This is a genomic window from Streptomyces sp. NPDC001393, assembly GCF_053597455.1.
Genome location: NZ_JBSFIH010000001.1, coordinates 1 through 57,671 on the forward strand (window position 1 = coordinate 1; position 57,671 = coordinate 57,671).

Consider the following 57,671-nt stretch of genomic DNA (forward strand, 5'->3'; position numbering starts at 1 on the left):
CTGCCGTGGGGCGATCCGGTGGAGCAGAAGCATCACTGGTGGGAGTTCGGGCACTGGGCGAAGTCGTTCCTGTGGGACGGCATCTGCGTGGACGGCATCTGGGGCACGATCAAGGGCCTGGGCACGCTGGTGGGTTTCCAGGGCTGGGACGCGATGAGGCAGGCCTGGAAGGGCCTGGCCCAGCTGGCCACCGGCCTGGCGTTCATGTCCTCTCCCCTGCTGGGGGCGTTGTTCTGGGCGACGCCGGACAAGTACATGCCCTCCTGGCTGCGTGAGTCACGCAACACGATGAAGCAGACCGGCAAGGCACTGCTGGCGTGGGACGAGTGGGGCAAGAACCCCGCCCGGGCGGCGGGTGGGGTCACGTTCAACGTGCTGACGACGGTCTTCACCGGTGGTGAGGGTGCCGCCCTGGCTGGTGCGGGCAAGGCCGGCGCGGTCGCCAAGGCCATCTCGGTCGCGGGCAAGGTCGGCAGGATCATCGACCCGATGACGTATGTCATGAAGGGTGCCGGTGCGGGCCTGTCCAAGATCGGCGACATCGCGAAGGGCCTCAAGGGCATCGGGAAGGTCGACATCCCCACCCTCCCCGACGGCTCCGTACACCTGCCCGACGGCCGTCTCCTCGAGCCGAACGGAAACCTCCTCGGCCACGACGGCCTCCCCGACACGACACCGATCCCGAAGGAGGCGGCCCCCGGCCTCCCGTCCCACTGGACCGTCCCGACCTCCACGGAACCGGTGTCCGTGGGCGTCCCGCACGGAGCGGAAAACGGCGTACACGGGGCGGTTCCGCACGTCGCCGACAGTGGTGTCCCGGCCGGGCTCGGGCATTCCCCGGGCAGCGGTCTCCCTGCCGGGGCTGCGCACGCGCCGGGCGGCGGCATCCACGGGGGCATGCCGCACGTTCCGGACAACGGCGTCCATGGCGGGATGCCGCACGTTCCGGACAACGGCATCCATGGCGGGATGCCGCATTCACCGGGCAGTGGCATCCACGGCGGGATGCCCGCGAGCAACGGAATCCACGGAGGCATGCCGCACTCCCCGGGCAGCGGCATCCACGGCGGCGTCCCGCACGGCCCGGGCGACGGGATCTCGGCTGGCGGACACGCGGGTACGACGCCCAAGCCGTGGTACCAGAGCACACCGACGACCCCGGCGCACGACGTGCCGCACACCACCCCGCACGACGCTCCGCATACCGGCGGCCCCACGGACCATGGCCCCGGCCATGGCGGTCACGGCGGCGCCGGTCATGACGGCTCCGGTCACGACGCCGGGCACGGCGGCCTCGACCACACCGGGCTCGGCCACGACGCGGCGGACGTCGGCGGCCACGACGGCGCCGACGCGGCGACGCCGGGGCACTCGGGCACGGACGCGCCGGGGCATGGGGCCGGGGAGCCGTTCGAGTACAAGCCGCACATGTCGGACGCGGATTTCGACAACCTGACCACCGACGCTGAGCGGCACGCGGCGGCCACGGCGGAGTTGGAGCGGGGGACGAACCCCTGGCCGAGCAGCAGTAACGCAGCAGGAAAGGCGTACGGCGACGCACACTGGAACGACTTCCTGGACAACCTCGACCCCAAGTCCAAGGATGCGTTGGAAAGGTATAGTAGTTTTTACTACAAGCACATCAATGGTCAGCTGAGGAAATTCGACAAGTACGGTCCCAGCGCGGCTCTGGAACCCAAGGTCCAGGAACTGGTCGACAACATGGACCGGGTCATGGGCGACCGCCCCGTTCCCGAGGACATCATGGTCGTCCGAGGTACCGATATCACACACCTTGAGCTGGACTCGCCACTTGAGATGGAGGGCAACAGCTACCGTGAGCCCGGGTTCCTCTCCACCTCGCTCGGTAAGGACGCTGCTTTCGACTACAAGCCGGTGATCCTGCACTTGCGTGTGCCGAAGGGTGCGCCGGCTCTGTGGATCGACCACATCTCCGTGAACAAGGGGGAGCGGGAATTGCTCCTCGCCCGCCGTACCAGTTACCGGGTGACGCGAGTGTTCCAGGACTCGACGGGTCAGTACCACGCTTACGGAGAGGTACAGCTGAAGCGGTGACCTCGCTGAGGTCAGGCACAGACAGAGGAATGTGACTTCATGAGCAGTGAACCCCCGATCGAATCCCGTTTCGCCGAAGACGTGAGCTTCGTGGAGCTGCCCGGCGGTCCGGCGCGGTACCGGGACAGGACTGACAAGCCGGTGCAGTACTTCACGGTTGTCGACAAGCAGAACGGCGCGGTTCTCGGATATGTATGGGGCAGCGACGAGGGCGAGGCCGCTGCGTATGTGCCGAGGCAGGCCGCGGGACCTGTGGGGACGAACGCGGGCATGCCCTGGATCAGGCGGCTGCGTGAGGCCAAGGCACGGGGTATCCGTCCGTCCCAGGCCCTCGCCGAGTTCCTGGCCGGACTGGAGCCCAGCGGCAGAGGGCGTCCCCTGCCCGGCTCCCTCACCGACGCCCCGGACTCCGCCGCGGTCAAAGCCCTTGCCGCACAGACCTGACAGCGAAGGCGTCGGGTATGCCTGGGGTCGATCCCAGGGATGACTTCATGAGCAACGAACGACCGATCAACCCGCGCTTCGACGAGGACGTGCATTTCAACCTCGTGTCTCCAGGGCCGCCGCGATACCAGAATCACACCGACAAGCCGGTGCGGTACTTCACGGTGGTCGACAAGCAGGATGGCGCAGTCCTGGGTTATGTGTGGGCCAACGATGAGGACGACGCCGCCGCGTGGGAACCGCATGAGGCCGTCGGCCCCCGGGCGTTCTCCGAGGGCGGCATCTGGTTCGCCAGGCTGGAGGGCGCCAAGGGGCGGGGCATCCTGCCGTCTCAGGCCCTCGCGGAGCTGCTCGCCAACCCGGAAGGCGTCAGAGGCCGGGCCCTACCGGACTCCCTGACCGACGCCCCGAACGCCGCCGCGGTCGAGGCCCTCGCCAAGGGCGACTAGCAGGCAGACGACACCACCATGAGCAGTGAACGACCGGTCAACCCGCGTTTCGACGAGGACGTGCACTTCAACCTCGTGAAGCCGGGTCCGCCGAGGTACCGGACCTGGACCGAGAAGCCGGTGCGCTACATCACGGTGGCCGACAAGAAGGGCGGGCCCGACCTCGGCTACGTGTGGGCGAGTGACGAGGACGACGCCGCCGCGTGGGAGCCTCGTGACGCCGCGGGCGGCCGGGCCCTCGCCGAGGGTGGTCACTGGCACGCCCGGTTGGAGGAGGCCAAGGGGCGGGGGATTCCGCCGTCCCAGGCTCTCGCGGAGCTGCTGTCCAACCCGGAGGGCAACCGCGGCCGGGTCGTGCCGGGCTCCCTGGCCGACGCCCCGAACTCCGCCGCTGTCAAGTCCCTCGCCCAGGAGACCTGACCGGCGTGCAAGATCCTGTCCAGTACATCGCGGTCCAAGCCCCCGACGGCCAAGTCCTCGGATACGCCTGGGCCGACTACACGGTGGGCACCCTCAACTGGGCCCAGCGGGCCGTGAACGGGGTCGAAGGGACCCGCCTCGGCAAGGAGTGGTCGGACAAGGTGGAGGAGGTCCGGAAGCAGGGCCTTCCCCTGGCCGGAGCGCTGACCGAACTCGCTCGCAGCGCCGGTACCGGACCCCCGGTCGGTGCTTCCGGCCCGGAGGCCGTCGAGGCACTCGTCTTCACCGTCACCGAGGCCGACCACCGGCGCCTGCTCGCCCAGCTCGACCACGCCGACGCCGAGGCCTGGCGGGAGCTGGCCGAGGCCTACGCCGCGCTCACCGACGACGACCGCAACGTCCGCTGGGGCGGCGGTGAGAAAAGCGCGAGCGGCGTGATCCAGGTGCCGTACCCGATCTACAGCGAGCCGCTGTGGCGGGTCGTCGCGGCGCTGTGGGGCATCGGTGCCGTCACCCCGGAGTACCGCTGGAGCGCCTGGCCGCCTCCCACGCTGCCGCCGAGCGGACGGCTGCACCCCGCGGACGCCGTGCGCGCCGCCACCTTCCTGGGCAACGCCGAGCGCGTCAGCGAGGGAACCGTGGACGAGGCCGTACGCTCCGGCCTGTTCGACGCCATGGTCGTAGCGCTTCTCGAGCAGCACGCCGCGCAGTGCGCCCCGGCCGCCGCTGCCCGGCAGGCGGACGCCGTCCCGCAGGGCGCCCCCCTGGTGTGCAGGTTCTGCGGAGGTTTCCCCGCCGCTCACGTCACCTTCCACGCGCACCGCGGGCTGCTGATCGCCATGCGCTTCCGCAGGCAGGAAGGCCCGATGTGCGCGACGTGCGGGCTCGGCGTGTACCGGGAACTGACCACCCAGACGCTGTGGCAGGGCTGGTGGAGCCCGTTCTCGCTGTTCCTCTTCGCCCCTTTCACCCTGATCCGCAACCTTGTCGCGGTGGGTACAGTGAAGAAGCTCCGGGTTCCGGCGCCTGGTCGGCACGGTCGGCAGGTCGATCCGGGTGTGCCGATCCACCGGCGGCCTCTCGCCTATGTCGCGCTCGTACCGGTGCTCTGGGTGCTCTTCATGAGCGTGACGGGGCTCGTGTCGGGGGGATGACGACGACCCGGGATGTGCCGCCCGCGCATCCATGTTCTATGTTGCACGGGCAAAGTGAGGGGGACTCCGAATGTCGTATGACGGGCCACCCGCGCCGGTCATGACGCTGGCCGAGGTCGAGGCCGTCGCCCGTGGCGCGCACGCCGCGCAGCGGGACAAGGCCGGACGGCCCTACGTGGAACACCTGCAGGCCGTCGCCGAGGGCGTACGAGCCCGCGGTGGCGACGACGAACTCGTCGCCGCTGCCTGGCTGCACGACGCGGTCGAGGACGGCGTGCTGAGCGAGGAGTGGCTGGCGTCGGCCGCGCTCCCGCAGCGCACCAAGGACGTCGTACGGGCCGTGACCAAGCGGCCGGACGAGGAGCCGCGGGCGTACGCGGAGCGGATCCTGGCCACCCCGGGCGCCCGGCTCGTCAAGGCGGCTGACCTCGCCCACAACGCCGACCCGCGCCGACTGGCCGCACTCGACGAGCCCACCGCACAGCGCCTGACGCAGAAGTACGCCACCATGCGGCAGTACCTCGGTCTCAGCTGACCACATCAGCTGATCCAGCCGACCAAAGCCCCTGACCACGACCGCACAGAGAGCACAGGCACAGGACCAACTCATGGCACGGGACTACGACAGCCAGCTGCTGGAGTCGGTGGCGGTGCGCCGGCGACGGTTGCGCGACGCGCTGCTGTTCGGCGCGCAGCGCGCCCGGCGCTCGGCGGACGAACGGCTCGGCAAGGTGTTCGCGGGCATCGCCATCGCGGCCGTACTGTGCGCCGGTTGCGTCGGGTGGTCCTTCCTGCAGCACACCCTGGCCAAGCAGAAGCAGCAGCAACAGCAGCAGCAACAGCAGTACAGCATTCCCTCCGCCCAGCCGTCCTCGGCACCCTCGGCCACAACTTCGCGATGATAGGTTCCGGTAAGTGGTGAGCACAGCAACGACGTCCCGGACACAACTGAGCCGGGTCACGCTGGTCGGTGAGCGCCGGCGTGCCGACATCGTCCTGCCGTCGGACACCCCGATCGGCCAACTGCTGCCCGACATACTGCAGTTGCTCGACGACCGGGCCGCCTCGCGGCCCATGACCCGGCAGCTGATCACCTCCGACGGCTCGGTGCTGCCGCACGAGGCCACGCTGTCGTCGGCCGAAGTGCCCGACGGCGCCGTGCTCCAGCTGGTGCGGGCCCATGCGGCGCCGCCCGCGCCCGTCGTGCACGACGTCACCGACCAGGTGGCCGACGACCTCGATCTGCGCGCCTGGCGCTGGCGGCCCGCCGCCCGCCGGGTCAGCGCCGGAGTGGCCACCGTCGTGTTCGCCGTGGCCGCGGCCCTGCTGGCCCGGCGCGAGTTCCCGCTGGAGTCCGTCACCACCGCGCTCGCGGCCGTCACCGTCGTGTTCCTGGCCGTCGGCGCGCTCGTCGCGAAGATGGGCGACGGCAACCGCGGGCTCGCCACCGCGCTGCTGCTCGCCTCCGGGGCGCTCGGGCTGCTCGTCGCCTGGACCGCCGCCGACGCCTACGGCTGGTCCGGCCCGGCCCGGCTGGCCGGCGTCGTCGGGGCGCTGGTGCTCACCCTGGTGCTGCTCGCCTACTTCTCCCCGCTCGGCCGCGGCGCGCTCCTCGGGGCCGGCGGAAGCGCCTGCATCGCGCTGGTGTGGGAGGCCGTCGCCGCCGTGCAGGACCGCCCGGAGCGGCTCGGCGCGGTGATGGCGGTGTTCTCCGTCGTACTCCTCGGCGTGCTGCCCCGGTTCGCGCTCATGGCCTCCGGGCTGACGGGACTGGACGACCGGCTCTCCTCGGGCGCGTCGGTCAGCCGCCACCAGGTCGCCAACGCGCTCGCCGCCACCCACCGCGGGCTGGCGCTGGCCACCATCGCCACCGCCGTCTCGGCCGCCGCCGGCGGCTGGCTGCTGACCGACGCCACGCGGCCCACCGTGTGGACGATCGCCCTCACCTCGCTCACCGCCGTCGTGCTGCTGTCCCGGGCCCGGGCCTTCCCGCTGGTCGCCGAGGTGGTGGCGCTGTACGGCGGGGCCGCGCTGCTCGTCGTACGGCTCGCGGTGGTGTGGGTGGACCACACGGGCGGCGCCGGGGCGCTCGTCCTGCTGTGCGTCGCCGGAGCGCTGCCGCTGCTGGCCCTCGCGGTCCAGCCGCCCGAGCACGTGCAGGTGCGGCTGCGGCGGATCGGCGACCTGATCGAGTCCGTCGGCGTGATCGGGCTGTTCCCGCTCGCCGTCGGGGTGTTCGGCATCTACGGGCAGCTGCTCAACAAGTTCTGAGGCCAGGGCAGGAGAGAAGGGCATCATGCCGAGCGGGGACAACTGGCAGGGCGACGTGCTGCGCGATCTGAGGGGCGGCACGCCCCAGCGGCCTGCGCAGGAGCAGCAGCAACAGGGAACCGGCGCGCCGGGCGGGCAGGGCACCCCCGAGCAGGGGTCCGCGCCGGCGTACGGCTACCCGCACCAGCAGGGGTACGCCGACCCGTCGGCGCCTCACGCGGGGCAGACACCACAGCAGGGCGCCCCCGCGTACGGCTACCCCCCGCAGCAGGGGTACGCCGACCCGTCCGCCCAGTACCAGCAGCAGGCCTACGCCGCTCAGGCTCAGCAGCAGTACAGCGAGCAGGTTCAGCAGCAGTACGCCCCCCAGCAGCACTACGTCGACCATGCTCAGCAGCAGTACGCCGAGCAGCATGCCGCCCGGCAGCAGGCGCGGCCCCAGCCGCAGCCCCAGGCCCGCCCGCAGCAGGCCGGTGCCGCCCAGCGCGGCACCCCCGACTCCCGGCCGGTGCTCGACAAGCGGCTCGCCGCCGCCGCGCTCAAGCCGCGCCGCGGCGAACCCTTCAGCACCCGTGCCCTGCGCGCCGTACGCCGTACCGTTTCCTCCTCCGCCTCCCGCGAGGTCGCCGACACCGCGGCGACCGCCGAGGTGCTGCAGCAGGCGGTCACCACCGGCCGGCAGATCGCGGTGACCTCCATCCGCGGCGGCTCCGGCAAGACGACCGTCGCCGCCCTGCTGGCCGCCACCTACGCCCACTACCGCCAGGACCCGGTGCTCGCCGTCGAGGCCGACCCGGCGCTCGGCTCGCTGCCCCTGCGGCTCGGCGCGGAGTCGCTGCGCTGGACCACTGGCGACCTCGCCGGACTGGTGGAACCGCAGATGTCGCTGCTCGACGTCACCGGATACCTGGTCCAGCTCCAGGGCAACGCCTGGCTGCTGCCCGGCAGCCAGGGCCAGGTCGGCGCCATGCTCGACACCAAGGGCTACGAGCGGGTCATGGTGTCGCTGCGCCGCTATTTCGGGGTGACCGTCGTCGACTGCGAGACCCTGCCCGCCGAGGTCGCCCGCACCGCGCTGTCCGCCGCGCAGGCCCGGGTGCTCACCGTGCCCGCGACGCTCGAGGGCGTCGCCAGCACGCGCGCCGTCCTGGAGTGGATGCGCAACCTGCCCCGGCACGTGCTGGCCTCCACCGTCGTCGTCCTCACCGAGGTCGCGCCGCACCCCGGCCTCGACCTCGACAAGGCCACCGAGGAACTGACCGCGGCCGGGGTCACCGTGGCGGTCCTGCCCTACGACCGCCACCTCGCGGCCGGCGGCACCATCCGCACCGATCTCCTCGCCCGGGCCACCCGGCAGGCCGCCACCCGCCTGGCCGCCGACGTCTTCCAGCTCTCCCAGAAGCAGCGCTGATCCGCCCGACGGAAAGGGACGCACGAGGAACCCGAGGACGAGGCAACGAAGATGAGCACCCGACTGATCCACCGCCCCGCGCGCACCACCCGGCCGCCGGCCGCCCCCGAGCCGCGCACGATCGAGGCGCCGCCCAACCTGCCCGAGGGCAAGGCCGGCTCCGTGCTGCACTCGCTGCTGCCGGTCGCCGGGGTCATGTCGTCCGTCGTGATGATGACCATCGTGCGCAACAGCCAGTTCGCCGGGCTGGGCGCGATCATCCTCGTCGTCACCCTGGCCGGCTCCCTCGCCATGGCCTTCTCCCAGCGCGGCAAGGCCCAGCGCACCCGCCGCACCCAGCGCGAGGCCTACCTCGCCTACCTGGAGGAGCTGCGCGAACAGCTGGCCAAGGAGGAACGGCAGCGGCGCGAGAGCGCCCAGGTGCTCAACCCGCCGCCGGACGCGCTGTACGACATCGTGCGCGACCCCGCCCGGCTGTGGGAGCGGCGGCGGGTGGACGCGGACTTCCTGCGGGTGCGCGTCGGCACCGGCCAGATGCCGGTGCGCGATCTGAAGGTCGCCCAGCAGGGCTCCTCCGTGCTCACCCCGCCCGACCAGTTCATGCTCAACGAGGCCTCCGCGCTGACCTCCCGCTTCAGCACCGGCACCGAACTCCCGCTCACCGTCCCGCTCGACCGCGTCGGCAACATCAGCGTCATCGGCCCGCGCGAGGACACCCTGCGCGTCGCCCGCGCGCTGCTCGTCCAGGCCGCCGCGACCCACGCCCCCGACGACGTGGCCATGGCCGTCGCGGCCCCGGGCGACCGGATGACCGACTGGGAGTGGGCCAAGTGGCTGCCGCACCTGCTGGACGCCGAGCAGTTCGACGGCCCGGTCGCCGCCCGCCGTATCGCGCCCTCGCTGCCCCAGCTCGCCCGGCAGATCGGCGCCGAGCTCGGCCGCCGCGCCTCCTACGCGGCCGAGGTGCGCCGCGGCCTGTCCGGCAAGGACGCCCTCGCCATGACCTCCCGGCTCCTCGTCGTCGCCGACGCGCACGGCGACGACGCCGTCGACCTGCCGCTCCCCGACGAGGCGGTCGGCCTGCGGGACATGGGCGTCACCGTGCTGCACCTGCTGGACGAGCGGGTGCAGGAGCCCGGCAGCATCGGCGTGCGGATCACCGTGGACGGTTCCCGGATCGACATCGAGGACCTGCGCGAGGCCGAGCCGATCAGCGCCCACGGCACCGTCGACGAGGTCGGCACGGCCCTCGCCGAGGGCCTGGCCCGGATGCTCGCCCCGCTGCGGCTGTCCGCCGAGTCCCTGGTCGACGCCCCGCTGACCGGTCCGGTGGAGTTCGCGGAGCTGCTCGGCATCGAGGACGTCGCCCACCTCGACCTGGCCCGGCTGTGGGCGCCACGCGCCGAACGCGCCTTCCTGCGCGTCCCGATCGGCGTCAACGACAGCCACGAGCCCGTGCTCCTCGACCTGAAGGAGTCCTCCGAGCTGGGCATGGGCCCGCACGGCCTGTGCGTCGGCGCCACCGGCTCCGGCAAGTCCGAGCTGCTGCGCACCCTCGTCCTCGCGCTGGTGGCCACCCACCCGCCGGAGGACCTCGCGATGGTCCTCGTCGACTACAAGGGCGGCGCCACCTTCGCCCCCTTCGCGGACCTCCCGCACGTGGCGGGCGTGATCACCAACCTGGAGAACCAGGCCGGCCTCGTCGAACGCGTCCACGCCTCGCTCGCCGGCGAGGTCAAGCGGCGCCAGCAGGTCCTCAAGGAGGCCGGCAACGTCGCCGACATCGGCCACTACGCCGCCCTGCGCGCCGAGAAGCGCCCCGACCTCGACCCGCTGCCGCACCTGTTCGTCGTGATCGACGAGTTCGGTGAACTCCTCACCGCCAAGCCGGACTTCATCGACCTGTTCCTGTCCATCGGCCGCATCGGCCGCTCCATCGGCGTGCACCTGCTGCTGTCCAGCCAGCGCATCGAGGGCGGCAAGCTCAAGGGCCTGGACACCTATCTGTCGTACCGGCTCGGCCTGCGCACCTTCTCCGCCGACGAGTCCCGCACGGTCCTCGACACCGCGGACGCCTTCCACCTGCCCCCGCTGCCGGGCTTCGGCTACCTCAAGGTCGACACCAGCCACTACGAGCGGTTCAAGGCCGGCTACGTCTCCGGCGCCTACCGCGGACCCGTCCAGCGGGAGACGGAGGACACCGGGCCGCTGGCCCTGGAGTACACGGCGTACAACTCCCTGGGCCAGGAGGAGAGTTCGGGCCCCGAGGAGCCGCAGATGCGGCGCCGGGAGACCGGTCCGACCGAGATGGGCGTCATGGTCCGGCAGATCGAGAACGCCGACACTGCGCCCGTACGCCAGATCTGGCTGCCCCCGCTGCCCGACGCCGTCGCCCTCGACCAGGTCGCCGGGCCCGTCGAGGTGGGCGCGCGCGGCATGCAGCTCGCCCGGCGCCGGGGCCCGCTCCAGGTGCCGCTCGGCATCCTGGACGACCCGACCCGGCAGTGGCAGGGCCAGTGGTACCTGGACCTCACGGTGGCGGGCGGCCACGCGGCGGTCATCGGCGGCCCCCAGTCCGGCAAGACCACCCTGCTGCGCACGCTGGCCCTGTCCCTGGCGCTCACCCACACCCCGCAGGAGGTCGGCGTCTACGGCCTCGACCTGGTCGGCGGCGGTCTGCAGGCGCTGTCCGGGCTGCCCCACGTCGGCGGCGTGGCCGGCCGTGCGGACCGGGAGCGGTGCGCCCGCACCGTCGACTCCGTGCGCGGCATGCTGGACCAGCGCGAGGAGGTGTTCCGCCTGCACAACATCGACTCCCTGGAGCAACTGCGCACCCTGCGTGCCGCGGGCCGCGTCCCCGAGCTGGCCTCCACGGAGATCGTGCTGCTCATCGACGGCTTCGGCGCCCTGCGCGACGACTTCGAGGAACTGGACGACGCGGTCGGCGACATCCTCAAGCGCGGCAGCGGCTACGGCATCCACGTGGTCGCCGGCATGCTGCGCTGGAACGACGTGCGCATCGCCGCCCAGTCCCAGTTCGGCACCCGGGTCGAGCTGAGGCTGAACGACCCGAGCGAGTCCAGCATCGAGCGCAGGCTCGCCCAGACCCTCTCGCCCGAGGAGAAGGGCCGCGTCCTCACCGACGGCAAGCTCTTCGCCCAGGTCGCGCTGCCCCGCACGGACGGCGCCGCCGACACGGCCGACCTCGGTGTGGTCCTGGAGCGCACCGCCCGTACGATCCGCGCCACCTGGACCGGCGAGACCGCACAGCCGGTCCGGGTGCTGCCGCACGTCCTGGAGCCGAACCTGCTGCCCGGCCCGGCGGCCGAACCGCGCCGGGTCCCGATCGGCCTGGACCAGACCCAGCTGGCGCCCGTCCTGCTCGACCTGTTCCGGCACGACCAGCACCTGCTGATCATGGGGGACAGCGAGTGCGGCAAGACCAACCTGCTCAGGGCGGTCGCCGAGGGCCTGATCGAGCGCTACGGCGACGACGAACTGGTCTTCGGCGTCATGGACCCGCGCCGCGGGCTGCGCGGCGTCATCCCGGAGGAGTACCTGGGCGGGTACGCCTACAACGCCAAGCTCTGCTCGGGCCTGTCCGCGGGCATCGCCACCGAACTGGAGAAGCGGCTGCCCGACGACAGCGCGGGCGGCGCCGACCTGGAACCGGGCAGCTGGGGCTCGGGCCCGCGGATCGTGATCCTGGTGGACGACTACGACGTCCTCACCACCGCCGGCCAGCAGCCGCTCGCGCCCTTCGTGCCGTACATCCCCTCGGCCCAGGACATCGGCCTCCACTTCGTCCTCACCCGCCGGGTCGCGGGCGCCTCCCGGGGCCTGTACGAGCCGCTGCTGCAGAGCCTGCGCGAGTCCGGTTCCTCGGCGCTGGTGATGGCCGGCGACCGCAGCGAGGGCCAGCTCTTCCCCGGTGTGTACGCCGGCCAGCAGCCGCCCGGCCGCGGCGTGCTGGTCCGCAGGGGCGAGCCGAGCCGGCTGATCCAGACGGTGTACACGGGGAACAGGTAAGGGGCCGAGGTAACCCATGACGAAGGACGTCGTCGCTCTCACCAAGAACATGCCCGACCCGCTCAGCGTGCTCGCGGGGCTGCTCTCCGGCGGCCCGGACCTGCTGGCGGGCGCCGAGGGGAACGGCGCGGTGATGCAGCTCTGCGACGAGCAGGGCCGCCCCCTCGTCTCCGTCGAGTCCCCCCTGCTGGTGCAGGTCAGGGGAGAGGCGCAGCGGCTGCTCGGGGCGACCGAGCCCGAGGTGCCGTACTGGTGGACCGAGGCCCGCGCCACCACCGGCGTCAAGGAGGCCGAGCAGCTCGCGGGCACCTTCGCGGCCCGCATCGCCACCCTGGTCGGCGGTACCGCCTGGCCGCCGGAGGCCGCGCGGTCCCTGGCGGTGGTCAAGACCGAGGGGATCAGCGCGGTGCCGACCCCGGCTGCGGCGCAGCCCGCGGTGGACGTGCTCACCGACAAGGTCGCGGTGGTCATCCAGGACCGTCCGGTGGTCGCGATGACCGCCTGGCTCTCGAATGCCTTCCGGGCCGTCGCCGAGGCCGAACTCGGCCTGCAGATCGTCACCCCCGCCGGCACCCGGCTGTCCCCGGCGGTCCGGAACAGCCTGCCGGGCTGGCCCTCGCGCTGGGTGGTGCAGGACGAGAAGGACGGCTACTACGACGGCCTGTCCGGAGCCGTACTGCACTGGGAAAACGGCCTGTTCACGCCGGTTGAGTCCCCGGGCGCCACACCGCAGGACCCGGGCACCCGCGTGGCCGAGTCCTTCACCCCCAAGGTCGCGGACGACGGCGAACGCCAGCTGGCCGTGACGTTCCGGACGGTCCACCCGGCGGACGAGCGGCTCGTGCTCGGCGGCGCCCTGGAAGCCGTATGGCGTGAGCTCACCGGTGAGCCGCCGGCCGGCTGGGGCACCGAGGAGCCCGCCAACCTGCCCTGGTCGCTGCGCCAGCTGACGGACGTGGCGTACGAGCGGGCGCCCGCGCCGACCTGGCTGGTGGTCGTCGGCAGCCCGGAGCGCCCGGCTCTGGCGACGGTCCGGATCAGCCGTACGACGGGCGGTGTGGAGGAGGACGTCACGCTGGCGTTCGGCTACGGCCCGGGCGAGGAGGTGCCGACGGACGCCGACATCATGCGGGCGGCCGAGGTCCTCGCCACCCGGCACGACCTGCAGTCGATGCTGGTCCAGGTCCGCCGGGCCCGCCGGGACCTGTCCGTGCCCCCGCGCTTCGAGGGCCCCGGCGTCCCGTACGCCTTCGTCCTCGGTGCCGACGAGGTGCGGGAGATGCCCGGCGACCGGGCCCGGCGCACCCCGCTGCCCTGGCCGCCGCGCGAGCTGGGCCCGAAGCGGCGCCCGGCGCTGTACTACCCCTTCCGGGGCGACCCCTCGGACCTCGCGGGCTGGGCGGACTTCGAGCGCCTGGTGACCCACCTCAAGGGGGAGTGAGCCACCCCGAGCGGGGCGCCCGGCGCGCCCGGCGCACGTTGAGGGCGAGTGCGCCGGAGGGGACGTGCGCAGGGCGGCGTGTGCGCCGAAGAGGCGGTCAGCCCACCGCCGCCGCCCTCTCCCGCTCGCGGGCGACCGCGCCGGCGTCCTGCTTGAACGCCCACTCCATCCTCGGCTCCATCGCGAACCGGAAGACGCGCTGCACTGGCTTGGTGCACAGCAGGGTGACGGCGGCGCCGAAAGCGAGGGTCACCAGGATCTCGCCGAGCGGACGGTGCAGCCAGGGGTGGTCGAACCAGCCGCGGTAGTCGGCGAACTTCACCAGGAAGCCGTGCAGCAGATAGCCGTACAGGGTGCCCGCGCCGAGCGCCGTGAACCACATCCTCCGGCGCGGCACCCAGGCGAAGAAGCAGGCCGTCAGCAGCAGCGAGCAGCCCATCATCGCGAGCGTTATCACCGGGCCGCACCACCAGGGCGCGCCCAGTTCCTGTGCGGAGTCGCGGTGGTAGAACCACGCGGTGTTCATGCGCGGCACCGCCCACCAGCCGACGGCCGGCGCGGCGCCGAACACCGGCACCGCGGCGATCCGCACCCAGCGGCGGCGCACCAGCTGGAAGTGCTCGGGCTTCATGCACAGGCCGAGCACGAAGTACGGCAGGAACTGCAGGACGCGCTGCAGATCGAGGTCGTCACCGATGTTGGGGGTGACCGACGCCAGCATGGCGATGCCGAGGGCGACCGCGAACGGCGCGCGCACCAGCTTCCAGATCGGTGTCGTCAGCCGCCAGATGAACAGCGCGACCAGGAACCAGGTCAGGTACCAGGGATCGAGGAGGCTGATCTCGTCGTGCGAGCCCGTGACCAGGTTCTTGAACGTCGGGTACGCCGTCTCGAACAGGACGTACGGCACCACGACACCGGTGATCAGCCGCTTCAGCCGGTCCGGGCGCAGGTCGAAACCGCGCGAGAAGAAGCCGGAGATGATGATGAACGCCGGCATGTGGAAGCAGTACACGACCGTGTACAGGCCCTCCAGGATCCGGCTGTCGCCCTTCAGCGGCTCCCACGAGTGACCCATGGCGACGAGCACGATCGCCAGGTACTTGGTGTTGTCGAAGAACGAGTCGCGCTGCTTGCCCTCGCGCTGTCCGCCGGGTCTGTCCGCCTCCGCCCGCCGCTCCTGTGCACTCGGCGGGGTACGCGGACCGGGGACTCCGTTCGCCGGCGACTGCGCCGGGGGGAGCGGCCTGTGGTTCTGGCCGGGGGAGGAGGCGGCGTCAGACATCCCAGGCACCCTAGCGCCGTCCGTGGGATTTCGTAAAACCCCGGCAATCATTCCCGGTTAACGCCTTCGAATAGCCGTCAATTTCACGAACTCGGCATCTCTGTCTACGTGATGGTGCGCACACAGGACCCTCGGTTCACCCTCGATGTCCCGATTCATCCCCACTAAATGGGGCATACGGCGTCTCTGTGTCATCAATTCGAATTACCTGCGCACAGGATGTGTGGAGGTGGAAACGAACTCGCGCAATTCCCGGTGGAGTCACGTGCGGTGAGGCCGGTCGAATTGCTGTGCGGCCGGTCGCCCGCGCAGGTCGGATGCCCGACGTTGTGTCACGGGCCGCATGGGTGGGCCGGGTTGGTGGCACGATGGTTCCTGGCGGGGGTGCGTGGGCCGCACCCCCGGGCCGGGAGAGCGGACCGACCGAGGGTGTGATCAGTTGTGGCCATTTCACTGTCTGTGGTGCTGCTGTTGGCGATCATCCTTGTAGTGCTCCTGAGAGGGGGGAGCATCAAGGCGGGCCCCGCGATCGTCGCGGTCCTCTTCGGTTTCTTCCTCGCCTCGACCGGCATGGCCCCGTCCATCGACCGCTTCCTGAACTCGATAGCGGACTCCATCAGCTCGATCAAGTTCTGACGCGACGGGTACGCGACGCGTGCGCGTCGCTGAAGCCGGACCGGAGCGGCGGCGCAGGAGGCCGGCCGGGCGGGGGTGCCGGTGGTGTACGTCGATCCGGCGTGCACCATGTGCGCCGGGGTGGGGCCGGACGTAAACGCGACATCACCGTCAGTGATGCCCGCCTCTGCTCTGAAACGGCGGCCGCCGGCCGAAGGGACGCGCGCGGGCACGGAAGGCCGATCGGCCCCCGGAACGGCCGAAGGCCCAGGGAGCGGAGAACAACCTCTCACCTGGGCCTTCGGCATCCAGAGCGGGCGACGGGAATCGAACCCGCGTAGCTAGTTTGGAAGACTAGGGCTCTACCATTGAGCTACGCCCGCAACACTGCGCCGCAGGTCGGTGACCGCGGCACTGGAGGCATCGTAGCGGGTCGCCCGCTGTCGAGGCCAACGAGTTGATCCGGAGCGCCGTCACATGTGCGGCCTCGGAGAATGCGGCCGACGTAGTCGTCCGGGGCATGTACCCTACGTGTCGCACCAGACGGGGTGTGGCGCAGCTTGGTAGCGCGTCCGCTTTGGGAGCGGAAGGCCGTGGGTTCAAATCCCGCCACCCCGACCACCTGCTCACGCACCTGCTCACAGCGTCCTGATGATCGCCTTTTGGGGCGCTGACCGGCTGCGGTTACTATGCAAGCTGCGCGCCCGTGTGTCCCGGCCCACTCGGCCTACGAACTCCTCCGGGCGGCGAATCCGCCGGACCAGTCTGGCTCCGGCAGAAACCAAGAAGTCAGCCACAAGGAGACCGAACCGTGAAGAGCGCCGTGGAGACCCTGAACCCGACCCGGGTTCGGCTCACTGTCGAGGTGCCCTTCGAGGAGCTCAAGGACAGCCTCGACGCGGCGTACAAGAAGATCAACCAGCAGGTCACGGTGAAGGGCTTCCGCAAGGGCAAGATCCCGGCCCGGGTCATCGACCAGCGGTTCGGTCGTGGCGCCGTGCTGGAGGAGGCCGTCAACGACGCGCTTCCGAAGTTCTACACCGAGGCGGTCAACGAGGCTGAGCTCAGCCCGCTGGGCCAGCCCGAGGTCGACATCACCGAGCTGAAGGACGGCGAGACGCTGAACTTCACCGCCGAGGTCGACGTCCGCCCGGCCCTGGAGATCCCGGACTACTCCGGCATCGAGGTCGAGGTCGACGCCGTCGAGGTCACCGACGAGGACGTCGAGAAGTCGGTCGAGCAGCTGCGCGAGCGCTTCGCCTCCACCTCCCCGGTCGAGCGCGCCGCCGAGGACGGCGACGTCGTCACCATCGACCTGGAGGCCAAGGTCGACGGCGAGGTGCTGGAGGACGGCATCGCCAACGGCGTCTCCTACACCATCGGCTCCGGTGAGCTGCTCGACGGCATCGACGACGCCGTCAAGGGCCTGTCCGCCGGTGAGGAGGCCACCTTCACCTCCGAGCTGAAGGGCGGCTCCGCGGCCGGCAAGGAGGCCGAGGTCACCGTCAAGGTCACCCAGGTCGCCGCCCGTGAACTGCCCGAGCTGGACGACGAGTTCGCGCAGCTCGCCTCCGAGTTCGACACCCTGGACGAGCTCAAGGCCGACAGCCGCAAGCGCCTCGCGAACATGAAGCAGTTCGACCAGGCCACCCAGGCCCAGGAGCGCGTCCTGGAGAAGCTCCTCGAGCTGGTCGAGGTCCCGGTCCCCGAGAAGCTGCTCGAGGACGAGATCAACACCCGCAAGCACAACCTGGAGCACCACCAGCTCGGCCAGATGGGCCTGACCCTCGACAAGTACCTGGAGATCCAGGGCAAGACCGCCGAGGAGTTCGACGCCGAGACCCGCGAGGCCGCGGTCAAGGGCATCAAGACCCAGTTCGTCCTCGACGAGCTGGTCAAGAAGGAGAACCTCAACGTCAACCAGGAGGAGCTCACCGAGCACCTCATGCGGCGTGCGGCCTCCTCCGGCATGTCCCCCGACCAGTTCGCCCAGGCCGTCGTCGAGGGCGGCCAGGTGCCGCTCCTGGTCGGCGAGGTCGCCCGCGGCAAGGCCCTGGCCGTCGTGGTCGAGTCCGCCACGGTGAAGGACACCAACGGCGAGATCGTCGACCTGGAGGACGAGGACGAGACCGAGGCCGCCATCGAGACGGTCGAGGCCGCCGAGGCGTCGGAGACCTCCGAGGAGACCACCGAGGGCTGAGCAGCCCTACGGCGTCTGTGAGGCACGTACAGCGGGCCCCGGGGACTTTCCCCGGGGCCCGTTTGTAGTACCGGGTGCGGCCGACCAACCTGAAGGGGCGCGGGGCTGTATCGATATGCGGCTCCGCCGCGGGGCGCGAGCAACCACAAACGACCCGCAGCCGCCCACGCACCGCACACCCCATGGCAAGTGGGCCCCCGCCCCTCGCGGAGCGCTACGCCCCCGGCGAACACCCGCATTCCCGGGATTCGCCGAAGGGACCATCGCGTTAGGGTCCATGAAAGGCAGAACAATGAGACGGCCCGGCGCCGTCGTAAGACGAGCAGGTGGATACGTGACGAATCTGATGCCCTCCGCCGCCGGCGAGCCTTCCATCGGTGGTGGCCTCGGCGACCAGGTCTACAACCGGCTGCTCAACGAGCGGATCATCTTCCTCGGCCAGCAGGTTGACGACGACATCGCCAACAAGATCACCGCGCAGCTGCTGCTCCTCGCCGCCGACCCGGAGAAGGACGTCTACCTCTACATCAACAGCCCCGGCGGCTCGGTGACGGCCGGCATGGCGATCTACGACACCATGCAGTACATCCCGAACGACGTGGTCACGATCGCCATGGGCATGGCGGCCTCCATGGGCCAGTTCCTGCTCACCGGCGGCACCGCCGGCAAGCGCTTCGCCCTGCCGCACGCGGACATCATGATGCACCAGGGCTCCGCGGGCCTCGGCGGTACGGTCTCGGACATCAAGATCCAGGCCGAGTACCTGCTGCGCACCAAGAAGCGCATGGCCGAGCTGACCGCGCTGCACTCCGGCCAGACGATCGAGACGATCATCCGCGACGGCGACCGCGACCGCTGGTTCACCCCGGAGGAGGCCAAGGAGTACGGTCTCATTGACGAGATCATCACGCACGCCTCGGGTGTTCCGGGAGGCGGCGGCACCGGTGCCTGACCGGCCCGGCCGCGCCACGCACCGCCGAGACACCAGCCCCCCGAACGCCACCAGGACGGTGAACCCCATGAGCAACTTCCCCGGCGCCGCCAGCGGCATGTACGAAGGGCCCCGCCCCGACAGCCGCTACGTCATCCCGCGCTTCGTCGAGCGCACCTCCCAGGGCATCCGCGAGTACGACCCGTACGCGAAGCTCTTCGAGGAGCGCGTGATCTTCCTGGGCGTCCAGATCGACGACGCCTCCGCCAACGACGTCATGGCGCAGCTGCTGTGCCTGGAGTCGATGGACCCGGACCGGGACATCTCGATCTACATCAACAGCCCCGGCGGCGACATGACCGCCCTCACGGCGATCTACGACACGATGCAGTTCGTGAAGCCCGACATCCAGACGGTCTGCATGGGCCAGGCGGCCTCCGCCGCGGCCATCCTGCTCGCCGCCGGTACGCCCGGCAAGCGCATGGCGCTGCCGAACTCCCGCGTGCTGATCCACCAGCCCGCGGGCTCCACCGGCCGTGGCCAGCTCTCCGACCTGGAGATCATCGCCAACGAGTTCACCCGGATGCGTGAGCAGCTGGAGAACATGCTGGCGAAGCACTCGAACCAGCCGATCGAGAAGATCCGCGAGGACATCGAGCGCGACAAGATCCTCACGGCCGAGGAGGCGCTGGAGTACGGCCTCGTCGACCAGATCATCTCCACCCGCAAGCTGAACAACGCCGCGGTCCGCTGACGCGGAACGGCATACTCTGGGCCCCCCTTGGCAGGGTCCGCGCCAAAGTGAACCCTGCCAAGGGGGGCCCGAACACGGGGCCCGGCAAGGTACCGTCGACATAAGGCAGCACCAGGAGCCGCTGGACTCGAAAGCGTCCGGGCGTCTCCCAGGCGAAGGGGAAGCACACCGTGGCACGCATCGGTGACGGCGGCGATCTGCTCAAGTGCTCGTTCTGCGGCAAGAGCCAGAAGCAGGTCAAGAAGCTCATCGCAGGGCCCGGTGTGTACATCTGCGACGAGTGCATCGACCTCTGCAACGAGATCATCGAGGAGGAGCTCGCCGAGACGAGCGAGGTGCGCTGGGAGGAACTCCCGAAACCCCGCGAGATCTACGAGTTCCTCGAGGGCTATGTGGTCGGCCAGGAAGCGGCCAAGAAGGCGCTCTCCGTCGCGGTGTACAACCACTACAAGCGGGTCCAGGCGGGCGAGAACGGCGGCCCGGGCGGCCGTGACGACGCCATCGAGCTGGCGAAGTCCAACATCCTCCTGCTGGGCCCCACGGGCTCCGGCAAGACCCTCCTCGCGCAGACCCTGGCGCGCATGCTCAACGTCCCCTTCGCCATCGCCGACGCGACGGCGCTGACGGAGGCGGGGTATGTCGGCGAGGACGTCGAGAACATCCTCCTGAAGCTGATCCAGGCCGCGGACTACGACGTCAAGAAGGCCGAGACCGGGATCATCTACATCGACGAGATCGACAAGGTGGCGAGGAAGAGCGAGAACCCCTCGATCACCCGTGACGTCTCGGGCGAAGGCGTCCAGCAGGCGTTGCTCAAGATCCTGGAAGGCACCACGGCCTCGGTCCCGCCCCAGGGCGGCCGCAAGCATCCCCACCAGGAGTTCATCCAGATCGACACGACGAACGTCCTGTTCATCGTGGGCGGTGCCTTCGCCGGCCTGGAGAAGATCATCGAGGCCCGCGCGGGCGCCAAGGGCATCGGCTTCGGCGCCACGATCCTCTCCAAGCGCGAGCTGGAGGCGAAGGACGTCTTCGAGGACGTCATGCCGGAGGACCTGGTCAAGTTCGGCATGATCCCCGAGTTCATCGGCCGCCTCCCGGTGATCACGAGCGTCCACAACCTGGACCGCGAGGCCCTGCTCAAGATCCTGGTGGAACCCCGCAACGCCCTGGTCAAGCAGTACCAGCGCCTCTTCGAACTCGACGGCGTGGAGCTGGACTTCGAGCGCGAGGCCCTGGAGGCCATCGCCGACCAGGCCATCCTCCGCCAGACCGGCGCCCGGGGCCTGCGCGCCATCATGGAGGAAGTCCTCCAGGGCGTCATGTACGAGGTCCCGTCCCGCAAGGACGTGGCCCGCGTGGTCATCACGGCGGACGTGGTCCTGTCGAACGTCAACCCGACGCTGATTCCTCGGGATGCGCGGGGCCGGGGGTCGGGGGAGCAGAAGTCGGCGTAGGCAGCACTTCTCGCCAGACACGTGAAAGGGGCCCTGGTCAACCGACCAGGGCCCCTTCCGCTGTTGGGCGTACGACCTCAGGCCTTGACGCGGATCTCCGCGCGCAGCTTCTTGGTCAGGTCGATCGCCACGTCCTTGGTGGTGCCCGTCGTGTGGTTACCGGGCGACACCATGGCGATGGTGCTGTAGTCGGCCCAGGCGCAGAACCAGTTGGTCTGCTGCTGCTGGGTGAGCAGGTCGGTGCCCTTGGCCGCCTGGCACTTCATGACCGCGCCGTCGATGTCCACCGACTCGGGTTCGCCGATGAACTGGGTCTTGCTCGAAGAACCGCTGGACGAGTCGTTCTTCTGGGAGCTCTTGTCGACGTTCGCGAAGAACGCGTCCAGAGTCTTCTTCGGATCGGCGATCTTGCCGTAGGCGCCGACGACGGTCAGGCCCTGGGCCGTCATGAGCTCGGTCTTGCTCGGCGCGGTGGAGGGGTCCTGCGGGTTGTAATGGCTCAGGTCGGCCGTCGAGTACGCGGCGCCGACGGCCGTGCCGTCCTGCACGCCGCTCTTCTGCAGGTCCTTCACGGTGTCCGCATTGCTGTCGGTGGTCTTACCGTCCTGGGTCGCCCGGTTGTACTGGCCGAGCACCTTCGCCGGCGTCGTCAGCTTGTGCGCGCCGTCGTCGGTCAGCCCGGACCCGCTTCCGCCGAGGACGAGGTACGCCCCCACACCGATGGCCGCCACCACGGCCACCGCCCCGATGATCAGCCCCGTCTTCTTCTTGCCGCCGCCCGGAGCCGGCGGCTGCGGGACGCCGTAGGGCTGCTGGCCATAGGGATTGGGCTGCTGACCGTACGGGTTCGGCTGCTGCGGCACGCCGCCCTGCTGCGGGTAGCCGTACCCCGGCTGCGGCGGGACGGCCTGAGGCGCCTGCTGGGGATAGCCGTAGCCGGGCTGCGGGGCCTGCGGCGGCTGCTGGCCATAGGGGCCCGGCTGGCCGTAGGGCCCCGGCTGGCCGTACGGGCCAGGCTGCCCCGGCTGGCCGTACGGACCCGGCTGCTGGGGCGGCCCACCGTACGGGCCCGGCTGGTTGTTGCTCATCTCTGGGTTCCCCTCCAGATGCTTATGTGTTCCTGACATCCTGGACCAGGCACAGGAAACGCACGGCACCGGGGGGCGCACCGTTACAGAACAAACGCGTTTCAGGACCACCCCGTGACACCTCTAAACTGACCCCCGTGACCGAGAACGCTCAGCAGCAGCCACCCGCGCCCGACACCGAACTGCCGACCCAGTACGCGCCGGCCGATGTAGAGGGGCCGCTGTACGAGCGCTGGGTAGAGCGCGGTTACTTCGAGGCGGACGAGAAGAGCGAGAAGCCGCCGTACACGATCGTCATCCCGCCGCCGAACGTCACCGGCAGCCTGCACCTGGGCCACGCCTTCGAGCACACCCTCATCGACGCGCTGACCAGGCGTAAGCGCATGCAGGGGTACGAGACGCTGTGGCAGCCGGGCATGGACCACGCCGGTATCGCCACGCAGAACGTCGTCGAGCGCGAGCTGGGCAAGGAAGGCAAGTCCCGGCACGACCTCGGGCGTGAGGCCTTCGTCGAGCGCGTCTGGCAGTGGAAGGCCGAGTCCGGCGGGCAGATCTCCGGCCAGATGCGCCGCCTCGGTGACGGCGTCGCCTGGTCGCGTGAGCGGTTCACCATGGACGAGGGCCTCTCCCAGGCCGTCCAGACCATCTTCAAGCGCCTCTACGACGACGAGCTGATCTACCGCGCCGAGCGCATCATCAACTGGTGCCCGCGCTGTCTGACGGCCATCTCGGACATCGAGGTCGAGTACCAGGAGGACGACGGCGAGCTGGTCTCGCTGAAGTACGGCGAGGGTGACGAGACGGTCGTCGTCGCCACCACCCGTGCCGAGACGATGCTCGGTGACACCGCGGTCGCCGTCCACCCGGACGACGAGCGCTACAAGCACCTCGTCGGCAAGCTCATCAAGCTCCCGCTGACCGACCGTTCCATCCCGGTCGTCGCGGACACCCACGTCGACCCCGAGTTCGGCACCGGCGCCGTCAAGGTCACCCCGGCCCACGACCCGAACGACTTCGAGATCGGCCAGCGCCACAACCTGCCGGCCATCACGATGATGGACGAGCACGCCGTCATCACCGTCCACGGCCCCTTCCAGGGCATGGACCGCCTGGAGGCCCGCTCGGCCATCGTCGCCGCGCTGCGCGCCGAGGGCCGGATCGTCTCCGAGAAGCGGCCGTACGTCCACTCCGTCGGCCACTGCTCGCGCTGCAAGACCACCATCGAGCCGCGCCTGTCGATGCAGTGGTGGGTCAAGGTCGGCCCGCTGGCGAAGGCCGCCGGCGACGCCGTCCGGGACGGCCGCGTCAAGATCCACCCGCAGGAGATGGAGAAGCGGTACTTCGACTGGGTCGACAACCTCCACGACTGGTGCATCTCGCGGCAGTTGTGGTGGGGCCACCGGATTCCGGTCTGGTACGGGCCGAACGGCGAGGTCGTCTGCGTCGGTCCCGACGACGAGGCGCCCACCGGCGAGGGCTGGCACCAGGACACCGACGTCCTCGACACCTGGTTCTCCTCCGGCCTGTGGCCGTTCTCCACCCTCGGCTGGCCCGAACAGACCGAGTCGCTCGCGAAGTTCTACCCGAACTCCGTCCTGGTCACCGGCTACGACATCCTCTTCTTCTGGGTCGCCCGGATGATGATGTTCGGCCTGTACGCGATGGACGGCACCCCGCCGTTCCACACCATCGCCCTGCACGGCATGGTCCGCGACCAGTTCGGCAAGAAGATGTCGAAGTCCTTCGGCAACGCGGTCAACCCGCTGGACTGGATGGACAAGTACGGCTCCGACGCCCTCCGCTTCACCCTCGCCCGCGGCGCCAACCCCGGCGTCGACGTCCCGATCGGCGAGGACTGGGTCCAGGGCTCCCGGAACTTCGCCAACAAGATCTGGAACGCCACCCGCTTCGCCCTGATGAACGGCGCGACGGTGCAGGGCCCGCTGCCGGAGCCGTCGGCCATGTCGGCGACCGACCGCTGGATCCTCTCCCGCCTGAACTCGGTCGTGGCCGAAGTCGACGCCTACTACGACGACTTCCAGTTCGCCAAGCTGTCGGACACCCTCTTCCACTTCGCGTGGGACGAGGTCTTCGACTGGTACGTCGAGCTGTCCAAGACCGTCTTCCAGGCGGGCGGCGAGCCGGCCGAGGTCAGCAAGCGGGTCCTGGGCGAGGTCCTCGACGTCACGCTGAGGCTGCTGCACCCGGTCGTCCCGTTCGTCACGGAGACCCTCTGGACGACCCTCACGGGCGGCGAGTCGGTGGTCATCGCCGAGTGGCCGAAGGACAGTGGCTTCCGTGACGCGGCGGCCGAGCGGGAGATCGAGACCCTCCAGTCGGTCATCACCGAGGTCCGCCGCTTCCGCGCCGACCAGGGTCTGCAGCCGGGCCAGCGGGTCCCGGCCCGCCTGACGCTCGACGGTACGGCCCTCGCCCCGCACGAGGCCGCCATCCGCCAGCTCCTGCGCCTCCAGCCTGAGGGCGACTCCTTCACGTCCACGGCCACCCTGCCGGTGGCGGGTGCGGAGGTGGCGTTGGACCTCTCCGGCACGATCGACGTGGCGGCGGAGCGCAAGCGTCTCGCCAAGGACCTCGCCGCCGCAGAGAAGGAGAAGGCCCAGGCCACGGCCAAGCTCGGCAACGAGGCCTTCCTCGCGAAGGCGCCGGACCAGGTGGTGGACAAGATCCGCACGCGCCTCGCCAAGGCCGAGGAGGACATCGCCCGCATCACGGCCCAGCTGGAGAAGCTGCCGCAGGCGTAGGGCACATATGCGGATGAAGGCCCCCGGTGCTGATTCAGCGCCGGGGGCCTTCGGCGCCCTGAAGGGACGCGGGGAACTGCGCGACCAGCCCCGACGCGCCCGCAGTCGGCCGACAGGACCAGCCATCCCATACCGGCGCCGCGAAGCCACCGCACCCTTTGCCACCGGCGCTTCGTAGACTGGGCACCGTGAGCGACCCGAATGGCACCGACCCCCTCGACAGCTTCGACGAGATCATCGCTGAGGAGACCAACCGCGACCCCGACCTCGCCGTGATCGAAGCGGGCAGCCGAACCCTGCGGACGCAGAGCGGCGGGCAGCCGCAGTCCGACGTACCCACGCGGCCCGAGGACCCGGAGGTCGACAAGGCCCTGCGCGAGGTCGAGGCCGAGCTGGCCACCCGCTGGGGTGAGACCAAGCTGGAGCCCTCGGTCAGCCGCATCTCCGCGCTGATGGACGTCCTCGGCGAGCCCCAGCGGTCGTACCCCTCGATCCACATCACGGGCACCAACGGCAAGACCTCCACCGCCCGCATGATCGAGGCCCTGCTCGGCTCCTTCGAACTGCGCACCGGCCGCTACACCAGCCCCCACGTGCAGTCGATCACCGAGCGGATCAGCCTGGACGGCGCCCCGATCTCCGCCGAGCGGTTCATCGAGACGTACCAGGACATCAAGCCGTACGTCGAGATGGTCGACGGTCAGCAGGAGTACCGGCTGTCGTTCTTCGAGGTCCTCACCGGCATGGCGTACGCCGCCTTCGCGGACGCCCCCGTGGATGTCGCGGTGGTCGAGGTCGGCATGGGCGGCTCCTGGGACGCGACCAACGTCATCGACGGTGACGTCGCCGTGATCACCCCGATCGACCTGGACCACACCGACCGCCTCGGGGAGACGCCCGCGGAGATCGCCGGCGAGAAGGGCGGGATCATCAAGCAGGACGCGACCGTGATCATGGCCCAGCAGCCGGTCGACGCGGCGCAGGTGCTGCTGAAGAAGGCTGTCGAGGTGGACGCCACCGTGGCCCGCGAGGGGCTGGAGTTCGGGGTCGTCTCCCGGCAGGTCGCCGTCGGCGGGCAGCTGCTCACCCTGCGCGGCCTCGGCGGCGAGTACCCCGAGGTGTACCTCCCGCTGCACGGCGCCCACCAGGCGCACAACGCGGCCGTGGCCCTCGCCGCCGTCGAGGCGTTCTTCGGCGTCGGCGAGCAGCGCCCCGATCCGCTGGACATCGACACCGTCCGCAAGGCCTTCGCGGCCGTGTCCTCGCCGGGCCGCCTGGAGGTCGTACGGCGCTCCCCGACCGTCGTGCTGGACGCCGCGCACAACCCGGCGGGCGCGCGGGTGACCGCGGAGGCGGTGCAGGAGGCGTTCGACTTCAGCCGGCTGATCGGGGTCGTGGGCGCGAGCGGCGACAAGAACGTGCGGGGGCTGCTGGAGGCCTTCGAGCCGATCTTCGCCGAGGTCGTCGTCACGCAGAACTCCACCCCGCGGGCGATGGACGCCGACGAGCTGGCCGCGATCGCCGTCGAGGTGTTCGGTGAGGAGCGGGTGCAGGTCGAGCCGCGGCTCCCGGACGCCCTGGAGGCCGCGATCACGCTGGCCGAGGAGGAGGGCGAGTTCGCGGGCGGCGGTGTGCTGATCACCGGTTCCGTCATCACCGTCGGCGAGGCCCGGCTGCTGCTGGGGAAGGGCTGAGGCTCGAGATGCGTACGCTCTGTGCATCGACACTGATCGGCGAGTTCTTCGTCATCGGGTTCGCCGCGCTGGTCGCCATGAAGGACCCGAGCCTGTCCGTCTCCACGGTGTGGCTGGTCAGCGGCATCGCCATGCTGCTGTGCGTGCTGCTGTGCGGGATGGTGACCCGGCCCGGAGGGGTGGCCCTCGGCTGGGCCCTGCAGCTCGCGCTGGTCGCCTCCGGTGTGTTCGTCCCGACCATGTACTTCATGGGCGCGGTGTTCGCGGCGCTGTGGTGGGCCTCGGTGCACTTCGGCAGAAAGGTGGACGAGGCGAAGGCCCGATTCGCCGCGCAGGCGGAGTCCGGTTCCTCTACACCTGACGCTGCGTAACGGACGCCCCGACACGCCCTGTAACCTCGTCCCACCACCGCAGACGTCCGTCAGAAGGAGACCCCGTGAGCCAGCGCACCCTCGTCCTGCTCAAGCCCGACGCCGTCCGTCGCGGCCTGACCGGCGAGATCATCAGCCGTATCGAGCGCAAGGCCGGCTGGCAGATCACCGCGCTGGAGCTGCGCACCCTGGACCGTGCCACGCTGGAGCAGCACTACGCCGAGCACGTCGGCAAGCCGTTCTACGAGCCGCTGGTCGAGTTCATGTCCTCCGGCCCGGTCGTCGTGCTGATCGTCGAGGGCGAGCGGGTCATCGAGGGCGTGCGTGCGCTCGCCGGCCCGACCGACCCGATCGCCGCGGCTCCGGGCTCCATCCGCGGTGACTTCGGCGTGATCGTCCGCGAGAACCTGATCCACGCCTCCGACTCCGAGGAGTCCGCCGAGCGCGAGGTGAAGATCTTCTTCCCGGGCCGCGCGTGAGCCGTCGCTAGCTGAGTTTTCGGTAATTTTTCTGAGTGGGCGTCAGTTCCACCCGGTGGCGCCTGACCAGGGACGGCCGTACATTTCGGCCGTCCTTTGGCATATGCCTGGCCGATCGGGGGAACGCGTGCCTCCGATGGACCGTCTCCACAAGCGAGGCGGGCCGCCACATGGTGACAATGGCGGAGACCCTCGCGCAGTGTTCGTGCAGGCGCGTTTACGATGGAAGCCTTCACGTCACAGCACCCGCCTCGCCGACCTGATATGCCCTCAAAAGCTCAGGAAGGCCAGATGAATCCGGATGGGGAACTCAATGTCGTTCATCGGCCGTGACATGGCTGTCGACCTCGGGACCGCCAACACGCTGGTGTACGTCAGGGGTCGCGGAATCGTACTCAACGAGCCGTCCGTCGTCGCGATCAACACCAACACCGGTGGGATCCTCGCGGTCGGTGCCGAAGCGAAGAAGATGATCGGCCGGACGCCGGGCAACATCGTGGCCGTCCGCCCGCTGAAGGACGGCGTGATCGCCGACTTCGAGATCACCGAGCGGATGCTCCGCTACTTCATCCTGAAGATCCACAAGCGGCGGTATCTCGCCCGGCCGCGGGTCGTCGTCTGTGTGCCCTCGGGCATCACGGGCGTCGAGCGCCGCGCCGTGATCGAGGCGTCCTCCCAGGCGGGTGCGCGCCAGGTGCACATCATCGAGGAGCCCATGGCCGCCGCCATCGGCTCCGGCCTGCCGGTCCACGAGGCCACGGGCAACATGGTGGTGGACATCGGCGGCGGTACCACGGAGGTCGCGGTCATCTCGCTCGGCGGCATCGTCACCGCCCAGTCCATCCGGGTCGCGGGCGACGAGCTGGACAACGCGATCATCCAGTACATCAAGAAGGAGTACAGCCTTCTGCTGGGTGAGCGCACGGCCGAGCAGATCAAGATCACGATCGGTTCGGCGTACGACCTCGACTCCGACGAGCACACCGAAGTCCGTGGCCGGGACCTGGTGTCCGGGCTGCCGAAGACCGTCGTCATCTCGGCCGCCGAGGTCCGCAAGGCGATCGAGGAGCCCGTCAACGCGATCGTCGACGCGGTCAAGACGACCCTCGACAAGTGCCCGCCGGAGCTGTCCGGCGACATCATGGACCGAGGAATCGTTCTGACCGGCGGCGGAGCCCTGCTGCGCGGCCTGGACGAGCGGCTGCGCCGGGAGACCGGCATGCCGATCCACATCGCCGAGGACCCGCTGGACAGCGTCGCGCTCGGCTCCGGGAAGTGCGTCGAGGAGTTCGAGGCGCTGCAGCAGGTTCTGGACGCCCAGCCGCGCAGATGACGTAACGCTTCGATTCCGCCGTACGGGACTTCTCTCCTCTCGTGCGGCGGATCGTTGATTAAAAGGCATAAGCTCCCACAAATGGGCCCCAGGGTTTGCGTTCGGCGCAAGGTCCGCAAAGGGGCTCCCGAATTCCTATCGAGGAAGGGCACGGCCGCCGCACGTGAGGGACACGAAAGAGAGCCGGCTGCTCCTGGTCCTGCTGATCGCCATCGCGTTCGCGCTGATCACGGTGGACATCCGCGGGGGCCGGAACTCCCCGGTGGACGGTGCCCGGCAGGCCGCGGCCGCGGTGTTCGGCCCCGTCGAGAACGGCCTGTCCTCGGCGGTGAATCCGGTCGGCAACGCCGTCTCCGCGATCCGGGACTCCGGCAGCCGGCACGACCGGCTCGCCCGGCTGGAGACGGAGAACGCGGCCCTCAAGGCGAAACTCGGCAGCGACGACCACAACCGCAGCCGGCTGAACCAGCTCGACAAGATGCTGAAGATCGCCGGCGAGGGCCAGTACGGCATCAAGGGCGCCCAGGTCATCGCCATAGGAGCGGCCCAGGGCTTCTCCTGGACCGTCACCATCGACGCCGGCGCCAACGACGGCATCAAACGCGACATGACCGTCCTCAACGGCGACGGACTCGTCGGCCGCGTCACCACCGTCGGCCCCGACACCTCCACCGTGCTGCTCGCCAACGACCCCGACTTCACCGTCGGCACCCGCATGGAGGGCAGCGACGAACTCGGCTTCGCCTCCGGGCAGGGCGACCGGCCGCTGCGCGTGGAACTGCTCAACGGCCAGGCGGAGGTGAAGAAGGGCGACCGCCTCGTCACCTTCGGCTCACAGGCCGACCGGCCGTTCGTGCCCGGCGTCCCGGTCGGCGTGGTCTCCCGCGTCGAGCCCTCCAACGGCGGCCTCACCCGCACGATCTACGTCACCCCCTACGTCGCCTTCACCAAGCTCGACGTCGTCGGCGTGGTCGTCCAGGCCCCGAAGAAGGACCCGCGCGACGAGGTCCTGCCGGCCAAGCCCCAGCCCGTCCCGACGCCGACGGTGACCGTCACGGTGACCCCCTCGGCGGGCGCGAACAACACGACTGGCCAGCAGCACTAGGAGCTGACTCTTCCATGCGCCTCAACCGGATCCTGCTCTCCAGCGCACTGGTCGTCGTGGCCCTGGTGATCCAGGTGAGCGTCCTCGCCCGTCTGCATCTGCCGGGCGCCGTCCCCGACCTGCTGCTGCTCACCGTCCTCGGCCTCGCCATGGTGTACGGCCATGTCGGCGGCGCCCTCGTCGGCTTCGGCGCCGGTCTGCTGGCCGACCTGGCCCCGCCCGCCGACCACGCGGCCGGCCGCTACGCCCTCGTGCTGTGCGTCACCGGCTACTTCGCCGGGCTCGCCAGACCGGAGAACGGCCGCCTGAAGTCCGCGACCGGCCCGATGGCCGTCGTGGTCGCCGCCGCCATCGGCTCCACGCTGCTGTACGCGGGCGTCGGCGCCCTGGTCGGCGACACCGCCGCCCGCCATGTCGGTCTGCCCGGGCTGCTGTTCTCGGCCGCCCTGTACGACCTGCTGCTCGCCCCGTTCGTGGTCCCCGGGATCATGTGGCTGGCCCGCCGCGCGGACAACGACCCGCTGACCGAGACCGGCCCCGCCGCCAAGGCCGGTGACATCTCCGCCGGCTGGCTCTCCTCCGGCACCGGCCTGCGCATCGGCAGCCAGCGCGGCGGCTTCGGCGCGCTCAAGGCCAGGGCCCGCACCCGCACCACACGGGTCGGCCGGATCAAGGGGGTCAAGCGGCTGTGACGGCACGGGAGTTCACTCGAACGGGTCAGCCGGCGCGGAACGCGGGCTCACAGGCTGGTCGTTCATCATTCGTACGTGTACTCGCACCTGCGCACTGAGAGGGGGAGACCGCCGCAGTGACCAACATCCCCGAGACCGGTCGGACCCCACGGGTCCAGATCCGGCTCGTCGTGATCCAGATCCTCGTCCTCTCCCTGCTCGGCACGCTCGGCGGCCGGCTCTGGTACCTGCAGATCCGCGAGGGCGCCCAGTACCAGAAGGAGGCCTCCGGCAACCACGTCCAGCAGGTCGTCGACCCCGCCGTGCGCGGCGACATCCTGGACGCCCGCGGCGTACCCCTCGCGGACAACGAGACCCGCCTGGTCGTCTCCGCCTCCCGCACCGACCTGCTCAAGCAGAAGGACAGCGGCAAGGCCGTCCTCACCAAGCTGGCCGGCGTCCTCGGCATGACGCCCGAGGAGGTCGTCCAGAAGGTCCGGCTGTGCGACGCCAAGACCCCCAAACCGTGCTGGAACGGCTCGCCGTACCAGCCGATCCCGATCACCGACAAGGCCACGCCCAAGCAGGCCCTGCAGATCCGTGAGCGCGCCGAGGACTTCCCCGGCATCACCGCCCAGCCCGAGGCCGTGCGCCGCTACCCGGGCCCGGGCAACTCCAACACCGCGCAGGTCCTCGGCTATCTCTCGCCCGTCACCGACGCCGAGATCCAGCAGGCCAAGGACACCAACTCGCCCTACCTGCGCTCCGACATGGTCGGCCGCTCCGGCCTGGAGCGGGAGTACGACAAGGAACTGCGCGGCAAGGCCGGCGTCACCCGCTACGAGGTCGACAACCTCGGCCGGGTCATCGGCAAGGCCAAGTCGGACGCGGCCGAGCCCGGCTCGAACCTGGTCACCAGCATCGACTCCCGCGTCCAGCGCGTCGCGGAGTACGAGCTGGACCAGGCGATGAAGGCCGCCCGCCAGCAGTTCGACAAGAACACCGGCGAGAACTTCAAGGCCGACTCCGGCGCCGTCGTCGTCATGGAGGCCAGGACCGGCCGGATCGTCGCCATGGCCTCGGCCCCGACCTACGACCCGAACGTGTGGGTGGGCGGCATCTCCGCCAAGGACTACAAGGCCCTCACCGGCAAGGACTCCGACTACCCGCTGCTCAACAGGGCCATCCAGGGGCAGGCGGCCCCCGGTTCGACGTTCAAGGTGGTCTCCACGGCCGCCGCGGTCCAGGCCGGCTACCCCTGGGACGGCGGCTACCCCTGCACCAGCTCCTACTCGGTCGGCGGCCAGGTCTTCAAGAACTTCGAGGGCGAGAACTTCGGCGACATCTCCCTGGGGCGCGCCCTGGAGGTCTCCTGCGACACCGTCTTCTACGGCCTCGGCGACCGGGAGTGGAAGAAGGACGGCGGCATCAACCCCAAGAAGGGCCAGCCGAAGGACTGGTTCTTCAAGACGGCCCACCAGTTCGGCCTCGGCAAGCAGACCGGCATCGACCTGCCCAACGAGGTCACCGGCCGCGTCCCGGACCGCCAGTGGAAGCTGAACTACTGGGAGGCCAACAAGGACGCCTGGTGCAAGTCCGGCAAGAAGGACGGCTCCTACGTCGAGAAGATCGCCTACGAGAACTGCCTCGAAGGCAACAAGATGCGCGAGGGCGACGAGATCAACTACTCCATCGGCCAGGGCGACACGCTCGTCACGCCGATCCAGGAGGCCATGATCTACGGCGCCGTCGCCAACGGCGGCACCGAGTACGTCCCGACCATCGGCAAGGCGATCATCAGCGCCGACGGCAAGTCCGTCCAGGAGATCAAGCCCAAGGTGCAGCGCAGGCTCCCGGTCAGCCAGGCCACCCTCAAGGGCATGGACGACGCCTTCGCCGGCGTCATCACCCGCGGTACGGCCGCGTGGAAGTTCAACGGCTGGCCGCAGAACAAGATCACGCTGCACGGCAAGACCGGTACCGCCGAGGTCTACGGCAAGCAGACCACCGGCTGGCTGGCCACGTACTCCAAGGACTACTCGGTGATCATGACGATCTCCCAGGCCGGTACGGGTTCCGGTTCCGCCGGTGAAGCCGTGCGCAACATCTACAGCGCGCTCTACGGCGTCCAGGGCGACGGCTCCATCGACAGCAAGAAGGCGCTGCTGCCCGAGCCGCAGAAGGGCCTGCCCAAGGTCCGCACGGACGGCACCATCCAGGCACCGAAGGTGGACGGCGACCCGGCGAAGGACGCCGAGGCCTCCCAGCAGAACAACCCCAGCAACGGCAGCGACCAGCAGCCCGCCACCTCGCCCTCGCCCACCGCGGGCAACCGCAACACCCGCAGGCGACCACGCAGGACCCCCGGGCGGGGAAGCCGGAGGATGCCCTCATGACGGGCGCGAACAGCTTCTCCGTATCCGGGTACGGACCCGAACGGGCCGGCTGGACCAGGATCTTCGCCCGTGACTCGCTGGCCCGCAGGCTCGACTGGCCGATACTGCTGTCCGCCGTCGTGCTGTCCCTGATCGGGTCCGCGCTCGTGTTCTCCGCGACCCGCAACCGCACCGAGATCAACCAGGGAGACCCGTACTTCTTCCTGGAACGGCACCTGATCAACCTCGGCATCGGGTTCGCCCTGATGATCGGCACGCTCTGGCTGGGCCACCGCGCCCTGCGCAACGCCGTGCCGATCCTCTACGGCCTGTCGGTCCTGCTCGCCCTGACGGTCCTCACCCCGCTCGGCGCCACCATCAACGGCCAGCGCAACTGGCTCGTCATCGGCGGCTTCTCGCTCCAGCCCGCCGAGTTCCTCAAGATCTCCATCATCCTGGGCATGGCGATGATGCTTGCGGCCCGGGTGGACGCCGGCGACAAGATCTACCCGGACCACCGGACCGTGGCGCAGTCCCTGGGCCTCGCCGCCGTACCCTGCCTGATCCTGCTGCTCATGCCGGACCTCGGCTCGGTGCTCGCCATGGTGGCCATCATCCTCGGCGTGCTGCTCGCCTCCGGCGCCTCCAACCGGTGGGTCTTCGGCCTGCTCATCACCGGGATGATCGGCTGCATCGCCATCTGGCAGCTGCACATCCTGGACCAGTACCAGATCAACCGGTTCGCCGCGTTCGCCAACCCGAACCTGGACCCGGCCGGCGTCGGCTACAACACCAACCAGGCCCGCATCGCCATCGGCTCCGGCGGCCTGACCGGAGCAGGCCTCTTCCACGGCTCGCAGACCACCGGCCAGTTCGTGCCCGAGCAGCAGACGGACTTCGTCTTCACGGTCGCGGGGGAGGAGCTGGGCTTCCTCGGCGCCGGCCTCATCATCTTCCTGCTCGGCGTCGTGCTGTGGCGGGCCTGCCGCATCGCCCGCGACTCCACCGAGCTGTACGGGACGATCGTGGCCGCCGGGATCGTCGCCTGGTTCGCCTTCCAGTCCTTCGAGAACATCGGCATGACCCTCGGCATCATGCCGGTCACCGGCCTCCCCCTGCCGTTCGTGTCGTACGGCGGCTCGTCGATGTTCGCGGTGTGGATGGCCGTGGGACTGCTGCAGTCGATCAAGGTGCAGAGACCCATGTCGGCGTAGGCCCCCGGCGGTCCGGTTCACGGGGCGGACGACGGGAATTTTCCGGCCATTCGCCCAGGACTGCCCCTGCCGCACCACCGCCCGGACAACTAGATTCGATCCATGGCGGATGCGAAACGCGAGATCGAGCGCAAGTACGAATCCGACGACAGCGGGCTGCCCGACCTGACCGGCGTCGGCGCAGTGGCGGCCGTCCTGGACAAGGGCCTGGTGGAACTCGACGCCACCTACTACGACACCGCCGACGAGCGCCTGGCCGCCGCCGACCTCACCCTGCGCCGCCGCACCGGAGGCTCGGACGCCGGCTGGCATCTGAAGTTCCCGGTCGAACCGGGCGTGCGCGACGAGATCCGGGCCCCGCTCTCCGACACCGTCCCGGAGGAGATCGCCGCCCTCGTCCGCTCCCGGGTCCGGGACGCCGCACTGGTCCCACTGGTCCGGCTGCGCTCCGCCCGCGATGTGCGCCACCTGGTCGACGCCGACGGCACCCTGCTGGCCGAGGCGAGCGTCGACGCCGTCACCGCCGAGCGCCTCGGCGGCAAGGGCAGGACCGCCCAGTGGACCGAGATCGAGGTGGAACTCGCCGACGACGGCGACCCCGCCTTCCTGGACCTGGTGGAGAAACGACTGCGCAGGGCGGGCGTACGTCCCTCGACGTCACCGTCGAAGCTCGCCCGGGCCCTGGAACAGACCGGAGGACAGCGCCGCGGGAAGGACAAACCCGCGCCCCCGGTGACGGCCGGCGACCACGTGCTCGCCTATCTGCGCGCCCAGCGGGACGTAATCGTCGAGCTCGACCCCGCCGTCCGCCGGGACGTGCCCGACTCCGTGCACCGTATGCGGGTCGCCACCCGCCGCGCCCGCAGCACCCTGCGCAGCTTCCGCTCCGTCCTGGGCCGCGCCGTCACCGACCCCATCGCGGCCGAGCTGAAGTGGCTCGCGGGCGAGCTGGGCGTCGACCGCGACCACGAGGTGATGGCCGAACGCCTGACGGCCGCCGTCAAGGCCCTCCCGTCCCACCTGGTCGTCGGACCGCTCCCCGAGCGCCTCACCTCCTGGACCGAGGCCCGCCGCGGCGGCGCACAGCCCCATCTGACCGGCGTCCTGAACTCCCGCCGCTACCTGACCCTGCTGGACACCCTGGACGCCCTCCTCGCCGACCCGCCACTGCGCAAAGCCGCCGGCAAGAAGCCGGAGAAGGTGCTCGCCAAGGCCATGGACAAGGACCTGGCGACCCTGTCCGCCCTGGTCGAGCGGGCGCTCGCCGCCCCGCCCGGCGAGGCACGCGACGTAGCCGTGCACGAGGCCCGCAAGAAGGCCAAGCGCACCCGCTACGCCGCCGAGGCGGCCACACCCGCCCTCGGCACCCCGGCCCGCTCCCTGACCAAGGCGACGAAGTCCCTGACCACCCTCCTCGGCGACCACCAGGACAGCGTCATGACCCGCCTGACCCTGCGCGAGCTGTCCGCGGTGGCCCACGCGGCGGGGGAGAGCACCTTCACGTACGGGGTGCTGTACGGGCGCGAGGAGGCCCGGGCGGCACAGGCCGAGGCGGAGCTGCCCGGACTCTGGAAGGAGATCAAGTCCGGGGCCGCCTGCTGAGCGTTCGGGGGAGCCGCTCGGCCGGGTTACGCTTGATGGTCACCCCTGTCAGCTCACGAAGGTTCGCGAGATGCCTGCCGAAGCCGCCGAGTCGGTGTTCCCGCAGCTCGAAGCACTGCTCCCGCACGTGCAGAAGCCCATCCAGTACGTCGGCGGAGAGCTCAACTCCACCGTCAAGGACTGGGACGAGTGCGACGTCCGCTGGGCACTCATGTACCCGGACGCGTACGAGGTCGGCCTGCCCAACCAGGGCGTCCAGATCCTCTACGAGGTCCTCAACGAGCAGGAGGGCGTCCTCGCCGAGCGCACCTACAGCGTGTGGCCGGACCTGGAGGCGCTGATGCGCGAGCACGGCGTCCCGCAGTTCACGGTGGACACCCACCGCCCCGTGAAGTCGTTCGACGTGCTCGGCCTGAGCTTCTCCACGGAGCTGGGCTACACGAACATGCTGACGGCCCTGGACCTGGCAGGTATTCCCCTGGAGTCCAAGGACCGCACGGACGACGACCCGATCGTCCTGGCCGGCGGCCACGCCGCCTTCAACCCCGAGCCGATCGCCGACTTCATCGACGCGGCGGTCATCGGCGACGGCGAGCAGGCCGTGCTGGACATGACCCGGATCATCCGCGCGTGGAAGGCCGAGGGCAGCCCCGGCGGCCGCGAGGAGGTCCTGTTCCGCCTGGCGAAGACGGGCGGGGTCTACGTCCCGGCGTTCTACGACGTCGAGTACCTCCCCGACGGCCGTATCGCCCGCGTGGTCCCCAACAAGAGCGGTGTCCCCTGGCGCGTGTCGAAGCACACGGTCATGGACCTGGACGAGTGGCCCTACCCCAAGCAGCCGCTGGTCCCCCTGGCCGAGACGGTCCACGAGCGCATGTCGGTGGAGATCTTCCGTGGCTGCACCCGCGGCTGCCGCTTCTGCCAGGCCGGCATGATCACCCGCCCGGTGCGCGAGCGCTCGATCACGGGCATCGGCGAGATGGTCGACAGGGGCCTGAAGGCAACCGGCTTCGAGGAGGTGGGCCTCCTCTCCCTGTCCTCGGCGGACCACTCGGAGATCGGCGACATCGCCAAGGGCCTGGCCGACCGCTACGAGGACGACAAGATCGGCCTCTCGCTGCCCTCCACCCGCGTCGACGCCTTCAACATCGACCTGGCGAACGAGCTGACGAGGAACGGCCGCCGCTCGGGCCTGACCTTCGCCCCCGAGGGCGGCTCGGAGCGCATCCGCAAGGTCATCAACAAGATGGTCTCCGAGGACGACCTGATCCGTACCGTCGCCACGGCCTACGGCAACGGCTGGCGCCAGGTGAAGCTGTACTTCATGTGCGGCCTGCCCACGGAGACCGACGACGACGTCCTCCAGATCGCCGACATGGCGACCCACGTCATCCAGAAGGGCCGCGAGGTCTCGGGCTCCAACGACATCCGCTGCACGGTCTCGATCGGCGGTTTCGTCCCCAAGCCCCACACCCCCTTCCAGTGGGCGCCCCAGCTCTCCGCGGAGGAGACGGACGCCCGCCTGGCCAAACTGAGGGACAAGATCCGCGGCGACAAGAAGTACGGCCGCTCGATCGGCTTCCGCTACCACGACGGCAAGCCGGGCATCGTCGAGGGCCTCCTCTCCCGCGGCGACCGCCGCATCGGCGCGGTGATCCGCGCGGTGTACGACGACGGCGGCCGCTTCGACGGCTGGCGCGAGCACTTCTCCTACGACCGCTGGATGGCCTGCGCCGACAAGGCCCTCGCCCCCTTCGGCGTCGACGTCGACTGGTACACCACCCGCGAGCGCACCTACGAGGAGGTCCTCCCCTGGGACCACCTCGACTCCGGCCTGGACAAGGACTGGCTCTGGGAGGACTGGCAGGACGCCCTCGACGAAACAGAGGTCGAGGACTGCCGCTGGACCCCTTGCTTCGACTGCGGGGTCTGCCCGCAGATGGACACCCACATCCAGATCGGCCCGACCGGCAAGAAGCTGCTCCCTCTGACGGTCAAGAACGCGGGTCCGGCGCCGGCATCGAGTGGGCACGTGCACTGACGGATGACTGTGTGAGCCGTTGAGCCCCTTGCCTGGCGGCAAGGGGCTCCTCAGTGTCGCCATGACATTCCTGCCGAAGCTCCGGGCCGAGGGGAACGGAAGAGTCGCGGACGGAGACCGCCGGGAGGAACATCGAGTCACGGAGGCAGGGTGGTGGCTATGGGGACACCGTCGACGCATTTCAGCGAGAGCCCTGAGGATCCGTTCGCCCTCGGGCGTGGGGCCTCGGCTGCGCTCGACGATCAAGGCACGGTGGTCGCCTGGAGCACACGTGCGGAGGAGCTGCTGGGCTATACGGCCGAGGATGTGATCGGACGGGCGTGGCAGACCCTCCTGGTCGATGCCCGTGACCTGCCTGTCGCGCGGTCCATCGTCGTAGAGGCCGTGAAGGCGGGAGGATGGTTCGGCGTCCTGCCCGTCCGGCACCGGGACGGGCGCCGTGTGGAGATGGGTTTCCGGGCCCGTGCGGTCACCCGGGAGGGGGGTGGTCAGGAGTGGCTTCTGGTCGGCGCTCCTGCCGCCGATGTCATTGCCTGGCAGCGGGACCGTGCGCTGCTGGACGGCTTGTACCGCCGGTCCCCGATCGGTCTGGTCACTTACGGCCCGGACAGGAAAGTGATTCGGGTCAACCGTGCGGTCGCAAAGGCGAGTGGCGTCCCGGCCGAGGCGCCGGTGGGCCACCGCCCCCGCGAGTTCCTGGTCGACGAGGACGCGGGTCCGGCAGATGAACGGGTCCGGCACGTCCTGGAGACCGGTGAGCCGCTGATCTTCACGGAGCAGTCCGCTCGGGCACGCCACGATCCGGGTCGGGAGCGGATCGTGTCCGTCTCGGCGTTCCGGATGGAAGACGCCTCGGGCCGGGTTCTCGGCGTGGCCGAGACGATCGAGGACGTGACCGAGCGCCACCGGGCGCAACGCAGGCTCGCCCTGCTGAACGAGGCGAGCGCCCGCATCGGAACCTCGCTGGACGTGGCACAGACCGCTCGGGAACTGGCCGAGGTGGCCGTCCACGGCCTGGCCGACTACTGCTCGGTCGACCTCCTCAAACCCGTGACGTACGGTGACGATCCCGTGCCCGGTGCGACAGGTACGCTGATCCGGGCTGCCCTCATACCACCAGAACGCCGCGTTCCGCTCCAGGAAGGCGAAGTGGTCCCGCTGCTTCCGGAATCTCCACAGGCGCGGTGCCTGGCCGAGCGTCGTCCGATTCTCGAGAAGCACTTGTCCCTCCGCCCCGAGTGGTACGCAATGGACCGCCGGCGCGTCGAGATCGCCATGGGGCTCGGAGTTCATTCGTTGATCGCGGTACCCCTCGTCGCACGCGGCTGGGTCCTGGGCGTGGTGAGCCTGTGGCGGTCGGGCAATTCGGAGCCTTTTGAAGGTGAGGATGCTGCAGTGGCCGATGAGTTCTCCTCGCGTGCCGCCGTCTGCATCGACAACGCGCGCCGCTTCACGCAACAGCAGAGCGCCGCTCTCACGCTTCAGCGCAGCCTGCTGCCGAAGACAGGGTCCGACCTGCCGGCTGTGGAGGTGGCTTGCCGGTACCTCCCGGCCAGCGGCGAACCGGGCGTCGGCGGTGACTGGTTCGACGTGATCCCGCTGTCAGGCGCCCGGGTCGCCCTCGTCGTGGGCGACGTGGTCGGGCACGGCATTCACGCAGCGGCCTCGATGGGCCGGCTGCGCGCCGCCGTGCGTACCCTCGCGAGCCTCGACCTGGAACCCGACGAGGTGGTCGCGCGGCTGGACGATCTGGTCAGTCTGCTGGCCGCCGAGATGGAGGCGAACGCTGACGGCAACCAGTGGGCGATCGAGCAGATACTCGGAGCCACCTGCCTGTACGCGGTCTACGATCCGGTCTCCCAGCACTGCTTCCTGGCACGCGCCGGCCATCCGGCGCCGGCGGTGTCCACCCCGGATGGCGAGGTGACTGTGCTCGATCTGCCCGCCGGTCCGCCGCTGGGCCTGGGCGGACTGCCGTTCGAAACATACGATCTGGAGCTCCCAGAAGGCAGCCTGCTCGCGCTCTACAGCAACGGCCTGCTGGAGGCACGCAATGGCGACATTGACACCGCGCTGGAGACCTTGCGCGCATGTCTCACCCGCGCCACAGAACCGGTGGACCAGACCTGCCACGCCGTGGTCGATGCGCTGCTGCCCAAGGACCACCTCCCCGCTGACGACATCGCGCTGCTCATCGCACGTACCCGGGTGCTCCGGCCAGAGAATGTCGCCTCATGGCAGCTGCCCTTGGAAGCGACCGCTGCCGCCCGCGCCAGAGAGCTGACCACGGCGAAACTGACCGAATGGGGGCTGGCCGATCTGGCCTTCACCACCGAGCTGGTCGCCAGCGAACTCGTCACCAACACCTACCGGTACGCAGCCGGCCCCGTCACCTTGCGTCTCATCCGTACGCACTGTCTGATCTGCGAGGTGTCCGACACCAGCCACACGTCCCCCCACCTCCGACGGGCCCTCAGTACGGACGAGGGCGGACGCGGGCTCTTCCTGGTCGCGCAGCTCACGGAGCGGTGGGGCACCCGCTACACCCATGACGGCAAGACAGTCTGGACGGAGCAGCCTCTTCCGCTTTCCTGACCTGCGGCCTCCGCAACATCAGCCGATTGCTTGGGTGTCGGCCATCTACGCCGGCCCGCCGCGCGCGCCGAGCGATCCGGCGGGAAAATGAATGCGCCCGGCCACGGGATGGCGGGAGGTGGACATGGAGATCAAGCCTGCGGCGGTCGTTCTCCCCAAGGAGACGGATCATCTCGAGCAGGGGAAGTACGGGCCCGTATTTCCCAGGACTCCGGCGTGCTATGGATTCACCATTGTCGCGCGGGTCAAGCCCGGCCACGCCGATGCGATGCGGGAGTACGGCTACGCACTGGCCAAGGCACTGGAACAGGATCCGTATCTCCTCGCACCGTTGAAGCTGCACTACTTGCGCTGGGTGCTCTTCGACGACGACACGCGCTTCATGTATCAGGGGATCTTCGACACCGACTTCGACAAATACACCGAGGACGCTGTCGCGCTGTTCTCAAAGGCGGGCGTGAGTACGGCGTTCGAGCATCTGGAGGGGTTTCCGGAGGACTGGCGGACCAATCCGGAGGCGTTCGGCAGATTCGTCCGGGATCACCACTGTCCGAGCTTCATCGAGTACGGGGAGTATCCGTACGTGACGGCGGACGAGATCAAGAAGGCGTTGCGGATCAAGAGCGCTCTGTCGGAGATGCTGGACCAGATGCAGTGAGGCTGGGAGCTGGGCGATGGGCGAGGCCAGAACAGCGCGGGTCTACAACCAGCGGCACGTCCCTCGGAAGGACACCCCTGCCGGGCGGCGCGTGAGCATCTACGTCTCGTGGAGCTATCCGGCCGAGGCAGGTCGGAACGCGGCCGAGCTGGACAACCGGTTCTCCACGATGACCGAGGTCAGACGGGTGGCGTGGCCGGCGTACGAGGACCCGAAGTGGTCGGACCCCTATCGGTTCCAGCAGGGCATCGCGGGGTCGCTTGAGTTGTTCTTCTGGGCCTGGGTGCCGTTCCAGGACTTCGTCCAGGAGGTGACCGGGCATCCCGTCCCGGTCTACCAGCGCATCGACCAGGCCGGATTCCCTACCCCGCTCGATGAGCGGGTGCTCGACGACACGGACGTCCTGTTCGTCTTCGGACTGGACCACATGATCACCGGGCAGGAAGCCGAGCCGGGGGAGATCGAGGCGCTGCGGGCCTTCCTCGCCCGGGAGGAAGCCCGCCTGGTCCTGGGACCCCACCACGACGTCGGCGCGTCGGACGATCTGTCCGTGCGGGAGGTGGAGTACCGCCACCACGGCGATCCCCTGGTGCCGCGCCAGCAGCGGTTCGCCACCTACGTCAGGGACCTGATGAAAGGCCTGGGCGTGCCGGTCATCAACCGGTACGGGCTGCGTCCCGCCACCGGTGAGGGCAACCGGATCGCTCCTTTGTCGACCGTCCCGGACCTGGATGAAAAGGGGTGGCTGAACGGGGTCACGAACTTCAACTTCCACATGCACCTGCCGCACTACGCGGTGACGAGTGACGAGCCGAAGGCCATCCATGTGCTGGCCCGGCAGCCGATCGACATGTCCCGGCCCCATCCGTTCACCGAGGACGGGAACACCGAGTTCAACATGTTCCTGTGGATGCCCCCCGGCGACGACCGCGCGGCAGACGTGCTGCTGGCCGACTCCACGATCTTCAGCACGCTCTTCGGCGCCGACGACAGCCTGCGGAATTTCTGGCGCAACCTCGTTACGTAGCGATGCCGCAGGGAGGCCGGCGTGAGCGCATCCACCCACGTCACACTGGAACTCGACGACATCCAGCGCGGGGTCCTCAGCCCACGCCCCACCCCGTACGCGGCGACGTACCTGGTCTTCCGCATCGACGACCGCACCCAGGGCCGCGAGCTGATGCGGCGGGCTAGCGCGGTGACGACCTCCGCCGCCGACACCTCCAGCCCCCTGGGGGACACCTGGGTCAGCGTCGCCGTCACCTACTGGGGCCTTGAGGCTCTGGGGGTGCCGCGCCCATCGCTGGAGTCGTTCGCCTGGGAGTTCCGGCAGGGCATGGCAGCCCGCGCACGAGCGCTGCGCGACGAGGGCGACAGCAGCCCAGAGCACTGGGAAGCACCCCTCGGCACGCACGACGTCCATGTGGTGATCACGGCGATCGCGCCCGACCCCCCGCGCCTGGAGGAGGCCATCGACCGCGCCCGTCCCGCCTACGACCGCCTGCCCGGTGTGACGGCGATCTGGCGGCAGGACTGCTACGCGCTGTCCACCGAGAAGGAGCACTTCGGCTACCTCGACGGCGTCAGCCATCCGGCCGTCGAAGGCAGCGGCATCCCGGGGTCCAATGAGTTGGAAGTGCCCTTGAAGAGTGGGGAGTTCGTTCTCGGCTACCCGGACGAGATCGGCGGCGTCCAGACGCCGCAGCCGGCCGTGCTGGGACGTAACGGCAGTTATGCGGTCTTCCGCAAACTCCACCAGGACGTCGCCGCCTTCAGGCGCTATCTGAGGGACAACTCCGCCGGGGCCGGGGACGAGGAGCTGATCGCCGCGAAGATCATGGGGCGCTGGCGCAGCGGAGCCCCTCTGGCGCTCGCCTCGGAGCACGACGACCCCACCCTCGGCTCCGACCCCCACCGCCGTAACACCTTCCTGTACGAGCAGGACGACCCGATGGGATTCACCACGCCCGGTGGCTGCCACATCCGCCGGGCCAACCCGCGCGACGCCTCGGTGGCCGGAGAGGTACGGCTGCACCGCATGATCCGGCGCGGCGCCGTCTACGGACCGCCATTGCCCGATGGCGTGCTGGAGGACGACGGAGCGGACCGCGGCCTGATGTTCGCGTTCATCGGCGCCCACCTGGGCCGGCAGTTCGAGTTCGTCCAGTCGCAGTGGATGAACGACGGCGTCTTCTTCGGGGCCGGCAACGCGATGGACCCCGTGGTCGGCGCCGCGGACGGGGAAGCCGGCTACACCATTCCCCGGCGACCGGTGCGGCGCCGCCTGGCTCCGCTGCCCCGTTTCGTCGTCACCCGTGGAGGCGAGTACTGCTTCCTGCCGAGCCTGAGCGCCCTGCGCCGGCTCGGAGACCTCCGCGACTGACCGGGCGGACACGCACCATGGACGCCGCCTGCGGTCCGCGACCGTCACAAGGTGGCGAGGAACGCGCGGACGGCGTCGGCGAACTCGGTCGGTGCACTGGTGGGCAGCGTGTGGTCGGCATCGAGTTCCACCAGCCGGGTACCGGGCCGGCGTTCGGTCATGGCCGTGGCCTGCTCGGAGGTGATGACGCCCTTGGTGCCGCGGAGCAGCAGGGCGGGGCAGGTGGTGGCGGTCCAGTCGTCCCAGTGGTCGCCGTGCACCTGGTCCTCGGACTCGTACATCTCCTGGGGATGGAAGGGGAGCCGCCAGCTGCCGTCGGAGTTCTGCCGCAGGCGGTCGGAGAAGTACGGGGCCGCCGGTCCCATGCCCTCGATGAGTGCCTTGCGGGTGGGGGCTTCGTACGGCAGGGCGAGCAGGAAGCCGAAGGGGTTGGAGCCGTCCAGGCCGAGAGCGGCGGCACCCTCCACGTTGATCAGGGCGCTGACGCGCTCGGGGTGTTGGGCGGCGAACTGATAGGCGTTGATGGCCCCGAGGGAGTGGCCGAGCAGGACGGCCCGGTCGAGCCCCAGGTGGTCGAAGAGGGCTTCGGTGTCAGTGAGGTAGCCCTCGCGTGAGTAGTCGGCGGCGCGGTCCGACTCGCCCTGGCCGCGCTGGTCCGGTGCGATCAGGTGCCAGGTGGGGCCGAGCGCCCGGGCGAGCGGGGCGAACGTGGCGCCCTCGGACAGGTGCCCGTGCAGGGCGATCAGCGGGCGGCCGGTGCCGCCGAAGTCCAGGTACGACAGGCGGCGGCCGTCGAGGTCCAGAGTGGCCCGAGTGGCGTTGTCGGTCATGGAGGTCCCCCTTGCGTTCAGGTCGCTCGGTTGCGATGGCAGAACCGTATCCGCGAGTTGGGCGAGCGCGCAATACGAATGTATAAGACGTGCGTATAAATCGAGATCGACGGAGGGGGTCGGATAGCGTCGCCGGCATGGGAAACCGCGAGGATCTGCTGGCCGGGGCCAGGCAATGCCTGGAGGAGAAGGGGTGGGCCCGTACGTCGGTGCGCGACATCTCGGCCGCTGCGGGCGGCGTCAGCATGGCCGCCATCGGCTACCACTTCGGCTCCCGGGAAGCGCTGCTGACCGCCGCGCTCATCGAGGCGATCGACGAGTGGGGCACCCGGCTGGGCCGTGCCCTGGCGTCGTTCGGCGGGCCCGGCGGCACCGCGGGCGAGCGGTACGAGGCGATGTGGGACGCGATCATCGAGTCCTTCGAGACCGACCGCACGCTGTGGGCCGCTTCCGTCGAGGCGCTGGCCCAGGCCGAACACTCCCAGGACCTGCGGCGTTACCTGGCCGGCGGGCAGGTCCAGGGACGCCGAGGTCTCGCGGCGGTTCTGTGCGGCACGTCCGAGGAACAGGTCGACGAGACGACGGCTCGCACCCTGGGCGCCGTGCACATGGCCCTTCTCACGGGCGTCATGACGCAGTGGCTCACGGATCCGGGCTCGGCTCCCACCGCCCGCGAGATCGTCGCCGGGATACGCGCCCTCGCCAGCACCATCGGCGCCGTGACGGACGACGGACCCGACGGCGGCGGCCAGGTGTGTCCGTGACATCCGCCCTGTTCGGGTGGGGGTTTGTGGGCACCCGGGGTGCCCTCGCGGCGCCTGTCTCCGGCGCCGGATCCGAACGGGCTGTTCCGGCGTCTACCCCGGTATGGAACTCCACGAGCCGGCTCCCCGGACCCGGCAGCCGGAAGGGTGCCTGACCGTCGCGATCCGCGTGCCGCTGCGGATCGTCGTCCTGGTGCTGGTGGTGCCGGTGCGGATGGCGTGGGACGCCCTCGTCGTCACCGGAAGGTTTCTGCGGGACACCGTGCTCAGGCCGCTCGGCCGGGCGCTGCTGTGGCTCGGAACGGCCCTGTTCGTATGGCCGTTGGTGGGCCTGTGGCGCCATGTCCTGGTCCCCGTCGGCAGGGCGCTCGCCCGGCTCGCCACCGTCCTCGTCGTCGTACCGGCGGCATGGGTGTACGCGCGCGTGCTCACGCCCGTGGGGCACGCCGTCGTACGGCTGGGCCGCGGGGTGGCAGCCGGGCTGGCATGGGTGTACGCGCATGTGCTCAGCCCGGTCGGGCACGCGGTCAGCCGGCTGCTGAGGGGCATCGCCGCGGTACTCGCCGCCGTGGGCATCGGCGTGTACACGGCCGTCGCCCGGCTGGCCCGGTACCTGCTCGTCGTGCCCGCGCGATGGCTGTACGACCGGGTCCTCACGCCCGTCGGCCGTGCCGTCGCCCGGTGCGTACGAGGGCTGGGGTGGCTCCTGGGCATGATCGGCACCGGTATCGGGGTGGCCCTGTACGGGACCCTCCGCGTCCTCCTGGTCCTGCCCGCCCTCGCGCTGTGGCGCTGGGTTCTCGCCCCCGTCGGCCGGTTCCTCGCTGTGGTGGCGCGCGAGGTCGGCGACGCCCTCGGGCACGCGTGGCGGATCGCCGGACGGATCTCGCGCGCCGTCGGCCGTGCGCTCGCAACCCGCTTCCGGTGGATCTTTGTGGAGCCGCTGCGCTGGGTGTACCGGACCGTGCTCACCCCGGTCGGCCACCTCGTCCGGGACGCCGTGCTGCGGCCCGCCGCCGAGGGGGCGCGCGTGGTGGGCCGGGCTGTCCGCGAGGCGCTGGCCGGTGCCCGCGACACGGTACGGCAGGCCCGCGCCGACGTCCGGCGGATGCTGTTCGGCGAGCCGAGGCAGCCGGCCCCGGTGGACCGGCGGGAACTTCAGCGGCCCGCGACACGTACTCTTGGCAGCAGTACGACCGCACTCACGAAGGACTAGGACACTGGGCAAGCGACAGCCCGAAGGCCCGCCGCCCGCACCCGCGGTGCAGCGCATCCGACTGCGCTACACCAAGCGCGGCCGCCTGAGGTTCACCAGCCACCGAGACTTCCAGCGCGCCTTCGAGCGTGCGCTGCGCCGCGCCGAGGTGCCCATGGCGTACTCGGCCGGATTCACGCCGCACCCGAAGGTGTCGTACGCCAATGCCGCACCCACCGGCACGGGCAGTGAGGCGGAGTACCTGGAGATCGCGCTCACCGCACCGCGCGACCCGGAGACCCTGCGCGTCCTCCTCGACGAGTCGATGCCCGCCGGGCTCGACATCGTCGAGGCGGTCGAGGCACGGACCTCCGGCCTCGCCGACCGGCTGACGGCCTCCGTCTGGGAGCTGCGGCTGGACGGCGTCGACCCGGTCGACGCCGAGTGCGCGGTCGACGTGTTCAACCGGGCCGGGACCGTCGAGGTCCAGCGGATGACCAAGAACGGCGTCCGCACCTTCGACGCCCGCCCGGCCGTGGTGAGCCTGGAAACGCACGGTTCACCGGCTGATAGGCCTAGCGACCAGCCCTGTGCGATACTGCGGCTGGTTGTTCGGCACGTGACGCCTGCCGTACGACCCGACGACGTCCTGTCCGGTCTCCGCGCCGTGGCCGACCTGGCGCCGCCGGTCCCCGCAGCGGTGACCAGGCTGGCGCAGGGGCTGTTCGATGAAGAGACCGGCACGGTGACCGACCCGCTCGCGCCCGACCGCGAGGCAGCCGAGGCCCTGACGGCCCAACCGGCCGCCGCCGCGACGGCGCCGACGCCGGAAGGTCCCGCGTAGGGACGGACGTCGTAGCGCCGCCCTCGTACTCGGGAGCCACCTGGGTCGGGCAGCGCACCGACCAGAAGACTTTCGCCAGGCCGTACCGACAAGGCGTACGGAACCGGCGAGACAGGACACAGAGTGCTCCCGTGCGGCGCCCGCGCCCCGGACGGCGGCCATCGCGCACCGCGCGGGCCGTGGACGTCAACGGCGTACGGCCTTTGCGGACCGACGCCGGACCAGGCGCGGCGCCCGGGAGCCTGACGGGAGAAACGCCCGCATGCTCGAGCCGATCGAACCCACTGAGGGTTCTGAACTGAACACTCCCAGCGACACCCTGCCGCCGCGCAGGCGTCGCCGTGCCGCCTCCCGCCCGGCGGGCTCGCCGGCCGTGGGAGAGGCGTACGCCGAAGTGACCGTGCCGGCCATACCGGCCGCCGAGTCCGACGAGCTCGCCGAGGCGACTGAGGCCATTGAGGCCGCTGAGGCTGAGGGAACCGAAGAGGCCGTAGCGGCGATCGAGGCCGAAGAGGCCGGTGCGAGCGAGGAGGCCCCGGCCGCCGCCGAGGCACCCGCTGCCGAGGAGGCCGCGCCCGCGGGGCGTCCGCGTCGTCGGGCCACGCGCCGGGCGTCCGCACCTGCCGGTGCCCCGACGTCCGTCGAGGCCGTCGTGCCGGCCGCGCCCGCCGCGGAGACCGAGAAGGACGAGGAGCAGCCCGCCGCCGTGGAAGAGGCCGAGCCCGCCGCCCGTCCGCGCCGCCGTGCCACCCGCCGCGCCTCCGCGCCCGCCGGTGCGCCGAAGGCGGCCGAGTCCGCTGCCGCCGAGCCCGTGGCCGCTGAGGCCGTCGCCGAGTCTGCCGAGCCCATGGCCGACGAGGAGGGCGCTGGGCGTCGTACCCGCCGCCGGGCCACGCGCCGGGTGTCCGCTCCCGTCGGTGCGCCGGCGGCCGCTGAGCCCGCTGCGGCTGAGGAGTCCGCCGAGGCTCCGGTGGCCGAGGTTGCCGTTGCCGCCGAGCTCGTTGCCGATGAGGAGGGTGCTGGGCGTCGTACCCGGCGTCGGGCCACGCGTCGGGTGTCCGCGCCCGCCGGTGCGCCGACGTCCGCCGAGTCCGCTGCCGCCGAGGCCCCGGCAGAACCCGTCTCCGCCGCCGAGGCGCACACCCCGGAGGTTCCCGCGACCACGCACACCACTGAGCAGGCGCCGCAGGCCCCCGCCGAGGAGGCCGCCCCGCGTCGCACCCGGCGTCGGGCCGTGCGCCCCACGTTCGGGTTCGCCGAGCCCGCGCAGCCCACGCAGCCCGCGCCGGTCGCCGAGAGCGAGGAGGCCGAGGCCGAGGCCCCGCGTCGGCCGGCCCGCCCGGCCGTCGCCGTCTTCCAGGCGCCGGTGTTCACCGAGCCGAAGTTCCAGACCCCGGAGCGCGCCGCCGCCGAGGCCGCCGCCGAGGCCGCCGGGGCGGAGGAGCCCGAGGAGGAGGCGGAGGAGCGCGCCGAGACCGGTGCACGCCGTCGCCGTCGCCGCCGGGGTGCCGAGGAGACCCGGGCCGTCGAGCCCGTTGCCGAGGAGGAGCCGGAGGAGCCCGCCGAGGGCGAGGAGGCCGAGGAGGCCGAGGAGGCCGAGGAGGCCGAGGAGACGGAGGGCGCCGAGGGCTTCGAGGAGTCCGGTTCGCGCCGCCGTCGCCGTCGTGGTGGCCGCCGTCGCCGTCGCGGTGAGGCCGCCGAGGGCGAGGGCGCGGACGCGGAGGCCGAGGAACTGGCCGCCGAGCAGGCGGCCCAGGACGCCGAGGACACCGCCGAGCAGGAGGAAGAGGACGCCGAGGAGGCCTACGAGGAGGCCGGGGCGTCCAGCTCCAGCAGCCGTCGCCGCCGTCGCCGTCGTCGCCGGGCCGGTGACACCACCGTCGATACCGCGCCCAGCGAAGGCGACCCCGAGCGCACCGTCGTCAAGGTCCGCGAGCCGCGCAAGCCCGCCGAGCCGTCCGACGAGGTGCAGTCCATCAAGGGCTCGACCCGTCTGGAGGCCAAGAAGCAGCGCCGCCGTGAGGGTCGCGAGCAGGGGCGCCGCCGCGTTCCGATCATCACCGAGGCCGAGTTCCTGGCCCGCCGCGAGGCCGTCGAGCGCGTGATGGTCGTGCGTCAGCACGGCGAGCGCACGCAGATCGGCGTCCTCGAGGACGGCGTGCTCGTCGAGCACTACGTCAACAAGGAGCAGTCGACCTCGTACGTCGGCAACGTCTACCTGGGCAAGGTCCAGAACGTGCTGCCGTCGATGGAGGCCGCCTTCATCGACATCGGCAAGGGGCGGAACGCCGTTCTCTACGCCGGCGAGGTCAACTTCGAGGCGCTGGGGATGGCCAACGGTCCCCGTCGTATCGAGTCCGCGCTGAAGTCGGGGCAGTCCGTCCTCGTCCAGGTCACCAAGGACCCGATCGGGCACAAGGGCGCCCGTCTGACCAGCCAGGTCTCCCTCCCCGGCCGCTACCTCGTGTACGTGCCCGAGGGCTCGATGACCGGCATCAGCCGCAAGCTGCCCGACACCGAGCGGGCCCGGCTGAAGACCATCCTCAAGAAGATCGTCCCCGAGGACGCGGGCGTCATCGTGCGCACCGCCGCCGAGGGCGCGAGCGAGGAGGAGCTGCGCCGGGACGTCGAGCGGCTGCAGGCGCAGTGGGAGGACATCCAGAAGAAGTCGAAGAACGGCAACGCGCCGACGCTGCTGTACGGCGAGCCGGACATGACCGTCCGGGTCGTGCGCGACATCTTCAACGAGGACTTCTCCAAGGTCATCGTCAGCGGTGGCGACGCCTGGGAGACGATCCACGGGTACGTCTCGCACGTCGCGCCGGACCTGGCGGGCCGGCTGTCGAAGTGGACCTCCGAGGTCGACGTCTTCGCCACCTACCGGATCGACGAGCAGCTCGCCAAGGCCCTCGACCGCAAGGTCTGGCTGCCCAGCGGCGGTTCGCTGGTGATCGACCGGACCGAGGCGATGGTCGTCATCGACGTCAACACCGGCAAGTTCACCGGCCAGGGCGGCAACCTGGAGGAGACGGTCACCAGGAACAACCTGGAGGCGGCCGAGGAGATCGTGCGCCAGCTTCGGCTGCGCGACCTCGGCGGCATCATCGTGATCGACTTCATCGACATGGTCCTGGAGTCCAACCGCGACCTGGTGCTGCGCCGCCTGCTGGAGTGCCTGGGCCGCGACCGTACGAAGCACCAGGTGGCCGAGGTGACCTCGCTGGGCTTGGTGCAGATGACCCGCAAGCGGGTCGGCCAGGGCCTGCTGGAGTCCTTCTCCGAGACCTGCGTGCACTGCAACGGCCGCGGTGTCATCGTGCACATGGAGCAGCCGGTTGCCGTCGCCGGTGGCGGTGGCGGCAAGCGCAAGAAGCGCGGCCGTGGTGCCGACGCGCAGGAGCACGTGCACGAGGCCGCCGCCGTGGCCGTCGAGACCGGTGAGGCCGTCGAGCCCGAGGTGGAGACCGCAGTGGAGGTGGCCGCCGAGGTCGCCGAGCCGGTCGCGCTCCCCGCTCCCGAATTCGCGCCGGACGAGGAGCTGTACAGCAGCGTCGCCGAGGCGGAGGCGGCGGCCACCCGTGGTCGTACGCGGCGCCGGGCGAGCCGCCGGGCGTCGGCTCCGGCGGGCGCGCCGAAGGCCGAGGTCCGCCGCGAACGGATCGAGGAGGCCCTGAAGACCGAGGCCGCCGTGGCCCCGACCGCGCAGGACGTCACCGCCGAGGAGGCGACGGCGCGCCCGGTGCGTCCGGAGCCCGCCGCCGAGGCCCTCGCCGAGCCGGTGGCCGCCGAGGACCAGGTGGTCCGGGCGCCGCAGGCCGAGGCCGTCGAGGAGGCCGCGCCCAAGGGCCGTACGCGCCGTCGTGCGACCCGGAAGGTGTCGGCGCCGGCCGGTTCCCCGGCGGGCGCCGAGGCGGCCGTGGTGACGGTGCCCGAGACCGCGCCCGCGGCCGAGGCACCGGCGGTCCAGCCCGAGGCGGAGGCCGTGGCACCGGTTGCGGCCGCTCCGGTCGCCCCGGTCGCGGAGGCGCCCGCCGAGAGCGCCGCCCCGGCCCGTCCGCGCCGTCGTGCCGTGCGCAAGGTCGCCGCGCCGACCGCGTCCGAGGAGGCGGCCGTCGTGGTCGTCCCGTCGGCCGCGGAGGAGGCCCCGGCGGGCGAGGTCACGGCCGAGGAGGTGGCCGAGGCGACGGCTCCGGCCAAGAAGGCGGCCCGCAAGACCGCCAAGAAGGCCACGGCGAAGAAGGCCGCCGCCAAGAAGACCGTGGCGAAGAAGACCGCGGCCAAGAAGACGGCCGCCAAGAAGACCACGGCCAAGAAGGCGGCCAAGACGGCCGCCGCGAAGTCGACGGCGAAGAAGACCACCACGGTCTCCGCCGCCGGAGACGCGGGCGACGAGGGCTGACGCCCGGCGTGTGGGGCCGGTCCGCGTGACCGGCCCCACACCCCGGCGGGCCCGGTTTGACCCTGCAGGTCATGGCCCCGTAACCTTGACCGTCGGCGTGTCCACTGAACACGCCACATCCCCGTAAACCTCTTCCTCCCGGGCACTGGGTTGGCCGGGAGAGGTCGTCCGTGGTGGTTCTGGGCGGCTGGCCTGCGGGGGTGCCGGTTCTGACGAGCGAAAGAGAGATCCGCGTGTACGCCATCGTGCGCAGCGGTGGTCGCCAGCACAAGGTTGCTGTCGGCGACATCGTTGAGGTTGACAAGATTTCCACTGCCAAGGTTGGCGACACGGTCGAGCTCTCGACCCTGCTCGTTGTCGACGGCGACGCTGTGACCAGCGACCCGTGGGTGCTGGCCGGCATCAAGGTCCAGGCCGAGGTCGTGGACCACCACAAGGGCCAGAAGATCGACATTCTGCGCTACAAGAACAAGACCGGCTACCGCCGTCGGCAGGGCCACCGCCAGCAGTACACGGCGATCAAGGTCACGTCGATCCCCACGGCTGCGAAGTAAGGGACTGAGGAGAGATGGCACACAAGAAGGGCGCATCGTCCACCCGGAACGGTCGCGACTCGAACGCCCAGCGGCTCGGCGTGAAGCGCTTCGGCGGTCAGGTCGTCAACGCGGGTGAGATCCTGGTCCGCCAGCGCGGCACCCACTTCCACCCCGGCGCCGGTGTCGGCCGTGGCGGCGACGACACGCTGTTCGCCCTGCAGGCCGGTGCGGTGGAGTTCGGTACCCACCGCGGCCGCAAGGTCGTGAACGTCGTTCCGGTCGCCTGAACCAAGGCGTAGACCGAACGTTTCGCGAGGCGGACCTCACTTCCCGGTCGGGAAGGCGGGTCCGCCTTTCGCGTGTTGAACAAGGACAAACCGTATTTCTCTGGAGGCACTGAACCATGACCACCTTCGTGGACCGCGTCGAGCTGCATGTCGCCGCGGGTAACGGAGGTCACGGCTGTGCCTCCGTACACCGCGAGAAGTTCAAGCCGCTCGGCGGCCCGGACGGCGGCAACGGCGGCCGCGGCGGTGACGTGATCCTGACCGTCGACCAGTCGGTCACCACGCTGCTCGAGTACCACCACTCCCCGCACCGCAAGGCCACCAACGGCAAGCCCGGCGAGGGCGGCAACCGCTCCGGCAAGGACGGCCAGGACCTGGTCCTGGCGGTGCCGGACGGCACGGTCGTACTGGACAAGGCGGGCAACGTCCTCGCCGACCTGGTCGGCCATGGGACGTCGTACATCGCCGCGCAGGGCGGCCGCGGCGGGCTCGGCAACGCGGCGCTGGCGTCCGCCCGCCGCAAGGCGCCCGGCTTCGCGCTGCTCGGCGAGCCCGGCGACCTGCACGACATCGTCCTGGAGCTGAAGACCGTCGCCGACGTGGCGCTGGTCGGCTACCCGAGCGCCGGCAAGTCCTCGCTGATCTCCGTGCTCAGCGCCGCCAAGCCGAAGATCGCCGACTACCCCTTCACGACGCTCGTGCCGAACCTCGGTGTCGTCACCGCCGGTTCGACCGTCTACACCATCGCCGACGTGCCGGGTCTGATCCCGGGCGCCAGCCAGGGCAGGGGACTGGGCCTGGAGTTCCTGCGGCACGTGGAGCGGTGCAGCGTCCTGGTGCACGTGCTGGACACCGCGACCCTGGAGTCCGACCGCGACCCCGTCTCCGACCTGGACGTCATCGAGGCCGAGCTGCGGGAGTACGGCGGCCTGGACAGCCGGCCCCGGATCGTCGTCCTGAACAAGGTCGACGTGCCCGACGGCAAGGACCTCGCCGAGATGGTCCGGCCCGACCTGGAGGCCCGCGGCTACCGCGTCTTCGAGGTGTCGGCCGTCGCCCACATCGGGCTGAGGGAACTGTCCTTCGCGCTCGGTGACCTGGTGGCCAGGGCGCGCGCCGCCAAGCCCAAGGAGGAGGCGACCCGGATCGTCATCCGGCCCAAGGCCGTGGACGACACCGGGTTCACCGTCACCCGCGAGGAGGTCGGCGGCGAGCCGCTGTTCCGGGTGCGCGGCGAGAAGCCCGAGCGCTGGGTCCGCCAGACCGACTTCAACAACGACGAGGCCGTCGGCTATCTCGCCGACCGCCTCAACCGCCTCGGTGTGGAGGAGGAGTTGATGAAGGCGGGCGCCCGGTCCGGCGACGGCGTCGCCATCGGACCCGAGGAGAACGCGGTCGTCTTCGACTGGGAGCCCACGGTCATGGCCGGCGCGGAGATGCTGGGCCGCCGCGGCGAGGACCACCGCTTCGACGAGGCCCGGCCCGCGGCGCAGCGCCGCCGTGACAGGCAGGCCGAGCGGGACGAAGCGCTGCGGGAGTACGACGACTTCGACCCCTTCGAGTAGGGACGCGAGCCCAACCGTGCGGCGTGGCGAGGCACTTGAGCCTCGCCACGCCGCACTTTTTCGGTTCTGACCGATGGCCGAGACCGATCTGCTGCCCGGCGAGGGCAAGCTCTGGTACTACGACGCCCACCGCCGCTGCCACCTCTTCCACATCCGCCCCCACGAGCCCGGCGTGCGGGGCGTGTGAGCCGCCGAGCCTGGGAAGTGCATGCGCGGTCTAATCGGTTTCTTACCCTCGCCGAGACCGAAATGCTGCGCAATCTTGATGTCGAATTCCGCGGTAATGGACTGCCGGACGAGCTGTATTTCCGACTTGTCCGCGGTAATGCCGTGTTCCATATGGAGAACGCGTGCCCGTCCCCATCCGGAGACGTGAAGATCGTGACTCCGCGCCGGGCGGTGGAGGCGGCATGCGCGACCGTGACCCAGCTGGGCGTGCGGGTCCTCGGCGATCCGGCCCTGCAGTCCGCCGTTGCCGAGAAGCCGGAAACCGGTTGTAACGAGCCCTTTCTCGCCCTGGAGGCCGCGGCCGGAGCGGCCTGTGTCCGGACACCGTGCGCCAGACGTCGTCGAAGGAACTCGTCCCGGGTGCTCGGGCATCGCCGCCTTATGCGGCTCGGGCGGCGCCGAACCTTGTCCGCGTGAACCTGTGGCGAACCTGTGGACTCACTCACAGCAAATTCATGGGTGTTCGAGAGGTTCCGGCCTCAATCACGACGAGTACAAGGTGAATGACAGGTTGCGCTCAGATATGCATGGGATGTCGCTCGCCTTGCACTTTCCTTACCTAAAGTGCGACCATTTCGCAGTTCCCTGTCGCCCCTAGGTAGGTCATCTGTGTCCCAGCGCATAGCCAAGCCCCGTACCACCGCAGTGATCCTGGCCGGTGGTACCGGTCAGCGGGTGGGTCTGTCGATCCCCAAGCAGCTGCTGAAGATCGCCGGCAAGGCAGTCATCGAGCACACCCTGACCACCTTCGAGAAGGCCGACACGATCGACGACGTCATCGTGCTGATGGCGCCGGGCTACGTCCCGGACGTCGAGAAGATCGTCGCCAAGGCCGGCTTCACCAAGGTGAGGAAGATCGTCGAGGGCGGCTCGACGCGGAACGAGACCACCGAGCGCGCCATCTCCGCGCTGGGCGAGGGACTTGCCGAGGGCGAGGACCTCAACGTGCTCTTCCACGACGCCGTACGCCCCCTGCTCTCGCGGCGCGTCATCGACGACTGCGTGGCCGCGCTGGAGCGTTACCAGGCCGTGGACGTCGCCATTCCGTCCGCGGACACCATCATCGTCACGCGCACGCACGGCGAGGACGGCGAGTTCATCACCGAGATCCCGGACCGCTCCCGGCTGCGCCGCGGCCAGACCCCGCAGGCCTTCAAGCTGTCCACGATCCGCCGCGCCTACGAGGTCGCCGCCGGTGACCCCAACTTCCAGGCCACGGACGACTGCTCCGTCGTGCTCAAGTACCTTCCGGACGTGCCGATCCACGTCGTCGCGGGTGACGAGTACAACATGAAGGTGACGCAGCCGGTCGACGTCTTCCTCGCGGACAAGCTGTTCCAGCTCGCCTCCACCGCCGCGCCCGAGCAGGTCGGCGAGGACGCCTACCGCGAACTCCTCACCGGCAAGACGCTCGTCGTCTTCGGCGGTTCCTACGGCATCGGCAAGGACATCGCCGAACTCGCCGAGTCCTACGGCGCGAACGTCTACGCGCTGGGCCGCTCCACCACCGGTACCCACGTGGAGAACCCGGAGGAGGTCGACGACGCGCTGTCCAAGGCGTACGCGGAGACCGGCCGGATCGACCACGTCGTCAACACCGCGGGTGTGCTGCGCATCGGCAGGCTCGCCGAGACCGACAACGCCACCATCGAGGAGGCGCTGAAGGTCAACTACCTGGCCCCGGTGCAGATCGCCCGTTCCAGCTACAAGTACCTCGCCGAGACGGGGGGCCAGTTGCTGCTGTACACCTCCAGCAGCTACACCCGCGGCCGTGCCGAGTACTCCCTGTACTCCTCCACCAAGGCCGCCATGGTGAACCTCACTCAGGCGCTGTCCGACGAGTGGGCCGGCGACGGCATCCGCGTCAACTGCATCAACCCCGAGCGCACCGCCACCCCGATGCGCACCAAGGCCTTCGGCCAGGAGCCCGCGGGCTCGCTGCTCTCCTCCGAGGCGGTGGCCCGTACCTCCCTGGACGTGCTGCTGTCCGAGCTGACCGGTCATGTGATCGACGTCCGTCAGCAGGACCCGACGGCGGGCGCGGCCCAGGCCTCCGGCTTCGAACAGGCGCTGGCCGGCGTGCTGGACCGTCAGGACGGCATGTAATAATTCGTCAATAGATTCTTAAGCTTCTTAGGGATTTCAGGCCTCTGTTGTCGTCCATTCACCGGGCGTTAGCAGAGGCCTGAATCCGTACATCTCTTACATCTCTCACAACTTCTGCGAATCTCACAACTTCTGCGAACCGGCACTCCCTCCCAGAGCAGGTTTCTCCGTGATATCCACCGCTATTCGCGTCGCCCGGGTGGGCAGCGCGGCCGAGCTGGCCGCGGCGGCCCTCATGATCCTGGGCTTCCCGGCGCTCATGCTGGCCGCGCTCGCCCCCAGCGTCCCCGCCTTCGCGGCCCTGGCCGCCGTGACGTATCTGGCGGACCACTATCTGCACCGCAAGAGCAGCTACCTGATCAACCGCCTCAGCAAGATCCGGGCGGGTCTGTCGATCCGCTTCCTGATCCGGCAGCTGCTGCTGATCCTGCTGCTGGCCCGCCTGTCGCACGCGGACGACCTGATCTTCTACGGCGCCGTCGCCTGCTTCATCGCGTTCTACGGCCTCCAGGCCCCGCACGGCGCGCTGGTCACCCTCATCCGCAACCGCCGCCGGATGCCGGTCGCCACCCGCAACGTCGACCTGAAGTCCCGCATCCGCATCCCGGACGCCCCGCCGCGCCGGCTGCTGCATCGCAGCGCGGAGAAGATGCTCCACCTGGACGTCTTCGCGATGACCGGCATCATGATCTCCGCCGGGCAGGACTCCCCGGCCGCCCCGGGCTTCGCCGGCATCGGCCTCACCGTCGCCCTCGGCGTGCTGTACGTGCTCGTGCTGATGCCGTACGTGCGCGGCCGGAAGATCCCGCCGAAGGCCGACGTCGTCCTCGCCGCCGTCGACGACTGGCTGGCCGACCACAAGCCGGAGACGGTCCTGTACTTCTCCGGCTCCAAGGACTCCGCGTACCAGGTCAACATGTGGCTGGAGACGATGGAGCAACTGGAGTCCCGGCCGCTGGTCATCCTCCGCGAGCGCGCCATCCTGAACAACCTCGCGCCGACCACGGCCCCCGTCATCTGCGTGCCCGGAGGGGTGCACCTGATGAACATGGACCTGTCGACCGTGCGCGTGGCCCTGTACGCCGCGAACGTCGGCAAGAACATCCACATGCTGCGCGTGCCCACCATGAAGCACGTCTTCATCGGCCACGGCGACAGCGACAAGCTCGCCAGCGTCAACCCGTACAGCAAGGTCTACGACGAGGTGTGGACCGCCGGCCGCGCCGGCCGTGACCGCTACGCCATCGCCGATGTGGGCGTCCGCGACGACGACATCGTGGAGGTCGGCCGCCCGCAGCTCGCGCCCATCCAGACCTGGCAGGGCGTGCCCGACGGCCCCCGCGACGGAGCCGCCGACGGACACTGCCCGACGGTTCTCTACGCGCCGACCTGGGAGGGCTGGGACGGCAACCCGGGCAACACCTCGATCGTGCTCGCCGGCGAGACCATCGTGAAGAAGCTGGTCACGGCCGACCCGCCGGTCCGCGTCCTGTACAAGCCGCACCCGTTCACCGGCACGGTCAGCAAGGAGGCCGGCGCCGCGCACAGGCGGATCACCGCCCTGGTGGAGAAGGCCGCCGCCGAACGGGCCGCCGACTCCCGCTTCACC

At 70.3% G+C, this 57,671-nt stretch carries 44 protein-coding genes and 2 tRNA genes (1 of these 46 running past the window's edge); 42 read left to right on the forward strand and 4 right to left on the reverse strand.

The window, feature by feature from the left end:
• The 11 genes from ACWC2T_RS00005 to ACWC2T_RS00055 form a co-directional block, all read left to right on the forward strand.
• Positions 1–2,076: ADP-ribosyltransferase (locus ACWC2T_RS00005; protein ID WP_450668172.1), on the forward strand; the 2,076-nt coding region annotated here is incomplete at its 5' end.
• Positions 2,077–2,115: 39 nt separating this feature from the next.
• A complete protein-coding gene (locus tag ACWC2T_RS00010; protein ID WP_450668173.1) occupies positions 2,116–2,520 on the forward strand; it encodes a hypothetical protein in 405 nt (134 codons plus the stop codon).
• A gap of 47 nt (positions 2,521–2,567) precedes the next feature.
• Positions 2,568–2,969 carry a hypothetical protein gene (locus tag ACWC2T_RS00015; RefSeq protein WP_450668174.1) on the forward strand — a complete coding sequence of 134 codons (402 nt, stop codon included), beginning with the start codon at positions 2,568–2,570 and terminating at the stop codon, positions 2,967–2,969.
• Between the two features lie 18 nt (positions 2,970–2,987).
• Entirely contained in the window at positions 2,988–3,389 is a 402-nt protein-coding gene (locus ACWC2T_RS00020; RefSeq protein WP_450668175.1) for a hypothetical protein, read from the forward strand.
• A 5-nt stretch (positions 3,390–3,394) separates the two neighbouring features.
• On the forward strand, positions 3,395–4,543 hold the full coding sequence (locus tag ACWC2T_RS00025) for a DUF6508 domain-containing protein (protein ID WP_450668176.1): 1,149 nt from the start codon (positions 3,395–3,397) through the stop codon (positions 4,541–4,543).
• A gap of 70 nt (positions 4,544–4,613) precedes the next feature.
• On the forward strand, positions 4,614–5,078 hold the full coding sequence (locus ACWC2T_RS00030) for an HD domain-containing protein (RefSeq protein ID WP_450668177.1): 465 nt from the start codon (positions 4,614–4,616) through the stop codon (positions 5,076–5,078).
• Positions 5,079–5,151: 73 nt separating this feature from the next.
• Entirely contained in the window at positions 5,152–5,445 is a 294-nt protein-coding gene (locus ACWC2T_RS00035) for a hypothetical protein (RefSeq protein WP_450668178.1), read from the forward strand.
• Between the two features lie 13 nt (positions 5,446–5,458).
• A complete protein-coding gene (gene eccD, locus ACWC2T_RS00040) occupies positions 5,459–6,814 on the forward strand; it encodes a type VII secretion integral membrane protein EccD (protein WP_450668179.1) in 1,356 nt (451 codons plus the stop codon).
• Positions 6,815–6,839: 25 nt separating this feature from the next.
• Entirely contained in the window at positions 6,840–8,225 is a 1,386-nt protein-coding gene (locus ACWC2T_RS00045; protein ID WP_450668180.1) for a nucleotide-binding protein, read from the forward strand.
• Positions 8,226–8,276: 51 nt separating this feature from the next.
• Positions 8,277–12,254, forward strand: a complete 3,978-nt coding sequence (gene eccCa / locus ACWC2T_RS00050) for a type VII secretion protein EccCa (RefSeq protein ID WP_450668181.1) — start codon at positions 8,277–8,279, stop codon at positions 12,252–12,254.
• 16 nt (positions 12,255–12,270) lie between these two features.
• On the forward strand, positions 12,271–13,695 hold the full coding sequence (locus ACWC2T_RS00055) for a DUF6177 family protein (RefSeq protein WP_450668182.1): 1,425 nt from the start codon (positions 12,271–12,273) through the stop codon (positions 13,693–13,695).
• Positions 13,696–13,792: 97 nt separating this feature from the next.
• Here the strand turns inward: ACWC2T_RS00055 and ACWC2T_RS00060 are convergent, their stop codons facing one another.
• Complete coding sequence (locus tag ACWC2T_RS00060; protein WP_450668183.1) at positions 13,793–14,980, reverse strand: acyltransferase family protein; 1,188 nt, start codon at positions 14,978–14,980, stop codon at positions 13,793–13,795.
• Between the two features lie 441 nt (positions 14,981–15,421).
• On the opposite strand from ACWC2T_RS00060, the gene ACWC2T_RS00065 reads away from it, so the two are divergent.
• The gene (locus ACWC2T_RS00065) at positions 15,422–15,616 is read left to right on the forward strand and encodes a hypothetical protein (protein WP_351615137.1); all 195 of its coding nucleotides are present in this window, start codon (positions 15,422–15,424) and stop codon (positions 15,614–15,616) included.
• Between the two features lie 291 nt (positions 15,617–15,907).
• On the opposite strand, the gene ACWC2T_RS00070 is transcribed toward ACWC2T_RS00065, so the two are convergent.
• Positions 15,908–15,978 (reverse strand) — tRNA-Gly (locus ACWC2T_RS00070).
• Positions 15,979–16,139: 161 nt separating this feature from the next.
• Here ACWC2T_RS00070 and ACWC2T_RS00075 point away from each other — a divergent pair.
• The 5 genes from ACWC2T_RS00075 (at position 16,140) to clpX (ending at position 20,937) form a co-directional block, all read left to right on the forward strand.
• A tRNA-Pro gene (locus ACWC2T_RS00075) sits at positions 16,140–16,216 on the forward strand.
• Between the two features lie 190 nt (positions 16,217–16,406).
• Positions 16,407–17,795: a trigger factor gene (gene tig / locus ACWC2T_RS00080; protein ID WP_450668184.1), complete on the forward strand. Its 1,389-nt coding sequence runs from the start codon at positions 16,407–16,409 to the stop codon at positions 17,793–17,795.
• Positions 17,796–18,141: 346 nt separating this feature from the next.
• Positions 18,142–18,747 (forward strand): ATP-dependent Clp protease proteolytic subunit, encoded by a 606-nt coding sequence (locus ACWC2T_RS00085; RefSeq protein WP_450668693.1) that lies wholly within the window; start codon positions 18,142–18,144, stop codon positions 18,745–18,747.
• A gap of 67 nt (positions 18,748–18,814) precedes the next feature.
• Positions 18,815–19,480 carry an ATP-dependent Clp protease proteolytic subunit gene (locus ACWC2T_RS00090; RefSeq protein WP_055703582.1) on the forward strand — a complete coding sequence of 222 codons (666 nt, stop codon included), beginning with the start codon at positions 18,815–18,817 and terminating at the stop codon, positions 19,478–19,480.
• A 170-nt stretch (positions 19,481–19,650) separates the two neighbouring features.
• A complete protein-coding gene (gene clpX / locus ACWC2T_RS00095; RefSeq protein WP_208900879.1) occupies positions 19,651–20,937 on the forward strand; it encodes an ATP-dependent Clp protease ATP-binding subunit ClpX in 1,287 nt (428 codons plus the stop codon).
• A 77-nt stretch (positions 20,938–21,014) separates the two neighbouring features.
• Here the strand turns inward: clpX and ACWC2T_RS00100 are convergent, their stop codons facing one another.
• A complete protein-coding gene (locus ACWC2T_RS00100; protein ID WP_450668185.1) occupies positions 21,015–22,025 on the reverse strand; it encodes a hypothetical protein in 1,011 nt (336 codons plus the stop codon).
• A gap of 137 nt (positions 22,026–22,162) precedes the next feature.
• On the opposite strand from ACWC2T_RS00100, the gene ACWC2T_RS00105 reads away from it, so the two are divergent.
• The 15 genes from ACWC2T_RS00105 (at position 22,163) to ACWC2T_RS00175 (ending at position 43,308) form a co-directional block, all read left to right on the forward strand.
• Positions 22,163–24,787, forward strand: a complete 2,625-nt coding sequence (locus ACWC2T_RS00105; protein WP_450668186.1) for a valine--tRNA ligase — start codon at positions 22,163–22,165, stop codon at positions 24,785–24,787.
• A gap of 188 nt (positions 24,788–24,975) precedes the next feature.
• Positions 24,976–26,481, forward strand: coding sequence for a bifunctional tetrahydrofolate synthase/dihydrofolate synthase (gene folC, locus ACWC2T_RS00110; RefSeq protein ID WP_450668187.1), 1,506 nt, complete (start codon positions 24,976–24,978; stop codon positions 26,479–26,481).
• 8 nt (positions 26,482–26,489) lie between these two features.
• Entirely contained in the window at positions 26,490–26,852 is a 363-nt protein-coding gene (locus ACWC2T_RS00115; RefSeq protein ID WP_450668188.1) for a DUF4233 domain-containing protein, read from the forward strand.
• 65 nt (positions 26,853–26,917) lie between these two features.
• Entirely contained in the window at positions 26,918–27,331 is a 414-nt protein-coding gene (gene ndk / locus ACWC2T_RS00120; RefSeq protein WP_228625078.1) for a nucleoside-diphosphate kinase, read from the forward strand.
• A 313-nt stretch (positions 27,332–27,644) separates the two neighbouring features.
• Positions 27,645–28,664, forward strand: coding sequence for a rod shape-determining protein (locus ACWC2T_RS00125; RefSeq protein ID WP_020940056.1), 1,020 nt, complete (start codon positions 27,645–27,647; stop codon positions 28,662–28,664).
• A gap of 163 nt (positions 28,665–28,827) precedes the next feature.
• The gene (gene mreC / locus ACWC2T_RS00130) at positions 28,828–29,769 is read left to right on the forward strand and encodes a rod shape-determining protein MreC (RefSeq protein WP_450668189.1); all 942 of its coding nucleotides are present in this window, start codon (positions 28,828–28,830) and stop codon (positions 29,767–29,769) included.
• A gap of 14 nt (positions 29,770–29,783) precedes the next feature.
• Positions 29,784–30,461: a rod shape-determining protein MreD gene (gene mreD / locus ACWC2T_RS00135; protein ID WP_450668190.1), complete on the forward strand. Its 678-nt coding sequence runs from the start codon at positions 29,784–29,786 to the stop codon at positions 30,459–30,461.
• A 116-nt stretch (positions 30,462–30,577) separates the two neighbouring features.
• Positions 30,578–32,836, forward strand: a complete 2,259-nt coding sequence (mrdA, locus tag ACWC2T_RS00140) for a penicillin-binding protein 2 (RefSeq protein ID WP_450668191.1) — start codon at positions 30,578–30,580, stop codon at positions 32,834–32,836.
• The gene (gene rodA / locus ACWC2T_RS00145; RefSeq protein ID WP_450668192.1) at positions 32,833–34,029 is read left to right on the forward strand and encodes a rod shape-determining protein RodA; all 1,197 of its coding nucleotides are present in this window, start codon (positions 32,833–32,835) and stop codon (positions 34,027–34,029) included. Before mrdA ends, rodA begins: the two co-directional genes overlap by 4 nt.
• Before the next feature lie 102 nt (positions 34,030–34,131).
• Positions 34,132–35,631 carry a CYTH and CHAD domain-containing protein gene (locus ACWC2T_RS00150; protein WP_450668193.1) on the forward strand — a complete coding sequence of 500 codons (1,500 nt, stop codon included), beginning with the start codon at positions 34,132–34,134 and terminating at the stop codon, positions 35,629–35,631.
• A 70-nt stretch (positions 35,632–35,701) separates the two neighbouring features.
• Positions 35,702–37,672 (forward strand): TIGR03960 family B12-binding radical SAM protein, encoded by a 1,971-nt coding sequence (locus ACWC2T_RS00155; protein WP_450668194.1) that lies wholly within the window; start codon positions 35,702–35,704, stop codon positions 37,670–37,672.
• Positions 37,673–37,831: 159 nt separating this feature from the next.
• The gene (locus ACWC2T_RS00160; RefSeq protein WP_450668195.1) at positions 37,832–40,267 is read left to right on the forward strand and encodes a SpoIIE family protein phosphatase; all 2,436 of its coding nucleotides are present in this window, start codon (positions 37,832–37,834) and stop codon (positions 40,265–40,267) included.
• Positions 40,268–40,391: 124 nt separating this feature from the next.
• Complete coding sequence (locus ACWC2T_RS00165) at positions 40,392–40,925, forward strand: hypothetical protein (protein WP_450668196.1); 534 nt, start codon at positions 40,392–40,394, stop codon at positions 40,923–40,925.
• 16 nt (positions 40,926–40,941) lie between these two features.
• Positions 40,942–41,952: a hypothetical protein gene (locus ACWC2T_RS00170; RefSeq protein WP_450668197.1), complete on the forward strand. Its 1,011-nt coding sequence runs from the start codon at positions 40,942–40,944 to the stop codon at positions 41,950–41,952.
• Positions 41,953–41,973: 21 nt separating this feature from the next.
• Positions 41,974–43,308 (forward strand): Dyp-type peroxidase, encoded by a 1,335-nt coding sequence (locus tag ACWC2T_RS00175; RefSeq protein ID WP_450668198.1) that lies wholly within the window; start codon positions 41,974–41,976, stop codon positions 43,306–43,308.
• A 44-nt stretch (positions 43,309–43,352) separates the two neighbouring features.
• Here the strand turns inward: ACWC2T_RS00175 and ACWC2T_RS00180 are convergent, their stop codons facing one another.
• A complete protein-coding gene (locus ACWC2T_RS00180) occupies positions 43,353–44,138 on the reverse strand; it encodes an alpha/beta fold hydrolase (protein ID WP_450668199.1) in 786 nt (261 codons plus the stop codon).
• A 137-nt stretch (positions 44,139–44,275) separates the two neighbouring features.
• Here ACWC2T_RS00180 and ACWC2T_RS00185 point away from each other — a divergent pair, with 137 nt between their 5' ends.
• The 10 genes from ACWC2T_RS00185 to ACWC2T_RS00230 all read left to right on the forward strand — a co-directional run.
• Positions 44,276–44,902 (forward strand): TetR/AcrR family transcriptional regulator, encoded by a 627-nt coding sequence (locus tag ACWC2T_RS00185; RefSeq protein ID WP_450668200.1) that lies wholly within the window; start codon positions 44,276–44,278, stop codon positions 44,900–44,902.
• 103 nt (positions 44,903–45,005) lie between these two features.
• Positions 45,006–46,118 carry a hypothetical protein gene (locus ACWC2T_RS00190; protein WP_450668201.1) on the forward strand — a complete coding sequence of 371 codons (1,113 nt, stop codon included), beginning with the start codon at positions 45,006–45,008 and terminating at the stop codon, positions 46,116–46,118.
• A 46-nt stretch (positions 46,119–46,164) separates the two neighbouring features.
• A complete protein-coding gene (locus ACWC2T_RS00195; protein WP_450668202.1) occupies positions 46,165–46,941 on the forward strand; it encodes a TIGR03936 family radical SAM-associated protein in 777 nt (258 codons plus the stop codon).
• A 262-nt stretch (positions 46,942–47,203) separates the two neighbouring features.
• Positions 47,204–51,340: an Rne/Rng family ribonuclease gene (locus ACWC2T_RS00200; RefSeq protein WP_450668203.1), complete on the forward strand. Its 4,137-nt coding sequence runs from the start codon at positions 47,204–47,206 to the stop codon at positions 51,338–51,340.
• A 233-nt stretch (positions 51,341–51,573) separates the two neighbouring features.
• Entirely contained in the window at positions 51,574–51,894 is a 321-nt protein-coding gene (gene rplU, locus ACWC2T_RS00205; protein ID WP_009188585.1) for a 50S ribosomal protein L21, read from the forward strand.
• A gap of 14 nt (positions 51,895–51,908) precedes the next feature.
• Positions 51,909–52,163 carry a 50S ribosomal protein L27 gene (gene rpmA, locus ACWC2T_RS00210; protein ID WP_055703572.1) on the forward strand — a complete coding sequence of 85 codons (255 nt, stop codon included), beginning with the start codon at positions 51,909–51,911 and terminating at the stop codon, positions 52,161–52,163.
• Positions 52,164–52,279: 116 nt separating this feature from the next.
• The gene (gene obgE / locus ACWC2T_RS00215) at positions 52,280–53,728 is read left to right on the forward strand and encodes a GTPase ObgE (RefSeq protein ID WP_450668204.1); all 1,449 of its coding nucleotides are present in this window, start codon (positions 52,280–52,282) and stop codon (positions 53,726–53,728) included.
• A gap of 249 nt (positions 53,729–53,977) precedes the next feature.
• A complete protein-coding gene (locus tag ACWC2T_RS00220) occupies positions 53,978–54,373 on the forward strand; it encodes a hypothetical protein (RefSeq protein WP_450668205.1) in 396 nt (131 codons plus the stop codon).
• A 192-nt stretch (positions 54,374–54,565) separates the two neighbouring features.
• The gene (locus ACWC2T_RS00225) at positions 54,566–56,062 is read left to right on the forward strand and encodes an SDR family NAD(P)-dependent oxidoreductase (RefSeq protein WP_450668206.1); all 1,497 of its coding nucleotides are present in this window, start codon (positions 54,566–54,568) and stop codon (positions 56,060–56,062) included.
• Positions 56,063–56,261: 199 nt separating this feature from the next.
• A protein-coding gene (locus tag ACWC2T_RS00230) for a hypothetical protein (protein WP_450668694.1) crosses the window boundary here: on the forward strand, positions 56,262–57,671 show its 5' portion. 699 nt of this gene lie beyond the right edge of the window; the window shows 1,410 of its 2,109 coding nt (coding positions 1–1,410); its start codon is at positions 56,262–56,264; its stop codon lies off the right edge, out of view.

Coding starts and splice junctions, on each gene's coding strand:
- ACWC2T_RS00090 (WP_055703582.1), top strand. CDS start 18,815: ATGAGCAACTTCCCCGGCGCCGCCAGCGGCATGTACGAAGGGCCCCGC.
- ACWC2T_RS00085 (WP_450668693.1), top strand. CDS start 18,142: ATGCCCTCCGCCGCCGGCGAGCCTTCCATCGGTGGTGGCCTCGGCGAC.
- ACWC2T_RS00045 (WP_450668180.1), top strand. CDS start 6,840: ATGCCGAGCGGGGACAACTGGCAGGGCGACGTGCTGCGCGATCTGAGG.
- ACWC2T_RS00015 (WP_450668174.1), top strand. CDS start 2,568: ATGAGCAACGAACGACCGATCAACCCGCGCTTCGACGAGGACGTGCAT.
- ACWC2T_RS00155 (WP_450668194.1), top strand. CDS start 35,702: ATGCCTGCCGAAGCCGCCGAGTCGGTGTTCCCGCAGCTCGAAGCACTG.
- eccCa (WP_450668181.1), top strand. CDS start 8,277: ATGAGCACCCGACTGATCCACCGCCCCGCGCGCACCACCCGGCCGCCG.
- ACWC2T_RS00180 (WP_450668199.1), bottom strand. CDS start 44,138: ATGACCGACAACGCCACTCGGGCCACTCTGGACCTCGACGGCCGCCGC.
- ACWC2T_RS00020 (WP_450668175.1), top strand. CDS start 2,988: ATGAGCAGTGAACGACCGGTCAACCCGCGTTTCGACGAGGACGTGCAC.
- ACWC2T_RS00170 (WP_450668197.1), top strand. CDS start 40,942: ATGGGCGAGGCCAGAACAGCGCGGGTCTACAACCAGCGGCACGTCCCT.
- ACWC2T_RS00125 (WP_020940056.1), top strand. CDS start 27,645: ATGTCGTTCATCGGCCGTGACATGGCTGTCGACCTCGGGACCGCCAAC.
- ACWC2T_RS00190 (WP_450668201.1), top strand. CDS start 45,006: ATGGAACTCCACGAGCCGGCTCCCCGGACCCGGCAGCCGGAAGGGTGC.
- ACWC2T_RS00035 (WP_450668178.1), top strand. CDS start 5,152: ATGGCACGGGACTACGACAGCCAGCTGCTGGAGTCGGTGGCGGTGCGC.
- ACWC2T_RS00010 (WP_450668173.1), top strand. CDS start 2,116: ATGAGCAGTGAACCCCCGATCGAATCCCGTTTCGCCGAAGACGTGAGC.
- rodA (WP_450668192.1), top strand. CDS start 32,833: ATGACGGGCGCGAACAGCTTCTCCGTATCCGGGTACGGACCCGAACGG.
- mreD (WP_450668190.1), top strand. CDS start 29,784: ATGCGCCTCAACCGGATCCTGCTCTCCAGCGCACTGGTCGTCGTGGCC.
- ACWC2T_RS00165 (WP_450668196.1), top strand. CDS start 40,392: ATGGAGATCAAGCCTGCGGCGGTCGTTCTCCCCAAGGAGACGGATCAT.
- ACWC2T_RS00030 (WP_450668177.1), top strand. CDS start 4,614: ATGTCGTATGACGGGCCACCCGCGCCGGTCATGACGCTGGCCGAGGTC.
- ACWC2T_RS00200 (WP_450668203.1), top strand. CDS start 47,204: ATGCTCGAGCCGATCGAACCCACTGAGGGTTCTGAACTGAACACTCCC.
- ACWC2T_RS00100 (WP_450668185.1), bottom strand. CDS start 22,025: ATGAGCAACAACCAGCCGGGCCCGTACGGTGGGCCGCCCCAGCAGCCG.
- ACWC2T_RS00060 (WP_450668183.1), bottom strand. CDS start 14,980: ATGTCTGACGCCGCCTCCTCCCCCGGCCAGAACCACAGGCCGCTCCCC.
- ACWC2T_RS00055 (WP_450668182.1), top strand. CDS start 12,271: ATGACGAAGGACGTCGTCGCTCTCACCAAGAACATGCCCGACCCGCTC.
- ACWC2T_RS00115 (WP_450668188.1), top strand. CDS start 26,490: ATGCGTACGCTCTGTGCATCGACACTGATCGGCGAGTTCTTCGTCATC.
- ACWC2T_RS00220 (WP_450668205.1), top strand. CDS start 53,978: ATGCTGCGCAATCTTGATGTCGAATTCCGCGGTAATGGACTGCCGGAC.
- rpmA (WP_055703572.1), top strand. CDS start 51,909: ATGGCACACAAGAAGGGCGCATCGTCCACCCGGAACGGTCGCGACTCG.
- ACWC2T_RS00160 (WP_450668195.1), top strand. CDS start 37,832: ATGGGGACACCGTCGACGCATTTCAGCGAGAGCCCTGAGGATCCGTTC.
- obgE (WP_450668204.1), top strand. CDS start 52,280: ATGACCACCTTCGTGGACCGCGTCGAGCTGCATGTCGCCGCGGGTAAC.
- ACWC2T_RS00150 (WP_450668193.1), top strand. CDS start 34,132: ATGGCGGATGCGAAACGCGAGATCGAGCGCAAGTACGAATCCGACGAC.
- ACWC2T_RS00185 (WP_450668200.1), top strand. CDS start 44,276: ATGGGAAACCGCGAGGATCTGCTGGCCGGGGCCAGGCAATGCCTGGAG.